43 protein-coding genes and 1 tRNA gene (1 of these 44 only partly in view) are annotated in these 47,119 nt (G+C 70.0%); 24 read left to right on the forward strand and 20 right to left on the reverse strand.

What is annotated here, in order from left to right; all coding sequences use genetic code 11:
- The 3 genes from AB0I10_RS19675 to AB0I10_RS19685 all read left to right on the forward strand — a co-directional run.
- Positions 1-814, forward strand: the 3' portion of a protein-coding gene (locus AB0I10_RS19675; protein WP_363153818.1) for a DUF2330 domain-containing protein. Its footprint begins 308 nt before the window's first position; the window shows 814 of its 1,122 coding nt (coding positions 309-1,122); its start codon lies beyond the left edge, outside the window; the stop codon is at positions 812-814.
- 77 nt (positions 815-891) lie between these two features.
- Positions 892-1,236 carry an antibiotic biosynthesis monooxygenase gene (locus tag AB0I10_RS19680; protein ID WP_363153772.1) on the forward strand — a complete coding sequence of 115 codons (345 nt, stop codon included), beginning with the start codon at positions 892-894 and terminating at the stop codon, positions 1,234-1,236.
- Between the two features lie 78 nt (positions 1,237-1,314).
- Positions 1,315-1,839, forward strand: coding sequence for a GNAT family N-acetyltransferase (locus AB0I10_RS19685; protein ID WP_363153773.1), 525 nt, complete (start codon positions 1,315-1,317; stop codon positions 1,837-1,839).
- A 35-nt stretch (positions 1,840-1,874) separates the two neighbouring features.
- On the opposite strand, the gene AB0I10_RS19690 is transcribed toward AB0I10_RS19685, so the two are convergent.
- On the reverse strand, positions 1,875-3,953 hold the full coding sequence (locus AB0I10_RS19690) for an MFS transporter (RefSeq protein WP_363153774.1): 2,079 nt from the start codon (positions 3,951-3,953) through the stop codon (positions 1,875-1,877).
- A gap of 784 nt (positions 3,954-4,737) precedes the next feature.
- Between AB0I10_RS19690 and AB0I10_RS19695 the strand changes: the two genes are divergently transcribed.
- Positions 4,738-5,304 carry a peptidoglycan-binding domain-containing protein gene (locus AB0I10_RS19695; RefSeq protein WP_363153775.1) on the forward strand — a complete coding sequence of 189 codons (567 nt, stop codon included), beginning with the start codon at positions 4,738-4,740 and terminating at the stop codon, positions 5,302-5,304.
- Between the two features lie 345 nt (positions 5,305-5,649).
- Positions 5,650-6,312 (forward strand): HAD-IA family hydrolase, encoded by a 663-nt coding sequence (locus AB0I10_RS19700; protein ID WP_363153776.1) that lies wholly within the window; start codon positions 5,650-5,652, stop codon positions 6,310-6,312.
- A gap of 70 nt (positions 6,313-6,382) precedes the next feature.
- Here the strand turns inward: AB0I10_RS19700 and AB0I10_RS19705 are convergent, their stop codons facing one another.
- Positions 6,383-6,964: a TMEM165/GDT1 family protein gene (locus AB0I10_RS19705; RefSeq protein WP_363153777.1), complete on the reverse strand. Its 582-nt coding sequence runs from the start codon at positions 6,962-6,964 to the stop codon at positions 6,383-6,385.
- 193 nt (positions 6,965-7,157) lie between these two features.
- Positions 7,158-7,916 carry an ABC transporter permease gene (locus AB0I10_RS19710; RefSeq protein WP_363153778.1) on the reverse strand — a complete coding sequence of 253 codons (759 nt, stop codon included), beginning with the start codon at positions 7,914-7,916 and terminating at the stop codon, positions 7,158-7,160.
- Between the two features lie 288 nt (positions 7,917-8,204).
- On the opposite strand from AB0I10_RS19710, the gene AB0I10_RS19715 reads away from it, so the two are divergent.
- From AB0I10_RS19715 to AB0I10_RS19730, 4 genes are all read left to right on the forward strand, one after another.
- On the forward strand, positions 8,205-8,849 hold the full coding sequence (locus AB0I10_RS19715) for an HNH endonuclease family protein (protein WP_363153779.1): 645 nt from the start codon (positions 8,205-8,207) through the stop codon (positions 8,847-8,849).
- A 233-nt stretch (positions 8,850-9,082) separates the two neighbouring features.
- Positions 9,083-10,840: an alkaline phosphatase D family protein gene (locus AB0I10_RS19720; RefSeq protein ID WP_363153780.1), complete on the forward strand. Its 1,758-nt coding sequence runs from the start codon at positions 9,083-9,085 to the stop codon at positions 10,838-10,840.
- A gap of 153 nt (positions 10,841-10,993) precedes the next feature.
- Complete coding sequence (locus AB0I10_RS19725; RefSeq protein ID WP_363153781.1) at positions 10,994-12,964, forward strand: FAD/NAD(P)-binding protein; 1,971 nt, start codon at positions 10,994-10,996, stop codon at positions 12,962-12,964.
- Positions 12,965-13,087: 123 nt separating this feature from the next.
- Entirely contained in the window at positions 13,088-13,564 is a 477-nt protein-coding gene (locus tag AB0I10_RS19730; protein ID WP_363153782.1) for a DoxX family protein, read from the forward strand.
- 183 nt (positions 13,565-13,747) lie between these two features.
- Here the strand turns inward: AB0I10_RS19730 and AB0I10_RS19735 are convergent, their stop codons facing one another.
- Complete coding sequence (locus AB0I10_RS19735; protein ID WP_363153783.1) at positions 13,748-14,518, reverse strand: superoxide dismutase family protein; 771 nt, start codon at positions 14,516-14,518, stop codon at positions 13,748-13,750.
- 233 nt (positions 14,519-14,751) lie between these two features.
- On the opposite strand from AB0I10_RS19735, the gene AB0I10_RS19740 reads away from it, so the two are divergent.
- From AB0I10_RS19740 to AB0I10_RS19765, 6 genes are all read left to right on the forward strand, one after another.
- A complete protein-coding gene (locus tag AB0I10_RS19740; RefSeq protein ID WP_363153784.1) occupies positions 14,752-15,405 on the forward strand; it encodes a VTT domain-containing protein in 654 nt (217 codons plus the stop codon).
- Positions 15,406-15,494: 89 nt separating this feature from the next.
- A complete protein-coding gene (locus tag AB0I10_RS19745) occupies positions 15,495-16,055 on the forward strand; it encodes an N-acetyltransferase (protein ID WP_363153819.1) in 561 nt (186 codons plus the stop codon).
- 236 nt (positions 16,056-16,291) lie between these two features.
- Positions 16,292-17,491 (forward strand): class I SAM-dependent methyltransferase, encoded by a 1,200-nt coding sequence (locus AB0I10_RS19750; protein WP_363153785.1) that lies wholly within the window; start codon positions 16,292-16,294, stop codon positions 17,489-17,491.
- A gap of 54 nt (positions 17,492-17,545) precedes the next feature.
- Entirely contained in the window at positions 17,546-18,202 is a 657-nt protein-coding gene (locus AB0I10_RS19755) for a nucleoside/nucleotide kinase family protein (RefSeq protein WP_363153786.1), read from the forward strand.
- Between the two features lie 84 nt (positions 18,203-18,286).
- Complete coding sequence (locus tag AB0I10_RS19760) at positions 18,287-18,979, forward strand: MarR family winged helix-turn-helix transcriptional regulator (protein WP_363153787.1); 693 nt, start codon at positions 18,287-18,289, stop codon at positions 18,977-18,979.
- A 55-nt stretch (positions 18,980-19,034) separates the two neighbouring features.
- Positions 19,035-19,883 (forward strand): alpha/beta fold hydrolase, encoded by an 849-nt coding sequence (locus AB0I10_RS19765; protein WP_363153788.1) that lies wholly within the window; start codon positions 19,035-19,037, stop codon positions 19,881-19,883.
- A gap of 93 nt (positions 19,884-19,976) precedes the next feature.
- Here the strand turns inward: AB0I10_RS19765 and AB0I10_RS19770 are convergent, their stop codons facing one another.
- The 4 genes from AB0I10_RS19770 to AB0I10_RS19785 all read right to left on the reverse strand — a co-directional run bounded on the left by AB0I10_RS19770 (position 19,977) and on the right by AB0I10_RS19785 (position 23,165).
- A complete protein-coding gene (locus AB0I10_RS19770; RefSeq protein WP_363153789.1) occupies positions 19,977-20,477 on the reverse strand; it encodes a VOC family protein in 501 nt (166 codons plus the stop codon).
- 145 nt (positions 20,478-20,622) lie between these two features.
- Positions 20,623-21,174 carry a DoxX family protein gene (locus AB0I10_RS19775; protein WP_363153790.1) on the reverse strand — a complete coding sequence of 184 codons (552 nt, stop codon included), beginning with the start codon at positions 21,172-21,174 and terminating at the stop codon, positions 20,623-20,625.
- A 401-nt stretch (positions 21,175-21,575) separates the two neighbouring features.
- Positions 21,576-22,511, reverse strand: coding sequence for a serine hydrolase (locus AB0I10_RS19780; protein ID WP_363153791.1), 936 nt, complete (start codon positions 22,509-22,511; stop codon positions 21,576-21,578).
- Positions 22,512-23,090: 579 nt separating this feature from the next.
- A tRNA-Val gene (locus tag AB0I10_RS19785) sits at positions 23,091-23,165 on the reverse strand.
- 208 nt (positions 23,166-23,373) lie between these two features.
- On the opposite strand from AB0I10_RS19785, the gene AB0I10_RS19790 reads away from it, so the two are divergent.
- The 6 genes from AB0I10_RS19790 to AB0I10_RS19815 all read left to right on the forward strand — a co-directional run bounded on the left by AB0I10_RS19790 (position 23,374) and on the right by AB0I10_RS19815 (position 29,363).
- Positions 23,374-24,681 carry a hypothetical protein gene (locus AB0I10_RS19790; protein ID WP_363153820.1) on the forward strand — a complete coding sequence of 436 codons (1,308 nt, stop codon included), beginning with the start codon at positions 23,374-23,376 and terminating at the stop codon, positions 24,679-24,681.
- A gap of 221 nt (positions 24,682-24,902) precedes the next feature.
- The gene (locus AB0I10_RS19795; protein WP_363153792.1) at positions 24,903-25,610 is read left to right on the forward strand and encodes a DUF4383 domain-containing protein; all 708 of its coding nucleotides are present in this window, start codon (positions 24,903-24,905) and stop codon (positions 25,608-25,610) included.
- Positions 25,611-25,875: 265 nt separating this feature from the next.
- Positions 25,876-26,577, forward strand: coding sequence for a FadR/GntR family transcriptional regulator (locus AB0I10_RS19800; RefSeq protein ID WP_363153793.1), 702 nt, complete (start codon positions 25,876-25,878; stop codon positions 26,575-26,577).
- A gap of 253 nt (positions 26,578-26,830) precedes the next feature.
- A complete protein-coding gene (gene dgoD / locus AB0I10_RS19805) occupies positions 26,831-27,976 on the forward strand; it encodes a galactonate dehydratase (RefSeq protein ID WP_363153794.1) in 1,146 nt (381 codons plus the stop codon).
- A gap of 153 nt (positions 27,977-28,129) precedes the next feature.
- Positions 28,130-29,128 (forward strand): sugar kinase, encoded by a 999-nt coding sequence (locus AB0I10_RS19810; protein ID WP_363153795.1) that lies wholly within the window; start codon positions 28,130-28,132, stop codon positions 29,126-29,128.
- Positions 29,129-29,153: 25 nt separating this feature from the next.
- Positions 29,154-29,363, forward strand: coding sequence for a zinc ribbon domain-containing protein (locus tag AB0I10_RS19815; RefSeq protein ID WP_363153796.1), 210 nt, complete (start codon positions 29,154-29,156; stop codon positions 29,361-29,363).
- A 124-nt stretch (positions 29,364-29,487) separates the two neighbouring features.
- Here AB0I10_RS19815 and AB0I10_RS19820 read toward each other — a convergent pair whose 3' ends face one another.
- The 3 genes from AB0I10_RS19820 to AB0I10_RS19830 all read right to left on the reverse strand — a co-directional run bounded on the left by AB0I10_RS19820 (position 29,488) and on the right by AB0I10_RS19830 (position 32,113).
- Positions 29,488-30,147 (reverse strand): O-methyltransferase, encoded by a 660-nt coding sequence (locus AB0I10_RS19820; RefSeq protein WP_363153797.1) that lies wholly within the window; start codon positions 30,145-30,147, stop codon positions 29,488-29,490.
- Between the two features lie 179 nt (positions 30,148-30,326).
- Complete coding sequence (locus AB0I10_RS19825; RefSeq protein ID WP_363153798.1) at positions 30,327-30,986, reverse strand: response regulator transcription factor; 660 nt, start codon at positions 30,984-30,986, stop codon at positions 30,327-30,329.
- Complete coding sequence (locus AB0I10_RS19830; RefSeq protein WP_363153799.1) at positions 30,977-32,113, reverse strand: histidine kinase; 1,137 nt, start codon at positions 32,111-32,113, stop codon at positions 30,977-30,979. Before AB0I10_RS19830 ends, AB0I10_RS19825 begins: the two co-directional genes overlap by 10 nt.
- A gap of 109 nt (positions 32,114-32,222) precedes the next feature.
- On the opposite strand from AB0I10_RS19830, the gene AB0I10_RS19835 reads away from it, so the two are divergent.
- Positions 32,223-32,861 (forward strand): DedA family protein, encoded by a 639-nt coding sequence (locus AB0I10_RS19835; RefSeq protein WP_363153800.1) that lies wholly within the window; start codon positions 32,223-32,225, stop codon positions 32,859-32,861.
- Here the strand turns inward: AB0I10_RS19835 and AB0I10_RS19840 are convergent.
- The 3 genes from AB0I10_RS19840 to AB0I10_RS19850 form a co-directional block, all read right to left on the reverse strand.
- A complete protein-coding gene (locus AB0I10_RS19840) occupies positions 32,824-33,645 on the reverse strand; it encodes an HAD family hydrolase (RefSeq protein ID WP_363153801.1) in 822 nt (273 codons plus the stop codon). The genes AB0I10_RS19835 and AB0I10_RS19840 overlap by 38 nt on opposite strands.
- Positions 33,646-33,718: 73 nt before the next feature.
- Positions 33,719-36,304 carry a phosphoribosyltransferase gene (locus AB0I10_RS19845; RefSeq protein WP_363153821.1) on the reverse strand — a complete coding sequence of 862 codons (2,586 nt, stop codon included), beginning with the start codon at positions 36,302-36,304 and terminating at the stop codon, positions 33,719-33,721.
- A gap of 180 nt (positions 36,305-36,484) precedes the next feature.
- Positions 36,485-37,657, reverse strand: coding sequence for an HpcH/HpaI aldolase/citrate lyase family protein (locus AB0I10_RS19850; RefSeq protein ID WP_363153803.1), 1,173 nt, complete (start codon positions 37,655-37,657; stop codon positions 36,485-36,487).
- A gap of 217 nt (positions 37,658-37,874) precedes the next feature.
- On the opposite strand from AB0I10_RS19850, the gene AB0I10_RS19855 reads away from it, so the two are divergent.
- Positions 37,875-39,074 carry a TerD family protein gene (locus AB0I10_RS19855; RefSeq protein ID WP_363153805.1) on the forward strand — a complete coding sequence of 400 codons (1,200 nt, stop codon included), beginning with the start codon at positions 37,875-37,877 and terminating at the stop codon, positions 39,072-39,074.
- A gap of 154 nt (positions 39,075-39,228) precedes the next feature.
- On the opposite strand, the gene AB0I10_RS19860 is transcribed toward AB0I10_RS19855, so the two are convergent.
- The 6 genes from AB0I10_RS19860 to AB0I10_RS19885 all read right to left on the reverse strand — a co-directional run bounded on the left by AB0I10_RS19860 (position 39,229) and on the right by AB0I10_RS19885 (position 43,753).
- Positions 39,229-39,957 carry a Tellurium resistance gene (locus tag AB0I10_RS19860; RefSeq protein WP_363153806.1) on the reverse strand — a complete coding sequence of 243 codons (729 nt, stop codon included), beginning with the start codon at positions 39,955-39,957 and terminating at the stop codon, positions 39,229-39,231.
- Between the two features lie 99 nt (positions 39,958-40,056).
- Entirely contained in the window at positions 40,057-41,199 is a 1,143-nt protein-coding gene (locus AB0I10_RS19865) for a DUF475 domain-containing protein (protein WP_363153807.1), read from the reverse strand.
- A 52-nt stretch (positions 41,200-41,251) separates the two neighbouring features.
- On the reverse strand, positions 41,252-41,827 hold the full coding sequence (locus tag AB0I10_RS19870; RefSeq protein WP_363153808.1) for a TerD family protein: 576 nt from the start codon (positions 41,825-41,827) through the stop codon (positions 41,252-41,254).
- A 126-nt stretch (positions 41,828-41,953) separates the two neighbouring features.
- Positions 41,954-42,529, reverse strand: a complete 576-nt coding sequence (locus tag AB0I10_RS19875; RefSeq protein ID WP_363153809.1) for a TerD family protein — start codon at positions 42,527-42,529, stop codon at positions 41,954-41,956.
- Between the two features lie 173 nt (positions 42,530-42,702).
- Entirely contained in the window at positions 42,703-43,161 is a 459-nt protein-coding gene (locus tag AB0I10_RS19880) for a peroxiredoxin (protein ID WP_363153810.1), read from the reverse strand.
- Between the two features lie 151 nt (positions 43,162-43,312).
- The gene (locus AB0I10_RS19885; RefSeq protein ID WP_363153812.1) at positions 43,313-43,753 is read right to left on the reverse strand and encodes a DUF3052 domain-containing protein; all 441 of its coding nucleotides are present in this window, start codon (positions 43,751-43,753) and stop codon (positions 43,313-43,315) included.
- Positions 43,754-44,272: 519 nt separating this feature from the next.
- Here AB0I10_RS19885 and aceE point away from each other — a divergent pair.
- Positions 44,273-47,020, forward strand: coding sequence for a pyruvate dehydrogenase (acetyl-transferring), homodimeric type (gene aceE, locus AB0I10_RS19890; protein WP_363153813.1), 2,748 nt, complete (start codon positions 44,273-44,275; stop codon positions 47,018-47,020).
- The last annotated feature ends 99 nt before the right edge of the window (positions 47,021-47,119 follow it).

A 47,119-nucleotide genomic window follows, 5' to 3' on the forward strand; every position in this document is an offset into this window, starting at 1 on the left:
CTCACAACTGGCCGGTCTCACCGCGCCCGCCGTCAAAACGCGCCATTACTTCTGGCCGCACAGCAGCGACTGGCCGTTCGGCGGGCATGGGGACACTGCCGCGGCCCCGCTTCCCGGCGCGCGTGGCCCGGGTGTCGGTGTCGTCGGCCGGGAGCGGCTGGGGCCCTTCGACGTCGCCCGGCTGACCGCCACCGACCCGGACGCGTTGCGCGACTGGCTGAAGTCCAACGGATTCCAGCTGCCTTCATCGCTGGCGGCCGAGCTGCGTCCGTATGTGGCGCAGAAGTGGGAGTACGTAGCGGTCCGGCTGGCTCCGGCCGCTCCCGAGAACCGCAGCTATCTGTCGGGGACCCTCGATCCGCTGCGGCTGTCCTTCGCCAGTGAGCGGCTCGTCTATCCGATGCGGCTTTCGCGGCTGGCCAAGACACCGCAGTCGCTGGGGCTTTATGTCTTCGCGCCGCACCGGATGGAGCCGCGAAGCAGCATCGGAGGGAAGTCGCCGGAGGTTTTCTTCGCCGGGCGGATCAAGCCGGAGGGGCAGGTCCGCGACCTCGCCGGGGACGGCACGACCTTTATGACCGCCATCGATCAGCAGTTTCCGCAGCCGCAACGGATCAGCGGTGACCATGAGTTGCGGCGGGTGGCCGGCGACTCGCCGTATCAGCGGGTCACCTACAGGTACTCGCTGCTGAAGGTGGGCGGGATGCCGGCCTGGATTCTCGCGGTCGGCGGGGTGTTTGCGCTGGCGGGGGTGGTGGCCGTGGTGATGGTCTGGCTGCGCAGGCGCCGTACGGTGACGCATCCGATGGGTTGAAGCTGCACGGGTGAGCCACCAGGGGGTTCGCGGCCCTGACCCTCATCCCTTTTGCACCATGCGGCACGATGGTCAACATGAGCATCGTGAAGATCAACGCACTGACCGTGCCGGCCGAGCAGCGGGAGGTTCTGGAGAAGCGGTTCGGGGCGCGCGCCGGGACCGTGGACTCCTCGGACGGCTTCGAGTGGTTCGAGCTGCTGCGGCCCGTGGAGGGCACCGACCAGTACCTCGTCTACACCCGCTGGCGGGACGAGGAGTCCTTCCAGGCGTGGATGGAGGGACCGATGAAGGCCGCGCACCAGGGTGGTGCCCAGGGCGGAGCGGGTGGTGAGGGCGGCGAGCGGCCCAAGCCCGCCGCGTCCGGATCCACGCTGTGGTCCTTCGAGGTGGTGCAGCAGGCGGGACCCAAGCAGGTCTGATCGCGTCGCGGAGGGCGGGGCGGGCGGCGGGCCGAAATCCGTTGCGTTCCGTCCCGTCCCTGCGGCCACAATGGCGCCATGAACGACGCCACCACCCTCCGCCTCCCCTGGGCCGTCTCCGCCGAGCCGGTCGGCTCGCCGGACGCCAAGGCGCTGCTGCGGGAGTACTACACCGAGGTCGCCGACCGGTACTTCGAGCTGCACGAGGGACGCCGCTCGACACCCGAGGAGATCGACGAGGGGCTGGCGGACTACCCGAGCGGCGATCTGAAGCCGCCGAACGGTGTGCTGCTGGTGGCCCGGCACGGTGACACCGTGGCCGGATGCGTCGGCGTACGGCTGCTGGACGCGCGGACCGCGGAGCTGAAGCAGATGTTCGTGCGGTCCGCGAAGCGCGGCATGGGCGGCGCGGGCGGGCTGCTCACGGCCGCGGAGACGGCCGCGGCGCAGATGGGCGCCGAGCGGGTCCGGCTGGACACCCGGCTGGATCTGGTGGAGGCCGTCGCGCTCTACCGGCGGCACGGTTTCGTCGAGATCGCTCGGTATCACGACGACCAGTACGCGGAGATCTTCTTCGAGAAGCGGCTGCGGGCGCCGTCCTAGAGCGTGAGACCCGGGCTCGGCGCGGACCGTGAGCCCTACTTCGTGAGGTCCGGCGGCCGGGGTGTCCGGGTCGGGGTGTGCGGCAGGGGTGGCCGGGCGTCGCCATCGTGCGGCTCCTCCGCGTCCGAGCCGCACAGCTCCGCCGTCAACTGCTTGACGAGTTCGGTGAGATCGGTGGGCCGGTCCTTGGTCCACCAGTCGCCCAGCATCTCCGCGAGCGAGTCCTGCCGGGCGGCCGAGAGCCGGTCCGCCGTCTCCCGTCCCCGGTCGGTGAGCAGCAGCATCAGCCCTTCCCGTACGGCGAGATGGCGCTCCTCGATCTGGCGGACGCCTTCGGAGATCACGCCGAGCGGTACCTTGCTGCGTTCGGCGAGCAGTCCCGGTTCCACCGAGCCGTAGCGGTGGATGCGCAGCACCAGCCAGCTGGCGGCCGGTTTGAGGTCCAGGCCGGCCCGTGCGGTGATCTTCTCGTAGATGTGCTTCCGGCCTTCCAGGCTGCCGAGTTTGGACAGGGCGCGGGCGCATTCGTCGTGCGACGAGCGCTCGACCGGGTTGGAGGAGAGCACCTCGCTGGTCTCGGGGGCGGTGACGCTGCTGCGCAACGGCTCCTCCCGGAGGAACCAGGCCAGCACGAAGGCGACGAGGACTACAGGGGCGGCGTAGAGGAAGACGTCGGTGATGGAGAGGGAATAGGCGTTGAGGACGCCGGTCGCCTGGTCGGCGGGCAGTTGCGCGACCGTGCGCGGGTCCTCGGCGATCTTCGACGGGTCGAGACCGGGCGGGAGTTGCTGCCCGGCGACGGCGTCCGCGATCCGGGGGCCGAGCTTGTTGGCGAAGATCGCGCCGAAGATGGAGACGCCGAACGAGGCGCCGATGGAGCGGAAGAACGTGGCGCCGGAGGTGGCGACGCCCAGGTCCTGGTAGGCGACGGCGTTCTGCACGATGAGCACCAGGACCTGCATCACCAGGCCGAGCCCGAAGCCGAAGACGAAGAAGCAGGCGCTCATGACGGCGACGCTGCTGGACGGTTCGAGCTGGTGCAGGAGCAGCAGGCCGAGGGCAGTGACGCTGGTGCCGGCGATCGGAAAGACCTTGTAGCGGCCGGTGCGGCTGACGATCTGCCCGGAGCCGGTGGAGGAGATCAGCATGCCGAGCACCATCGGCAGCATGTACACACCGGACATGGTCGGCGAGACGCCCTTGACGACCTGGAGGAATGTCGGCAGATAGGTCATCGATCCGAACATCGCGAACCCGATGATGAAGCCGATGACCGCGGTGAGGGTGAAGGTGTGGAGCGTGAACAGGCGCAGCGGCAGTACGGGTTCCGCGGCCCGGCGCTCGACGAGGACGAACGCGATGAGCAGGACGACGCCGAGTACGCCGAATCCCACGATCTGCCAGGAGCCCCAGGGGTAACTGACGCCGCCGAGCGAGGTCATCAGGACGAAACACGCGGCGACTCCGGCGATCAGGCCGGTGCCCAGGTAGTCGATCCGGTGCGGGGTGCGGCGTACCGGGATGTGCAGCACGGTGGCGATGACGGCGAGCGCGATGACGCCGATGGGGACGTTGATGTAGAAGACCCAGCGCCAGCTGAGGTGGTCGACGAACAGCCCGCCGAGCAGTGGCCCCAGGACGCTCGTACCGCCGAAGACGGCACCGAACAGGCCCTGGTACTTGCCGCGTTCGCGGGGCGGCACGATGTCGCCGACGATCGCCATCGACAGCACGATCAGGCCACCGCCGCCCAGGCCCTGGAGCGCCCGGAACGCGATGAGCTGCCCCATGTCCTGGGCGATACCGCACAGCACCGAGCCGATCAGGAAGATCACGATGGCCGTCTGGAACAGCTTCTTGCGGCCGTACTGGTCGCCGAGTTTGCCCCACAGCGGGGTCGCGGCCGTCGAAGCCAGCAGATAGGCGGTGACCACCCAGGAGAGGTGGTCGAGGCCGCCGAGTTCGCTGACGATGGTGGGCAGCGCGGTGGCGACGATCGTCTGGTCGAGCGCCGCGATGAGCATGCCGAGCAACAGCGCGCCGATGGCGACGAGGATCGTCCGCTGGGACCGGCCCTCGCCGGGGACGGCAGGAGCGCCGGTCTGCTGCGCCATGAGCGTCTCCCTCTGTCTGTTCCGGGCCGTGTGTTCCGGGCCGGGTGTCCGGGGCCGTGTGTTCCGGTTTCTGGCTACGGCCCCGTGGCCGGTTCCAGACCATGGCCGACCATGGCCGACCCGAGACCGTGGCCGGTTCCGGACCGGCCTCCGGGCTTCTTCCATCGTGGGCGGTTGCAGGGGATATGGCCCGTTGAGAGCCCGGTGGGGCCGACTTGCGGCCTCGCGCACCGGCGGTTGCCCGGGAGACACCCGGCGGATGCCCGCTGGATGTCCACGAGTGCCTGTGCGGACCGCGACGGCCTCTGGATAATCGCTGCCGGTTCGAGGGCTCAACCAGGGGAGGCGACCACTCGTGGCAGCAGAGACGTGCCCACACTGCTTCGCGCCCGTGCGCGGCGACGGCCGGCCTGCGTGCCTGTGCGCGGCGGCCGAAGCGGAGGGCTTTGATCCGCTGCGAGTACGGCCCTACGTCTCGCTGCCCGACAGGGGTGGGGACGGACACGCGGACGGGGATGGAGGTGGAGGTGGAGGTGAGGGGCGAGGTGCCGGCTTAGGCGGCTCGGTCGCGGTGGATGCGGCCGTTCGTGCCGTGGACGTGGCCGGCGCCCCGGCCCCCGCGCCCTCTCCCGCCCCTGCGGCGCTTGTGCCCCGCGTGTATCGCCGTTCGGGGTCGGCCTCCAGGACGGTCCCGTCGACCACGGCGCCGCCCGCCCCCAGCCCGCCCGGCTCCCCCTTCCCTCGTTCCGCGGCCCCCTCCCGGGCCAAGCGCGCGTTTCCGGCCATGCTGGCGGTCGCCGGGGCCGCGGTGGCCGCCACGGCGGTGCTGCTCGGCGGCGATGTGCTGGCCGGCGGGGAGCAGGACCGTACGGCGCTCCCCGACCGTGGCACGGCAGCCCCCACCGCCGCCTTCCCGACCGACAGCGACGACCGCCCCGCGCGGAGCGGGGCGCCCTCCTCCCCCGCCGCGACCCGCTCGCCGTCGCCGGACGCGAGCGGCGCCGGGACCGCCGGGGCCACGGCAGAGCCGTCCCGGTCCGCGCCGCCACCTCCCGCGCCCACTCAGGCCGTAGGAAACGTGACGCACTCCCCCGGTGGCCCCGGCCCGAGCGCCCCGCCCACCGGGCCGATCGTGCTGCGGGAGGGGTCCAGCGGCCCGGAGGTCATGGAACTGCAGGACCGGCTGCGGCAGCTGGCCGTCTATCCGGATGACGCGGACGGCCGGTACGACGCGGACGTACGGGCCGCGGTGGCGCGATATCAGCAGGTGTACGGGGTGGAGGGGGACCCGGAGGGCGTCTACGGCGCGGCGACACGAGCGTCCCTGGAGGCGCGTACCAGCGAGCCGTGAGCGGGGGGTGTGGGCGGGGTGTGGGCGGCCCCCGAGTGGGGCGCGGACGAGGTCTTGGCGAGGTGTGGGCCACAGCGGGGAGCGAGCGGTGACCAGGGCCGGTTGTCGATACCCCCACCCGTTTTGTATCGTGTAGGAACAAAGTGGTTCCGCCCGCACTCCCTGACCGGCGGGCGGGACCACATTTGTCTTTTGTCGCTCGTCTCTTGCCGCGCGTCGTTTGCCGCTTGCCTCTGCCTGCCTTCTTCGCCCGCAGCACTCGCATTCGCCCCGCAGCACGCACGCCACGCGTACGGACACTCTCCGTACGGCCACCTTCCGCTCGTAGCGCCCAGGAGCCCGCCGATGACGGCCACCACCACGCTCACCGCCCGCGCACTGCTGCTCGACATGGACAGCACGATCGTGAACTCCGAGGCCGTCGTCGAGCGCTGCTGGCGCCGCTGGGCGGCCGAGCAGGGGCTGCCGGCGGACGACGTCCTCAAGGTCGTACACGGCCGGCAGGGCTGGGCCACCATGGCGGCGCTGCTCCCGGACCGCCCGATGGAGCTCAACATGGCGGACAACCGCCGGATGCTGGCGCAGGAGACCGCCGACATGGACGGCGTGGTGCCGGTCCCGGGCGCGCCCGCCTTCATGGACGCGATAGCCGGGCTCCCGCACGCCCTGGTGACCTCCGCCGATATCGCCCTGTCCGATGCCCGGATGGGCGCGGCCGGACTGGCCATGCCGTCCGTGCGGATCACCGCGGAGAGCGTGAGCGCCAGCAAGCCCGACCCGGAGGGCTTCCTCAAGGGCGCCGCCGAGCTGGGCTTCGCCCCCGAGGACTGCCTCGTCTTCGAGGACTCCGAGGCGGGCATCACGGCGGGCCGGGCCGCGGGGATGCGCGTCGTCGGGATCGGCGACCGCGCCACCGAGTTCGCGCCCACCGCCCACGTACGCGACCTCACCCAGATCCGCGTCGAGGCACTGGTGGACGGCGGAATCGCCGTACATGTCACCGGCTGACACCGGGACGGCCGTACGCATCACAAGGTGAGGCCGGGCGCGACGGCACGCGAAACCGCCCCGCCTTCCCTCAGCCCGCAACCGCCTCATAAAGACTGAAGCCCGCCAGCAGCAGCATCGCGCAGGCCGCGACCTTCGTGATGAGCCTGAGCGGTACGTACTTCATGAGCGTGCGGCCGCCCAGGATGCCCAGGCCCGCCACGGTCCACAGGGCCAGGACCGCGCCGACGCCGACGGAGAGCGGGTCCTCGTAACGGGCCGCGAGGTTGGCGGTCATGATCTGGGTCAGATCGCCGAACTCGGCGACCAGGATCATCATGAAGCCCGCCCCGGAGACCTTCCAGAAGCTCTGGTCGGCGGGCTTCTTCACGTCCTCCTCGTCCCCGTCCTTCCGGAACAGCAGGACGGCCGCGCCGGCCAGGAAGAGCACGCCGACCACCGTCTGTACGAGACGGTGCGGGAGCAGGGTGAGCACGCTGCCCGCGGCGATGGCGAGCGCGACATGGACCAGGAAGGCGGCGGCGACGCCCGCGAAGACGTACGAGGCGCGGTAGCGGGTACCGAGCATCAGTCCTGCGAGGGCGGTCTTGTCGGGCAGCTCGGCGAGAAAGACGACGCCGAAGACGACGGCTGCGACGGTGAAGCTGAACACGGGGCTGGACACCTCGATCGGTCGGGCCGCCGCACCGAAAAGCCCGGGAAGAGGGGTCGCTTCGGCACGGCAGCGTCAAACACTGCGGCCGAAGGTCTCGCTGGCGCGGTACGGACACGTAACGGACCCGTACCGGCCTCCGGGCGCCGGCGGGCCACGAGGGCTCGCAGTATGTCGACGGTCCGGCGAAGAGCTACTCCCCTTCTGCTGCGGTCAAGCCTACGCGGTGGATCCGGCCGCGGGCGACCAGTTCCAGCGCCGTCGCGCACGCCGCCGCCTGCACCGCCAACAGTGCGACGAGCACGAACAACTGCACCGCACCGGCCTGTACGGGCGAGGCGCCGCCCAGCAGCATTCCGACGAACGCGCCGGGAAGTGTGACCAACCCCACCGTCCGGGTCTGGTCGAGGCCCGGCAGCAGCGCGTCCGACGCGGCGGGGCGGGCGATCTCCATCCGCGCGTCGCGGTCCAGCAGCCCGAGCGCGAGGCCCGCCTCCACCTCTCCGCGCCGGCTTTCCAGTTCGTCCAGCGCGCGCCGACCGCTGAGGACGGTGGCGGTCAGCGCGCCGCCGATGAGGATGCCGACGACGGGGATGAGGATGAGGCCGCGCGGCGGCACCAGGCCGGTCAGCAGCAGGAGACCGACGACGGGGGCGACCCCGGCGGCGATCGGTACGGCGGCCCACCACCATGTGCGGTTTCGGGTGATCCGGCGGCCGGCGGTGCGTACCGCCACCGCGTACATCAGGGCGAGGAAACACAGCAGCCAGGGGAGCGCGCCGACGACCCAGCCGATGAGGTAGGAGACGGCGGCGAGTTGGGCGGCGGCGCGCAGACCGGCGACGGCGATGGCCCGAGCGTGGCCGAGATGCGCCAGCGCGGCGACGACCACGGCGACGACCAGCAGGATGGCGAGGATGACGCCGAGGGTGGTGTTGACCGGCAGCAGCACGCGATCACTGTAGGGGCGCGGTCGCCGTAGGAGGCGGATGCACGGGGGGGGGTGTGGGGTGCGCGGGTGCGTCCCGGCCGGAGCGCGCCCGCATCCCATCGCAGCCCGCCCCCGATCCCCGACCCCCGACCGGCGCGGCCCGAACCGGGTATGGCGCCCCGTCAAACTCCTTGAACTGACGTGGGCATGTCGTCACTCTGTTACCTGGAGCCCATCCGGTGGAAACCCCACGTAGCCACCATGGGCCCGCATTGCACAGCAACTTCCCCCCACTTCACGGGAGTTTCGATGTCAAAGGTCTACGCGCGTCGCGTGTCCATAGCCGCCGGTTCGGCAGCAGCCCTGGTCTGCACGCTGATGCTGAGCGGGCAGACCGCCCAGGCGGCTCCTCCCAGCCCGCCCGACGCGGCCACCGCCCGCACCTACCTCGCCGAGATCAAGGAGCAGGCCGAGGGTCCGCAGGACGGCTACAGCCGCGACAAGTTCCCCCACTGGATCGATCAGGGCGACGGCTGCAACACCCGCGAGGTGGTGCTCAAGCGCGACGGCACGGACGTGGAGCAGGACGGCAGCTGCGCCGCGACGAGCGGCACCTGGGTCTCGGCGTACGACGACGCGACCTGGACCCAGGCGTCCGATCTGGACATCGACCATGTGATTCCGCTGTCCGAAGCATGGAAGTCGGGCGCCGCGGACTGGACCACCGAGCGCCGTCAGGAGCTCGCCAACGACCTCACCCACTCCCAGCTGATCGCCGTCACCGACAACGCCAACCAGGAGAAGGGCGACCAGGACCCGGCGGAGTGGCTGCCGCCGAAGGCCTCGTACCACTGCGAGTACGCCCGGATGTGGGTGTCGGTGAAGCACGAGTACGGCATGACCGCGGACTCCGCGGAGAAGGCCGCGCTGAAGAAGATCCTCGACGGTTGCTGAAGCAGACCCTCGACATCTGCTGAGCGGCCGGCCGCCGCCACCCCTCGGGGGAGTCCGTCTCCCGCCCTCGGGTGAATCGATCCTGCGCGCCCGCCGACCGGGACAACCGGCCGGCGGGCGCGTCGCCGTCCCGCGCCCCCGCCGCGCGCCGTCTGCTCCTATCCTCTGACCACGCCATGACCGATGTGGCTGACGATAGGACTGACGTGGCTGCCGATAAGGGAGGGGCACCGATGCCCGGACTGCGCCTGGGGCCGCTGCTGCGGTACGTCGACGCGGACAGCGCGACCGTGTGGGTGGAGACCGACCGGCCGTGCGAGGTGCGGATCCGCTGCGACGACGGCGCGGGCGGCGCGGAGCGCACCTGGCAGGTGGCCGGGCACCACTACGCGCTGGTGCCGGTGACCGGCCTGACGCCGGGCGGTGAGACCCCCTACCAGGTGCTGCTGGACGGTCAGCAGGTCTGGCCGCTCCCCGCCGGCCGCTTCCGGGCGAGCACGATCCGTACGCTCCCGGCCTCCGCGGAGGACCCGCTGAGCCTCGCCTTCGGCTCCTGCCGCTGGTCGGCGACGCCCTCGAAGGCCGCGCACGACCCCGTCGGCCCGGATGCGCTGGACACCCTCGCCGCCGCTCTGGGTGCCGACCCCGGCCGTCAACGCCCGGACGTCCTCCTGCTGTTGGGCGACCAGGTCTACGCCGACCAGACGTCCGAGGCGACCGCCCGACTGCTGGCCGAGCGCCGCGATCTCACCGAGCCGCCGTGGAAACAGGTCGCCGACTACGAGGAGTACACCTACCTCTACTACGAGTCCTGGCTCGACCCGGAGGTCCGCTGGCTGCTGTCCACGGTCCCCAGCTGCATGATCTTCGACGACCACGATGTGATCGACGACTGGAACACCTCCGCGGCCTGGCTGACCCGGATGCGCGCGACCTCCTGGTGGCACGAACGCATCCTGGGCGGCCTGATGTCGTACTGGGTGCATCAGCATCTGGGGAATCTCTCGCCCGCCGAGCTGGCCGCCGACAAGCTGTACAACCAGGTGCGGGAGGCGTCCGACGGGACGGAGCTGGTGCGGGAGTTCGCGGCCCGTGCGGACGCCGATCCGGCGTGCGTGCGCTGGAGCTACCGGCGCGACCTGGGCCGGGTACGCCTTGTCATGATCGACACCCGGGCCGGCCGCGTCCTGGGCGAGGGCAGCCGGGCGATGCTCGACAAGACCGAGTCGGAATGGCTGCGCGAGTCGGTGCTGGACGGGCGCGGCTCCTACGACCACCTGCTGATCGGCAGCTCGCTGCCCTGGCTGCTGCCGCATCTCATCCATGCCGCAGAGGGGTGGAACGCCGCGCTGTGCGCCGGGGAGCGCGGCGCCCGCTGGGCCCGTAGCAGCGAATTCCTGCGGCAGCGGGCCGACTTGGAGCACTGGGCGGCCTTCCCCGAGTCGTTCGCCGCGCTCACCGATCTCATCGCGGAGGCCGGTTCCGGGGAGGGCGCGCCGGCCACCGTGTGTGTGCTGTCCGGAGATGTGCACCATGCGTATGTGGCGGAGCCGCACTGGCGGAGCGTCGGCGCCGGGCCGCACGCCTCGGAGGTGCGTACGCCCGGCGGCCACCGGCCCACGAGCCGGGTGCTGCAACTGACCTGCTCCCCCGTCCACAACAGCATCCCCGCCTCGATACGGGCCGGTTTCCGCTTCGGCTGGAGCCGGTCCGGCCGGTGGCTGGGCAAGGTACTGGCCCGGCACGGGCGGCTGCGGCGGCCGCCGCTGAAGTGGCGGCGTACGGACGGCCCGTGGTTCGGCAATCAGCTGATGACGCTGACGCTGCGCGGCCGTACGGCGCTGCTGCGGCTGGACCAGGCCCGCAAGGGGAAACCGGGAGACATTCGACTTGTAACGGTATGGCGGGATTCGCTGGTCGGTGCGCGGGTTGCTGACGAAAGCGGCGATGCGGGAGGTTCGGCGGTTCCTCACAGGCCGACCACGATGTGAATCACCTGTGGATGTGGCCGATTTCCTAGCCGTCTCGGGTGCTGTTTTGCCGGGTCGGGCGGTGATGATGGGGCGCACGTTCCCTCGTCGACCGACCTTTCTGATGGCCGCGCCCCGCTCGCCGGTCATCTGCCGCCCCTGGGAGAGCCCCTCTTGGCCGACCACATCGCCGACCGCCACACCCGGCCCGCCATCGCCATCGTCGGCGCGGGGCCACGCGGGACGAGCGTCCTGGAGCGGATCTGCGCCTCGGCCGCCGAACTGGCCCCGGGCGCCCGACCGACCGTGCATGTCATCGACCCGGCCCCGCCCGGTGCGGGCCGCGTGTGGCGCACCGACCAGTCGCCCGAGCTGCTGATGAACACCGTGGCGTCGCAGGTCACGCTGTTCACCGATGAGAGCGTCGAGTGCGAGGGGCCGATACGTACCGGGCCGAGCCTGTACGCGTGGGAGGGGTGCGACGTCGGCCCGGACGACTACCCGGGGCGCGCGCTGTACGGCCGCTACCTGGAGTGGGTCTTCCGCCGCACGGTGCGCACCGCCCCGGAGGGCGTGACGGTGGTGCCGCACACCGCCCGCGCGGTGCGGCTGCAAGACGCCCCCGGCGGCGGGCAGTCGCTCACCCTCGACGACGGCCGTACGCTGCACGGCCTGGGGGCGGTGATCCTCGCACAGGGCCATCTGCCGACCGCCCCGGACGCGGAGCAGCAACGATTCACCGACTACGCCGCCAGGCACGGCCTGCGCTACCTGCCGCCCGCCAACCCCGCCGACCTCTCTGCCGCGCTGTCGGCGCTGCCCCCGGAGCTACCGGTACTGCTGCGCGGTCTCGGCCTGAACTTCTTCGATCACATGGCGCTGCTGACGACGGGCCGCGGCGGCCGGTTCGTACGCGGCGCGGACGGCACGCTGGCGTATGTGCCGTCCGGGCGCGAGCCGAAGCTGTACGCGGGGTCCCGGCGCGGCGTCCCGTACCAGGCGCGCGGCGACAACGCGAAGGGCGCGCACGGCCGTCATCTGCCGCTGCTGCTCACGCCGGATGTGATAGCCGCCTTCCGCAAGCGCGCCGATTCCGGTGATCTTCCCGACTTCCTGGCGGAGGTCTGGCCCTTGGCGGCCAAGGAGGTGGAGTCCGTCTACTACGAGGCGCTGCTGGTGCGGCGCGGCGCGGGTGGCCCTGTGGACGGAGAGGAAGGGGCGGCGCTCCGGGAGCGGTTCCGGGAACGTTTCCTCAGCAGTGCGCACGGCGGTCCCGACGAGGCCGCCGTCCTGGATGCGTTCGGTATCGCGGCGGCCGAGCGCTGGGACTGGGACCGGGTCTCCCGGCCGCACGCCGACCGGCGGTTCGCCGGCCCCGCCGCGTTCCGGGACTGGCTGCTGGCCTACCTGCGGGAGGACGTCGCACACGCCCGGCAGGACAACGTCGCGGGCCCGGTCAAGGCGGCGCTGGACGTACTGCGGGACCTGCGCAACGAGCTGCGCCAGATCGTCGACCACGGCGGGCTGGCGGGCGCCTCCCGCCGGGACCACCTGGACCGCTGGTACACACCGCTCAATGCGTTCCTGTCCATCGGGCCGCCGCGGCGCCGCATAGAGGAGATGGCGGCGCTGATCGAGGCGGGGGTGCTGGATGTGCTCGGCCCCCGGATGGAGATACGCCCCGGCGCTCCCGATGGCGGGCCCGGTTTCACAGCGCATTCGCCGGACGTTCCGGGGGCGCGGGTGACGACGGGGGCGCTCATCGAGGCGCGGCTGCCGGAGCCGGATCTGCGCCGCACCGGGGACGAGTTGCTGTCCCGGCTGCTGGCCGATGGCGGCTGCCGGCCGCACACGGTGGACGGTTATGAGACGGGCGGGCTGGATGTGTCGGCGTCCCCGTATCACCTCGTCGAGGCCGACGGGCGGCACCATCCGCGGCGCTTCGCGGTGGGGGTGCCGACAGAGGGCGTGCACTGGGTGACGGCGGCGGGGGCGCGGCCCGGGGTGGGGTCGGTGACGCTGGCCGATACGGACGCGGTGGCTCGGGCGGCGCTGCGGGTGGCGGTTGCCGCTGGTGGGCGGATGCCTGAGCCACCTGGCCATGGCGCATGTTCCAGGGCCGTGTCCGGGGTCCGTGTCCGGTAACGGCCCGGAAAAAGATACGAACACGCCAGAGCTTGAACTTGCAAGTAAAGTTAAGGTGTCCCTAATCTAGGGCTCCATCGGTTACCAACGTCCCCAGAAACCGAAACCGAGGAGTCCCTTCACATGTCCGCTCCTGTGACATCCCCACTGACCTCGTTCACGCAGAGATCGGCACCGCACGTCCTCGCACTCTTCCGCGTCGTCGTCGGGCTGCTGTTCGCCTGCCACGGCGCGGCGTCGCTCTTCGGTGTCCTCGGCGGCGCGATGGGCACCGGCGCCACCGTCCCGGCGGGCAGCTGGCCCGGCTGGTACGCGGCCGTCATCCAGCTGGCCGGCGGCGTCCTCGTGCTGCTCGGCCTCGGTACCCGCTCCGCGGCGTTCATCAGCTCCGGCTCGATGGCCTACGCGTACTTCTCCGCCCACCAGGGCACCGCACTGTGGCCGATCCAGAACGGCGGCGAGGCGTCCGCGATGTACTGCTGGGCCTTCCTGCTGATCGTCTTCCTCGGCCCCGGCGCCTGGTCGCTGGACCGCCTCTTCTTCGGGGCGCGGCAGAAGGAGCAGGCCACCACGGCACAGCCCGAGCCGAGCGTCGCCTGACGTCTCTCCGCCGGGAGCCTTCGCCCCGGCGCCCGCACGGCCCGTACGGCGCAGTCGCTGCTGCCGTACGGGCCGTGTCGTCAGCGCCCACCTCCTGGTCTCCGCCTCCTCAGCCTCCGCTTTCGCAGCCTCCGCTTTCTCGGCGTTCGCCGCGCAGCACCTGCCTCCTCAGCACCTGCTTCCTCAGCGCTTGCTGAACGCCCCGTGCAGCCCCGACCGTTCGAACGGCACCGTGAGGCAGGCGAGCCGGGGACCCGCGGTACCCGCCTTGCCGACGCCCTTCTCGGTCCGGTGCTCATGGATGACGACGGACCGCGCCGCGCCCGGCCGGAAGCGCCAGTCATGCCGGGACTGCGCCGCACCGCGCCCCTTGCGATCGGTGGTGAAATCCAGCCACACCTCGTTCTCCGCGTTGGCGTAGGCGGGGTTGGTGGACGGCTGGTGGGGGTCCTTGCGGTGCTGGTAGTGCGGCCCGGAGTCGTCGGGCTTCGCCCCGCACGGCTTTGTGTGCACATGCGCGCCGTATGTGCGGCCCGACCGCAGCCCCGACACCTTCAGCACGACCAGTGTGGAACGGCGCCAGCCGAACTCGCCGACCTTGATGTGGGCGCCCGCAGGCACCCGTTTCAGGTCGTACGTCACGGCGCTGGACCGCACGAGGGCCTTGGGCGGCGCGAACCGGCCATGGGCGTCCAGCCAGACGGGCCGCGGGTAGCTCTTGATCGGCACGGGTACGGCCGTGGCGGGCACGGGTACGGCCGTGGCGGGCACGGCTGTCGTCCTGGGTACGGCCGTCGCCTCCGCCGTGGTCGTCGTCACCGTTATGGTCATCGCCGAGATCACGGCGAAGGCTCCCGCCGCCAGCCCCGCCGCCCGCACCGTTCGTCCTGCCACCATCGTCCGGTCCTCCATTCCGAGCCGCCCCGTGCCGAGCGCACGGAGTGCAGCGCTCATACCGTTCCCGTTCGCCCCCGGTGACGCGCCGCGCAGTCGGGTGACGGGGCCGGGAGACGGGTGATCCGAGGCGGGTGGGGTCAGGGGAAGCAGCCCTCCGCTGCCGGTCCGTGACCCACGGCAACACATTCCACCCCAGGTCACGCGCCTGCTGATGCCAGGCGTACGCTGTACGGCTGTAGAGCCGCCCCTGCCGCCCCACGCGACGTCGCGGCAGGGTGTCGGACGGGAGTATGACGTTGTTGGAGAACCTGGGGTCCCTCAGCGGCACCCCGTGGGTGTACTTGGTCGTCAGCCTCTCGGTCGTCCTCGATGTCTTCGTCCCGATCCTGCCCAGCGGAGTGCTGGTGATCGCCGCGGCCACCACGGCCGCCGGCACCAGCACCGCCGCCGACGCGGTCGGCGCCGTCGGCGCGTCCGTGCACGGCGGGGCCCACCCGGCCGAAATGCTCTCCCTGGTGCTGTGCGCCGCCTGCGCCTCGGTGCTCGGCGACATGGTCGCCTACCGGCTGGCCTGGCGCGGCGGCGACCGCTTCGACCGGGCCATCGGCCGCTCCCGCCGGCTGGCCGCGGCGCAGAAACGACTCGGCGCGGCGCTCACCCGAGGGGGCGGCGGCATCGTCGTCCTGGCCCGCTTCGCGCCCGCGGGGCGCTCGGTGGTCAGCCTGGGCGCCGGAGTGGCACACCGTACGGTGCGCGAGTTCCTCCCCTGGTCCGCGCTGGCCGGCCTCACCTGGGCCGCATACAGCGTCAGCCTCGGCTACTTCGGCGGCCAGTGGCTCGGCGCGTCCTGGGTGAGCACCGGTCTCTCCGTCGTCGCCCTCTTCGCCGCCGGATCCGCCGCGGTGTTCCTGATGCGCCGTCCGGACCGCCGCGCCGCCCACTGAAATCCCGTGGCCGGTTGTCGGACCCCGGTGCGACGATGAAGGGCATGAGCGGGGTGGACGGGATGAGCGGCATGGATGACGTGAACGGCATGGCCGGCGTGAACCGCACGAGCGGTACGCGCGATGGCGGCTGGCGTCCCCGTCCCGAGGCTCCCGAGGACATACCGGCGGTCCGACGGCTCCTTCTCGCCGCATTCGACGGGACCGAGGAGGCGGATGGCACAGAGGCGGACCTCGTCGACGCGCTGCGCGGCGACCCGGCGGCCTGGCTGCCCGGGCTGTCGTACGTCGCCGACGCACCGGACGGCACCCTGGCCGCCCATGCGCTGCTGACCCGCTGCCATGTCGACGAGGTGCCGGCCGTCGCACTCGCCCCCTGTGCGGTGCTGCCCGAGAAGCAGAATCAGGGGGCCGGCGGTGCGGTGATCCAAGCGCTCCTGGAAGCGGCCCGCGCGGCCGGTGAGCGGACGGCGATCGTGCTCGGCCATCCGCCGTATTACCCACGCTTCGGCTTCGAGCCGGCCGCCACCCGGTTCGGCATCCTGCCCCCGCAGCCCTGGCCGGACGAAGCCTTCATGGCACTGTCCCTGGACGGCTCCATACCTCCGCGCGGCACAGTGCGCTACGCCAAGGCCTTCGGTATCGGCTGACGCCGGATCGGTGTCGACGACCGACGGCTGACGGCGGATCGGCGTCGGCCGGCCCCGGCCGCGCAGCCCGGGGAGGGCGCTACGGACGTCCCGTCACGGAGTAGAGTCGACCGTCACCACCCCGCCCCCGCCGCCCCTACGGGCGCATCGCCGCGCTCCCAGGGCCGCGGCCCGGCGCCGCGCCCCCGCGGCTCCCAGGAGGAGGGGTACGAACCACTAACGCGAGGCACAATTCGGTGAACTCTCCGCCGGTCGTCGAATGGACCGAGGCCGACGAGGCCCGTTCCGCCCGTTGGCGTTCCGAGAACGGCGCCCCGCCGCCCCGTCGGATCGTCATCGCGGACGACCGGACGAAGGCCGACGACGCGTACAAACTCGCCTGCGAGGGCACCGCGCTGCTGTGGCGCGGCGATTTCCACAACGCCCGCCAGCTGCTGACCGCGCTGGCCCGCCGCATCGACCGCCGCCCGCGCAAGGCGCCCCCGGCCGACGTCACCCAGGCCTTCCACCTGCACCGCGCCGCACAGAACCAGCGCGCCCGCATCCTGGGCATGCTGCTGGTCCCCCTCGACGCGGCGTACGACGTCCCGTTGCACCGTGCCCCGGATGTACGCGAGGCCTGCGCGCGGGCATACGGGCCTGCCGACGCTTCCGCCGCCGCGGCCTCCGCCCCCGTAGCCTCCCTCGTCTCGCTGCGCGAGCTGCTCGGCCTCATCGGCGCCAACGAATGGCGCAAGAAGGGCGTCGAGATCCCGGCGCTCGGGGGCGACCGGATCCATCCGCACTACGGCGTCTTCTCACCGGCCCGCGGCGAATATGTCGACCTGGTGGCCGAGGCCCCGCTGCCCACCCAGGAGCTGGCGTTCGACATCGGTACCGGCACCGGCGTACTGGCCTCGGTGCTCGCGCGGCGCGGCGTACGGCGCATCGTGGCCACCGACCAGGACCCGCGCGCGCTGGCATGCGCCCGCGAGAACACCGAACGACTGGGCGTGGCCGGGCAGGTGGAGGTGGTCGAGACGGATCTGTTCCCGTCCGGCCGCGCCCCTCTGGTCGTCTGCAATCCCCCTTGGGTCCCGGCGAAGCCCACCTCGCCCGTGGAGCACGCGGTGTACGACCCGGGCAACCGGATGCTGCACGGCTTCCTGAACGGCCTGGCGGACCATCTGGCACCGGGTGGTGAGGGCTGGCTGATCCTCTCCGACCTTGCCGAACACCTCGGGCTGCGCCCGCACTCCGAACTCCTCGACGCGTTCACCAAGGCCGGGCTCACGGTCCTGGACCGCCTCGACATCACACCGCGCCATCCGCGCGCCCGTGACACCTCCGATCCGCTCCATGTGGCCCGCGCGGCCGAGGTGACGTCCCTGTGGCGGCTGGGCGCCGCGACCGGAGCCGCCGGGCAGGCGAACGAGTCCGCCGCGGGGAGCAGCTGACCCGGGCCCAGGGAGGAGAGCCCCTCGGGCCGCTTCAGGCACGATGGACAGACCATGGATCCCCAACACCTGCTGGCCCGCGCCCGCCGGCTCGCCGCCTCCGCCACTCCCACGCGACGCCGCCTGCTCGGCATCGCCGGTCCGCCCGGCGCCGGCAAGTCCACCCTCGCCGCCCACATCGTGGCGGAACTGGCCGGACAGGCGGCGCTTGTCCCGATGGACGGCTTCCATCTCGCCGGGTCGGAGCTGCGCCGACTCGGCCGTACCGACCGCAAGGGCGCACCGGACACCTTCGATCCCGCCGGATACGCGGCGCTGCTGGCACGCCTGCGCTCCCCGGAGCCGGACACCGCCGTCTATGCGCCGGCCTTCGACCGCCGCATTGAGGAGCCGGTCGCCGGGAGCATCCCCGTAGCGCCCGGCATTCCCCTCGTCGTCACCGAGGGCAATTACCTCCTCCTCGACTCCGTCCCCTGGGCGCGCGTCCGCGACCTGCTCGACGAGGTCTGGTACGTGGAGCTGGACGGCCCGGAGCGGGTCCGGCGGCTGATCGACCGTCATGAGCGGTTCGGCCGGCCCCGCCCCGACGCCGAGCGGTTCGTACACACCTCGGACGAGGCCAACGCCCGCGTCGTGGCGGCGACTCGCGGCCACGCCGATCTCGTCATCACCTTCACTGCCGATCAGGCCCCGCCGCCACAGGGCGGGTAGGAGACCGCAGCGCAACGCACCCTCGACCGCAACGGCACACCCTCACACCTTCCCAAACGACATCATCGATGTCATCGTGACATCATGAGTGTCGACAGGGTGGGCGTTGAGGTGGACATCGAGACAGCCGTTGAGGCGGATGCCGAGGTGGGGGCCGGGGCAGACGGGGCCACCACCCCGCCCCCCGCCGAGGAGCTCCTGTACGGCGTCATCCGGCGCCTGTGGCCTCTGCACCGCACGGTCGTGCGCACCATCGAGCGCGAGCTGGCCGGCACGGGCATGACCGCCGGTGAACACGCCCTGCTGGACGCGCTGGGTACCGAAGGCCCCCGGACCGTGCCGCAGTTGGCCCGCATCCTGGAGCTCGACCGGCAGCCGGTCCAGCGCTGGGTGAACCACGCGGCGGAGCTGGGTCTGGTGGTGACGGTTCCGAATCCCGCGCACCGCCGCTCGCCCCTGATCGAGCTCACCGCCGAGGGCGGCGAGGCGATACGCGGGGTCCAGGAATTCGAGACGACGGGGCTTCGGCGCGGGCTGGCCGACGTGTCCACCGCCGATCTCACCACCACGCTGCGCGTACTCGATCGACTCGGCGAGGAATTCCGGCACCTGGCGAGCGACTCGCGCGTTCCATCGAAGGAACCGGGCGTTCCCGGTAGTCCCGGCACTAGCGGCAATCCCGATACTTCCGACAGTCGCGACAGTTCCGACGCCGGCAACGGTCACGACACCCCGGGCAGCCTTAGGCATCCGAAAGGCGGCCCACCAGCCACATAACCCGCCCACCGGTCAGGCCACCACCGCCACCGCCACACGAAGGACAGCACGGAGAATGACCCACGCAATCAGCGACTGGTCCGAGATCGACAACGGCATCGTGCCGATCGACGACGGCGAGCTGTTCTACGAGACGGCCGGCTCGGGTCCCGCGGTGGTGCTGCTGCACGGAGGCATGCTCGACCAGCACATGTGGGACGAGCAGTTCGCCTGGCTCGTCAACTCCGGCCTCCGCGCCATCCGCTACGACGCCCGCGGTCACGGCCTCTCCTCCTCCGTGACCGGGGACTACGCCAACCACGACGATCTGCGGGCGCTCCTCGACGCACTGGATGTCCCGAGCGCCGTGCTGGTCGGGCTCTCGCACGGCTCCCGGGTCGCGCTCGACACCGCCATTGCGCACCCTGACCGGGTGACGGCCCTTGCACTCGCCTCACCCGGCGTCAGCGGTCGCGCCTTCACCGACCCGTTCGTCCTGGAGCACATCAAGGAGCAGGTCGCGGCGATCGGCGAACCGGACGGCGTGGAACGGTATGTCGAGCACTTCCTGCGGATGTGGGTGGACGGGCCGCATCGCGAACCGTCCGCCGTGCACCCTGGAATGCGCGAGCGGATGCGCGCCTCGGCCGAGGCCAATGCCGAGGTGCATGCCGATGGCCTGGGCACCGGAACACCCATCGAGGTCGGCGCCGCCGAGCGCCTGTCGGAGATCCGGGTGCCGACGGTCGTGTTCGACGGCGACCTCGACAGCAGGGACATCTCCGCCAACGCCCATGCCATCACGCTCGCCGTCCCCGGCGCCCGAAGGATCCGAATACCGGGCGCGGCCCATATGGTCAACCTGGAGAACACCGCGCTCTTCGACCAGGAGCTGCACGCGTTCCTGTGCTCCTTGCCGTACTGACGCGGACGCAGGGCGGATATCCCCTGGTGGCCCGGGCGGCGTTGCCCCGCCGGCGTTTGCCCCGGCGGCCTTTCCCCGGGCGACGTCGGCTCCTCAGGTGACGGAGCCGGCCGCCGCGCCCGTCACCAGGTCCGGGCCCCAGCGCTCCAGCGCCGCCGGGAGATCGAGCGGCCGTACGCGGTTCGACTCGTCCGCGCCAGGCCAGTCCTCCCGCGGGACCCGCCACATCACCTCGAACTCGTTGCCATCCGGGTCCTTGGCGTACAGGGACTTGGAAACGAGGTGATCGCTGGCGCCGACGAGCGCGCCATTCGCGCTGAGCTGCGCCTGGGTCGCGACGAGATCGCCGAGCGTGCCGACCTCCCACGCCAGGTGATAGAGCCCGACCCGGCCCTCCTCCGGCCCGGGCGCGTCCGGCCCCACCGCGAAGAGCCCCAGATCGTGGTCGTTGAGTGAGCCAGGGGCGCTGAGGAAGGCTGCCCGTCCGGGGATCTCGATGTCCACCTTGAGTCCGAGGGCATCGGTGTAGAAGGCGACGGACCGCGCCAGATCGCGGATGTAGAGCACCGCGTGATTGAGACGTCGTACAGACATGGGGCCTCCGATCTGCCGTGATGCCTGGGGCGGCACCGCGTCCTGCTCCTACCTACCTCTGCTTCCGCCTCACCGTTCCTGTGGCGAGGCGGCCCATCGACGGCGTCCGAGCGCCGTCCGACCGCCGCTTCGCGGCAGCCGACCGCTAGTTCCGGAGCAGCAGCACCACGCCCGCGGCCACCGCACCGATCACCAATGCGACGACGCCGTAGACAAGCCGGTGCGCGCGCAGGACGGGCAGGAAGTGATCGACGGCGTAGCGGCCGGGGCCGGTCAGCGCCAGGGCGGCCGCGGAGGCGGTCAGCAGCAGCTCGTACTCCACACCCTCGGGCGCGAAGAAGCCGCCGCCCCACCTGACGGCGAGAGCGTTGATCATCGTGCCGAAGATGGCCGCTGCGGCAAGCGGGGTGAGCAGGCCGAGCACGAGTCCGAGGCCGCCGAGCGTCTCGCTCAGGCCGGCGATGACGGCCATCGTCTTGCCCGACGGGTAGCCGCTCAGCGCGAAGGCCTTCCCGGTCGCGTCCAGGCCCGGCCCGCCGAACCAGCCGAACAGTTTCTGGCTGCCATGGACCGCCATGGTCAGCCCGAGCGCGAGCCGCAGCACGAGCAGCCCCACGTCATAGCCGTACAGAGAGGCCTGCGGAGAGCCGTGCGGAACGAGCCGGTGCCGCGCCGATGCATCGAGCGGAGACGTCATGATGAGCACTCCTTCCCGTGTCGAGGACTGGGCCGGCAGGCCGCGCAACAGCGCGGAACCAGTTCCGAACGGTGCGGAAAAGTTCCCATTACTTGAAACTTCAAGTCACTGCTCACGACCATACACAGCACCCTCACCGCGAACAACCACGCCGAAGGCGTCCTCCTTCCCGCTATCCCGAGCAGATCGGAGCAGGACAGAGCAGATCGGAGCAGATCGGAGCAGGCGAGAGCGGATGAGCGAGCGCGCGAGCGGCCCGGGACCCATCTCAACCTGGTCAGGCGCACCCGGGAGCGCTGGGGCCGGTGCACCGCGTCGGCGTGGAACTCATCGTCGACCTCGGTCAGTTGAGGGGCCCCGGGTCGGCAAGCCCCGCGCCGGTCACATGGCGGCGGGGCCGCTCAGCCCCCGCTCACCGCCGCGTTCAGATCGCGATGAATAACCCGGGCCGCCGCCTCAACCGTGTCGACCCCGTAGTCCATGGTGCGGTTTCCGTGCGAGAGGACGACCATGCCGTAATCGCGGCCGCCGCCGGTGAAAGCGCCGACGCTGTGCACCCGCCAGCCGTTGGTTGCCCGCGGCAGCCAGCCGTTCTTGACGCGCACGGATTCCGGGGCGGGCGCTCCGGCAGGCACTCCCCACCGCTGGTCGGGGACGACCCTCTTCATCAGGTCGAGCGCGTAGGCGCGTGCGGCCGGCGTGAGCACCGCATGCTTGCCGGCGTTGCCCTCCGTGAGGAGCCGCATCAGCTTGAGCTGGTCGCCGGCGGTGATCTGGGTGAGTCCCCATGCCCCGTCGGCACCCGGGACGGTGTGCCGCATCCCCGCCAGGGCCAGGAAGTGCTTGATGCCGGTGGGGCCGATCTCGCGCCACAGGGCGGAGGTCGCGTCGTTGTCCGACTTGGTGATCATGGCGGTGGTCCAGCGCGCCTCTTGCGGCGTCAGCTTGCGGTGCGCCTCCTCCGCCTGCCTGAGCAGGGCCCCGAGGACCGTGACCTTGACGACGCTCGCCGAGTCGAAGGACAGACCGGACTTGAAGTCGCAGGTGGTTTTGGTACGCCGGTCATAGAAAGCCAGCGCCGGTGTGCCCTTGCGCCCATGGAGGGCGCGGGCTATGTCCCGGGACAGCTCGGGGGCGAGACCCGGCTTCTCCGAGGTGCAGACGACCTTCGATCCGCCCACCGGAGCGGTGGCGGTGCTCGCCGAAGCCGGACCCGCCGTACCGAACACCGCGATCAGCGACCCGGCGGCCACCGCTCCGGCGGCCAGGACTGCGGCCAGCCCGCGGCGCGCGCGCTTCGATATGCGTGATCCGTGCTTGCCCTGCGTTCCGCGCATGAAGGTTCCGTCTCGTCCCACTGTGTGCCGGAGGCCATCTCGCCAGACCTCGTACGACCGGACCAACCGTGAGCCGGACTCCAGCAGCGCTTCGCTGCGCCTGTAGCCCGGTGGACACGCAAGCCCGTATCCCCCGAAGCCACGGCGACCTCGCCTGTGAGCCACGGTGACCTTACGTGCCCCGGGTTCGGGCACCTCGAAAAAGCGGGGTGAATTGTCCGTATTTGATGGCGTTGCCGATATGTGACATTCGCCAAATGCGGAGGAGATGGACGCCGCCCGACAAGGGCAGGCCGGACCGCTCAACACCAAAGACGGGTCAAATCCCGCTCGACGGGCAACCGCATCGATTCGATGAGCAACCGCAGCGACCAGACACACCGAGAAGGCCGACCGAACATCCGCGATCAGCAGCCGCACGTCGACGCGTCCAACAAGACACCGAGAGGCTCTCCGCGGCGGAGCGGCCAGTCGCGGCCCGATCCTGACGGAAATCCACCGCCGGTTCCCGCCTGTTCACCGCACGGCGAAGGCCCCCTCGCGCGCCTGCGCGAAGGGGCCTCCGACCTGCAATTCTTCTGGTGGGCACAGACGGATTTGAACCGCCGACATCTGCTTTGTAAGAGCAGCGCTCTACCGCTGAGCTATGCGCCCTGGCCGAGCCGACAGACTACCTTGCCAGCGGGGCTGAACTGCAAACCCGTGCGCGAATTGCGAACTTACCGGCCCGCACATTCGTTTCCGTGAGTGGGAGAATGACGGCCCTGGGCGATCCGATCGGGAGAGGGATGTGACGGCGACACACACGCAGCCGCACGAGCAGCGAGCACGCCGTCGCCCGCGGAGGGGCCCGGTCCGGGATGTGGTGGCGCTCGTATTGCTGCCGCTGCCGTTGTTGGCCGCGATGGCGCCGGCCGCGTTCGCGGGTGGGGGTACGCGTCGCTGGTTCGGGCGCGGGGAGAATCAGCGGGCCGATGCGCAGGCCGCCAAGGACGCCGCGGCGGCGGCGTTCTACGAGCTGGACACCGCCCAGCGGGATCTGCGGATCACGATAGAAACGATCACCGCGGTCGACGATTCGCCGCCCGCGCGCCGGGCCGCCGAGGAATATCAAGGCTTCGGCCGGCGCATCGACGAGGTGAGCCACGCCTACATCACCGCCGTCGACTCCCACGATCTGGACCGCGACGACTTGGACGCCGGCGCGGCGGCGCGTGCGCGGGCCGATCTGACGCGGGCCAAGGAGGAGCTGGTCCGCGTCAAGGGCGAGCTCGACCGGTTCGAGCAGGGGCTGGGGCCGCTGCTCCAGACCGCCGAGACGCAGTTGGCGCGGCTGGCACCGGCGGTGGAGCGGGCGCGCCAGACGCTGCTGGCGGCGAGCAACGCGCTGGACGCCGCCCGTGCGCAGCGCCTGAAGGCCGATGACCTGGCGACGCGGCTGGCGGCCCTCGCCCCCGAGCTGACCAAGCTCAATCAGGGTGCCGGGCAGCACGGCGTGCAGGACACGATCCGGCGCGCCGACGACGTGCGGCGCAAGGCCGATGCCGTACGGAGCGAGGCCGAGCGGCTGCCGGAGAAGGCAGCGGAGATCGACAAGCGGCTGGTGTCACTGCGGACCCGCGCACAGGCGATCACCACGCGGGCCGGGAAGGTCGATCCCGTCCTGAGCGAGCTGCGGCGGCGGTACAGCGCGGCGTGCTGGCAGGACCTTCAGCAGGTGCCGGAGCAGGCGGCGCAGTCCGTCCGGCAGGCCGAGGTCAAGCTGCGGGAGGCGCAGCAGGCACGGGACGAGCAGCGCTGGGCGGACGCCACAAGCCTGCTGGCGACCGTGCGCGCGCTGCTGAACACCACCGATGAGGCGGTTTCGGCGGCCGGCGACCGGCTCCAGCGGCTGGACTCGGTGTCGTTCGACCGGCAGAAGGAGATCGAGCGGACGCGCTTCGCGATCCGGGATGCGCAGCGGCTGGCGATGGCTGGGCGCAGCACCCCCGATCCGCGGCATGCCGGCCCGCTGGACGACGCGGTGGCTCGGCTGGACCGCGCGGTCGCGGGCCTGGAGGGGCGGCATCCGGACTGGTGGCACTTCCTGACCGAGACCGAGGCCGTACGGCAGACGGCGGCCCGGGTGGTGCAGGAGATCCGGGAGGCCCGGGGCGGCGCCGGCGGCTGAGGCGAGCCGCGGGGGCGGGCGCGATGGGCGTGGTGGCGGGCGCTGTGGCGGATGCCAGGCGCGATGGCGTGGTGGCAGGCGCGATGGCGTGGTGGCAGGCGCGATGGCGTGGTGGCAGGCGCGATGGCGTGGTGGCAGGCGCGATGGCGTGAAGTGGCGGGTGGGCGGATGCTGGAGGGGAGTACGGCCCAGGCGGCACATCTGCGCGAAGGAGGCCGGACATGGCGACTAGGGCTCCCGACCAGGTCCTGCACAGACCCTCGAACCTCATCAAGCGGATCAAGGTGCACCACATCCGGCTCGATGAGCATCTGCCCGTGGATCACCGGCTCAGCAAGGTCTACCGCATCGGCGCGGGGCTGATGGGCCTGGTGCTGGTGGCGTTCGGCATCCTCGGCCTCACCCACCACATCGGCTTCTTCGACACCGGCGGCGACACCGTTGCTGGCCTGCAGACCAATGGCGCCCTGAGCGTGCTCTCCATCGTCGTCGGAGCGCTGCTCTTCGGCGGCATGGTGATCGGCGGGAACTCCGCGTCGACCCTCAACATCGCGTTCGGCGTGCTCTTCCTGCTGAGCGGATTCGTGAATCTGGCGCTCCTGCAGACCGACGCGAACTTCCTCGCCTTCAAACTCCAGAACGTGTTGTTCAGCTTCGTAGTCGGGCTGATGCTGCTGGTGTTCGGGATGTACGGACGCGTCAGCGGCGGCCTTGGGCAAGACAACCCGTACTGGCGCGCCCGGCACCCGGCGGAAGCGGAGCAGTTCGACCGCGGGCGGATGCATCCCGCATCAGGCATGACGGCCCTTCGGCAGGCAGCCCGCTCCAGGCAGGAGCCCGGGCGGCACAGGAAGCGCGGCACGCTCGCCGACGGCAGGAACAACGTCGACAGCGAGCGCGGCATCGGCAGCCGCACGGAGATCGGCTGAGGGACCCGTCGGGCCGTCGGGCCATCGAGCCGCGACGTTGCCAGCGTGTCCTCGTGAGATTCGTGAGAGTCGTGAGGTCGTGAGGTCGTGAAATCGCGAGCCAGGGCGTGCCGGGGTGCGATGTCCCTGTACGCCCTGACTCGCGAACAGACTGTTAATCGCTAATCAATGACCATTTGATGATTTATGGATGCTTATGAATCCTTTGGCGATCTCTACCTAGGCGCGCAGGGCGACGCCGCCACCGAGCAGGGAGCACACCACCATGAGGCAGTTGGGGAACACCGCCTCGTACGCGGGACGCGGGATCCACAAAGTGGCGGTCGAAGCGCTCGCGAAGCGGATCTTCGACGGGACTTACGGCGAGGGCGACACCCTCGCCATGCCGGACTTGATGGCAGAACTACAGGTCAGCCAGACCGTGCTGCGCGAGGCGATCAAGGTGCTGTCCACCAAGGGCCTGCTCGATGCCCGCCAGAAGCGCGGTACCTTCGTCCGCCCCCAGGAGGAGTGGAATCTCCTGGACGCCGACGTCCTGCGCTGGAAGCTCGCAGTCGGCGCCTCGTCCGATTTCTTCGCCGACGTGCTCGAACTCCGCCGCTCCATCGAGCCTGCTGCGGCCGCGCTCGCCGCGGAGCGCCGTACCGACGACGATCTCGCGGCACTCGACTCCGCACTGAAGGCGATGGCCGCCACCGACAGCGATCCCGTGATGCTCGTACGCGCCGACGCGGCCTTCCACACGGCGATGCTGATCGCGTCGAACAACCGCTTCTACGCGCAGATGCACCGGGTGATCGTGCCCGTCATCGTCCAGCGCGACCGGGCGGTGCAGACAGGGGGCGAATTCGAGTATCCGCATGCCGTGCACGCCAAGGTCGTCGAGGCCGTACGTGACCGGGACGCCGACGGGGCGTATGTATCGATGCTCGAATTGCTGGACATGTCGGCTCGTGGCCATCCGTAGGACCCTGAGGCCATCCGCAGGACGCAGCGACCGATGGACACCCCCTGTCCGATCGACGCCGTCAGCCCGATAGACACCGTCTGCCCGACGGACTTCACCGGTAGGACAGCCGATCTGAGCCTCGGCGATCCCAACGCCAGCGGGTAGGGCGATACCAACGGGTAGGACGACGCCAACGGGTAAGGCGACGTGTGCGGGGCGTAGGGGTAGGAACGATGCGTACGAGCCCGCTGCCGAAAGGACGGTCCGGTCGATGAAGATCAGCCGTATCGAGACGTTCCTCGCCCCGCCACGCTGGATGTTCGTACGGGTGGAGACCGATGAGGGCGTCGTCGGCTGGGGCGAGCCTGTGGTCGAAGGGCGGGCCGAGCCGGTGCGGGCAGCCGTGGAGGTGCTGTCCGAGTACCTCCTTGGCCTGGATCCCTCGCGAATCGAGGACCACTGGCAGGTCATGACCAAGGGCGGCTTCTACCGGGGCGGCCCCGTCCTGTCGTCCGCCGTCGCCGGACTGGACCAGGCACTGTGGGACATCAAGGGGAAGCGGCACGGCGTACCGGTGTATCAGCTGCTGGGCGGACCTGTCCGCGAGAAGATCAGGGCCTACGCATGGGTCGGCGGCGACGCCCCGCACGCGATCCAGGACGCGCTGACCGCGCAGATCGAGGCGGGCTTCACCGCCGTCAAGATGAACGGCTGTGGCCGGATGACTCCCGTGGCCACCCGCGCCGAGGTCCGGGAGTGTCTGCTGCGCGCCGAGACCGCACGCGAAGTCCTCGGCGAGGAACGGGACTTCGGGCTCGACTTCCACGGCCGGGTCTCCCCCGCCAATGCCCGTCGCCTCCTCCCCCTACTGGCCGAGCACGCCCCGATGTTCGTCGAAGAGCCCGTCCTCCCCGACTACATTCAAGCCCTCCCAGACCTCGTCAACGCCTCCAACATCCCCCTCGCACTCGGTGAACGTCTTTTCACCCGGCAGGAGTTCCTGGCGCCGCTGCAGGCCGGGGTCGCGATCCTGCAGCCCGACATCTCACATGCGGGCGGCATCTCCGAGCTGCGCCGGATCGCCGCACTTGCGGAGGCGTACGGGGCACAGCTCGCCCCGCACTGCCCGCTCGGCCCGGTCGCGCTGGCCGCCAGCCTCCAAGTCGCCTTCACCACCCCGAACTTCCTCATCCAGGAGCAGTCCATCGGCATCCACTACAACCAGGGCGCCGAGCTGCTGGACTACGTCGCGGACCCCGAACCGTTCCGCTTCCACAAGGGGTCCCTGCTGCGGACCGACCGCCCCGGGCTCGGCGTGGAGGTGGACGAGGCCGCCGTGCGGGATGCCGACGAGAGAGGCCACGCCTGGCGGAACCCCGTCTGGCGTCATGCGGACGGCGCGTTCGCCGAATGGTGAGGGGCGCCCGCGAGCGGCCAGAGGACGTTCGCAGAATGGCAGAGGCTGCGACCAGGGCGGTCTGGGCAAGCGCGCGGCGGAGTTGAAGGCGGTGTACGCGGGATGAGCGGGCAGCGGGTTACGGGAGCAGGGCAACGAGGGCACTCGGGGCGCATGGGTCCGGACGTGTTCACCTTCGGCGAGACGATGGTCGCGCTACGGGGCAGCGGCCCGCTGAAGCTCGGCGGCACAATGAACGTCTCCATCGCCGGGGCGGAGAGCAATGTCGCGATCGGCCTGGCCCGGCTCGGCCACGACGTCCACTGGTCGGGGGCGGTCGGTGAGGACGAAGCCGGACAACTGGTGCTGCGTACGCTGCGGGCCGAAGGCGTCGAGGTCTCCGGCGCCTCGGCCGACCCGGATGCCCCGACCGGACTGATCCTCTTCGAGCCGCGACTGCCGGAGATCACCCGGGTGCATTACTACCGTGCGGGTTCGGCCGGTTCACGACTCAAACCCAGCGCGATCGAACAAGCTTTCTCCGCTGCCCCACCCCGCGTACTGCACCTGACAGGCATCACCCCAGCCCTGAGCCCCACAGCCCGTTCAGCGACGCAGCTTGCCCTCCAACTTGCTAGCGAACACTGCTCATTGGTATGCCTCGACGTCAATTTCCGCGCACGGCTGTGGACCGCGGAGGAAGCCGCCGGAGTCCTGCGCGAGTGGATGCCGTACGTGGACACCCTGATCGCCTCCGACGACGAACTGCCCCTGTGCCTTCCGACGGGCGGGGCCGGGGCAGAAGGCGACACCGCCCCAGCCCCCGGCGACCCGGCCGCCACTCTCGCGGCGCAGGCCAAGCTGCTGCTGAAGCTGGGCGTCGGCGAGGTCGTGGTCAAACTCGGCTCCGCCGGGGCGACAGCCTTCACCGACGACGGCTCGCTGCACCGGCCTGCCAGGTCGGTACGGGCGGTGGATCCCGTAGGCGCGGGCGATGCCTTCGTGGCGGGCTACCTCTCGGCGCTGCTGGACGGCGAAGACCTGACCGGACGCCTTGAGCGAGCCGTCACCACCGGCGCGTTCGCGGTCGCCTCCCCTGGTGACTGGGAGGGCGCCCCGACCCGCTCCGAGCTGGGCATGCTGGGTGCACGCCCCGGCACCGTCGTGCGCTGACCTGCTCCACAGCTAATCTGTGGCCATGCCCCGATACGAATACCGGTGCCGCCCCTGTGGCTCCACCTTCGAACTGAACCGGCCGATGGCCGAGTCCTCCGCCCCGGCCGTGTGCCCCGACGGCCACGAGGACACCGTGAAGCTGCTCTCCGCCGTAGCCGTCGGTGGCTCCGCGGCCGCCCCCGCCCCCAGCGGCGGAGGCGGCGGCTGCTGCGGTGGCGGCTGCTGCGGCTAGCGCTGCGAGCACGGGCGCCCCGGTGAGCTATGGGGCGCCCTGACAGGCAATGGGCAGGCAATGGGCACCCCTCACCCCGGCGGCCTTGCGCCCGCACAGCCCGCACAGCCGCTACGGCCGGGCCCTACCGTCGACGCGCCACCGTCACGCCATCCGCCACGGTGAGCATCACCGCCTCCATCCGGTCGTCCGCCATCACATGGTCGTTGAACTCCCTGATCGCCTGCGCCGATCCGGTCGCCTGCGTATCGGTGACCTCGCCGTGGAACAGGACGTTGTCCGCGACGATCAGGCCCCCGGGCCGCAGCCGCGGCACCAGTTCTTCCCAGTAGCCGATATAGCCTCCCTTGTCCGCGTCGATATAGGCGAGGTCGATGTGCGGCTCGGCCGGCATCGCCCGCAGCGTGTCCAGTGCGGGCGCGATCCGCAGCTCAACACGGTCCGAGACACCGGCCTTCGCCCATGCCTCACGGCCGTACGCCGTCCATTCCTCGGAGACATCGCAGGTGATCAGCGTGCCGTCCGCAGGCAGCGCCTGGGCCATGGACAGCGCGGAGAATCCCGTGAACGTCCCCACCTCGACAACATGCCGCGCCCCGATCAACCGCACCAGGAAAGCGAGCAGCGGGCCCTGCTCCTCGGCCGACTGCATCACCGCCTCATCGGGGAACTGCCGGTGCGTGGTCTCCACGAGGCCCCGCTGCGCGGAGTCCAGCGGCGGATTGTGGGCGAGTACGTAGTCGTACATCTCCGCTGTGATCGGCGTGCTCTTGGACTCGGTCACTCAGTTCTCCTCTTGATCCCAGCCAGTGGTCACGGCCGGCTTCCGGAGAGCGCAGCCAACCGCTCGGCGAGACTAACCGAGCACAGCCGCCCATCCCTCTCAACTCTCCCTTCTCCCCCTCCGATCGAGCCCGCGCCTCAGGCCCAGGTCACCCTGGTCCCTCCCCTCCCCGCTTCCCCTCACGTCCCCAAGTACCGCAGCACGGCCAACACCCGGCGCGAGTATCCCGATGTACCGGTGAGGTCGAGCTTCTCGAAGATCGCGTTGGCGTGTTTCTCCACGGCGCTCTGCGAGATGTGCAGCCGGACGGCGATCGCCGCATTGGTGTGGCCCTGTGCCATCTCCCCGAGCACTTCCCGCTCGCGTGCGGTGAGCGTGCGCAGCGGATCCGAGCGGCGGCTGCGCACCAGTAACTGCCGTACGACTTCCGGGTCGAAAGCCGCCTGTCCGGCCCCCACCCGCTCCAGCGCGTTCAGGAACTCGTCGACCTGGACCACCCGGTCCTTGAGGAGATAACCGACCCCCTCACTGTCCTCGGTCAGCAGTTCGGTCGCATAGCGGCGCTCGACGTACTGCGACAGGACCAGTACGCCGATGCTTGGCCAACGCTCCCGGATCTGCACGGCCGCCCGCAGTCCCTCATCGGTGTGCGTGGGAGGCATACGGACGTCCACGACCACCGCGTCCGGCTGCTCTCCTGCTTTCCCGGACTTCTCCAGCACAGAGATCAACTGATCGGCGTCCCCCACCGCGGCTGCCACCTCATGCCCCTCCTCGGCAAGGAGGCGCACCAGCCCCTCCCTCAGCAGTGTCGAATCGTCGGCAAGCACTACGCGCACGGCAGCTCCGCGGTGATGGTGGTGGGTCCGCCGGCCGGGCTGCCCACCCGAAACCGGCCGTCAAGGGCGGCAACCCGGCGGGCCAACCCGAACAGGCCGCTGCCGGTGACATCCGCGCCGCCCAGCCCGTCGTCCTCGATACGCACGAGCACGCCGGCCTCGCCCGGGGCGACGCGGACCGTTATCAGTCCGGCTCCCGAATGCTTGACCGCGTTGGTGACGGCTTCGGAAACCACGAAATAGGCAACCGTCGCCACGGCGGTGTCGGGCTCACCGGCAAGTGCGTAGTCAAGGCGTACGGGAATGGCGGAGCGCTCGGCGACCGTCTCCAAAGCGGCCCGCAGCCCGGCTTCGTCCAGCACCGTCGGATAGACCCGCCACGTCACTTCACGCAGCTCCGTCAGGGCTTGACGGCTCTCTTCATGGGCCTGGCGCAGAAGTTGGGCCGCGCGCGTCTCATCCTTGCTCCGCAGGGCACGGCCGAGGAGCATCCCGAGGGCCACCAGTCGCTGCTGCACTCCGTCGTGCAGATCGCGCTCGATGCGGCGGCGCTCGTCGTTGACCGCGGCGACGACGCCGGCACGGGTGGTCGCCAACTGCTCGATGCGGCGCTCCAATTCGTCCTGGTGGCTCGGGCCAAGGTAGCGCCGGGCCAGCTTGGTCTCCAGGTCGACGACTCCGAACGAGCCCTGCAGGCTGAGGAAGAGGAGGAAGAGGCCGCCGACGCTTGAGAACGCGAGGGTGCCGGGGTAGCTCACCTCAGTGAACAGCACGGTGTAGATCCAGGCGACGCTGTACACCGCCCCGATCAGCGCTGCGGACACGACGAGGACGCCGAGCAGGCCCAGCGTCCAGCGCAGCGACAGATATTGCAGGGCGCGGTGGTCCGCGTATGCGTCAGAGGTGTCCGCCGCGAAATAGCCGAGGCGACGGCGGTTGGTCTCGGTCAGGGATCGCGCGGCGGCTGTCACGGGTTTGAGGACCGCTCGGCGGCCACGTGGCCAGGCGAGAACAAGAAGCAGGGAGAAGCCGGAGAGCACGACGAAGGGGAGCTCGGCAGCCGCCATCACGGCACCCAGCACCAGCCCTGTCATCAGACGCAATCCGCGTCGTGCGATTCCGAACATGATCAGAACGCTAGCCGCACCGCACGGACTCACACACTGCGGAAAACCGCACTCTTTTGTGCGGTAGTCCGCAATGTGCAGCCGGCCGAGAATTCATAGCTTTGAAAACATGATCGAGAGCATCGGAAACACCGCACCCGGCTGGATCACCGACCTGATGGACACGCTCGGCGCGCCCGGGGCAGGCCTGGCAATCGCCGCAGAGAATCTCTTCCCGCCGTTGCCGAGCGAGGTGATCCTGCCGCTGGCGGGCTTCGCGGCGAGCCGCGGCAGTATGCAGCTGTACTCCGCGCTCGCGTGGACGACACTCGGCTCGGTGACCGGCGCCCTGGCGCTGTACGGCGTGGGCGCGCTGCTCGGGCGCGAGCGCACGGTCGCGATCGCGTCGAAGCTGCCGCTGGTCAAGGTCTCCGACGTCGAGAAGACGGAGCGCTGGTTCCAGCGGCACGGCACCAAGGCGGTGTTCTTCGGCCGGATGATTCCCATCTTCCGGAGTCTGATCTCGATACCGGCCGGCATCGAGCGCATGCCGATAGGGGCCTTTCTCGCCCTGACCACCCTCGGCAGCCTCATCTGGAACGCGGTCTTCGTCCTCGCCGGCTATGTGCTCGGCGAGAACTGGCAGGAGGTGACCGGTTATGTGGATGTCTATTCGAAGGTGGTGCTCGTGGCAGCGGCGCTGGCGGTGGCGGCCTTTGTCGCCGTACGCGTCAGCAGGCGCGGCCCGGGGCTGCGACGCCGCGGATGAAGGCCCGCACAATCTCCTCGCCCGCCGCGACACCACGCTCGTCGAGCGCCGTGACATGCGGGGCCTGCCAGCCCGAGTCCGCCAGCTCTCCGTGTCCGGGCCGCCAGCCGCGGTCGGCCGCCAGCAGCAGATCGGCGTCGAGAAGAGAGTCGCCGGCCGCGAGAATCTCGGACGCCCCGGTGCGCCGCGCGACCTCCGCGACGGCAGCGCTCTTGGTAAGCGGCTTCGGCACGGCGTAGATCTTGCGGCCTTGGAGAGAAACGGTCCAACCGCGTTCCTCCGCCCAGTCGGTGAGGTCCTTCACCCAGGTCTCCGGCAGCAGCGGGCGCTCCACGACGAGGTAGGCGAAGAGGTCCTCGGCGACGCGTTCCTTGAGCAGCCAGGCCGGGTCGGCGGTGCGGACGAGATGCGCGCGGATCTCGTCAAGGGGCGCGCATTGCGAGGCGAGCCGCTCTGCAACGGTGCGCTGCCAGTCCGGGTCCGACTCTCCCCGCACGAGCAGGTGGCCGCCATTGGCGCAGATGGCGAACTCCGGTGCCGGGCCGGGGAGATGGATGCGTCCGTACTGCTCGCGGGTGCGGGTGGTGGTCGGCACGAAGGTGGTGGAGCCGGCCAGTTCGGCCAGCAGCCCGGCCGCCGTCTCCGTCATGTAGGAAAGCGGCTTGTGCTCGTACGTCTCGACGCACAGCAGCCGTGGCGCCTCGGCGTCGGGCATGGCGAGATTCAGCGCGGCGGCCGAATAGATCAGGGTGCGGTCGAGGTCGCTGGCGACGATCGCGCTCATGCCGACACCTCGCTGCGCTCAGCCACGCATTCGCGCGGCGCGCACCTCTCAATGACTCGCTCGCTGCGCTCGCTCATGAGGAGGCCACCGCCTTGCCGTCAGCACCCGTGGCCCCGCGAGTGAAGCGGGGGTGGATCAACCCGACACAGGTATAGGGCAGTTCGTCGACCTCTTCGACGGGCACGCCCCGTTGTTCAGCCAGGAGGCGCACATGATCGAGATCGGCCCCGGCACCCCGCTGGGCGAGGATCTTCCAGGGGACCCTGCGCAGCAGTACGCGCGTGGTCTCACCGACGCCGGGCTTCACGAGGTTCACGTCGTGGATGCCGTATTCCTCACTGATCCGCTCGACGGCCGCCCAGCCTTCCCAAGTGGGAGCGCGGTCGGCGCCCGCCAGCTCCTTCACCTCCGCGGCGACCGCCTCGGTGACATCGCCGAACCGCGCGCTGACCTCGTCCAGGAAGGCACGAGACACATCGGTGTCGGCCAGCTCGCGGTAGAACTTGGCGCCGTGGAAGTCGTCCGGGCCCACCAGGTCATCACGCAGGACGGTGCGGGATATGAGCCCGGAGACGGTGGAGTTGAGGCATGCGGACGGGATGAGGAAGTCGTCGCGGGTGCCATAGGTCTCGACGCAGCCGCCGGGGTCGGCGAGTACGGCGATCCGTGGGTCGAAGCCCGGGAAGTCCTCCAGCGCCTGGGCGAGTTCGCGGGTGATGGCGCCCTTTCCGGTCCAGCCGTCCACGAAGACGACGTCCGCCGGATCGTGGTGAGCGGCCAGCCAGCGCAGTGCGGTGGTGTCGATGCCCCGGCCACGCACGATGGATACGGCGTAGTGCGGCAGGTCCAGGCCGTGTGCGTACTGCGCCCAGCGGCGCATCAGCACACCGACGGGTGTGCCGGCCCGCGCCAGCGACACAAGGACCGGGCTCTTCGTGCGTTCGGCGAGCACGGTCTCGGTGACGGTCCCGACGGCGCGCGCGATCCGGCTCGCGGAGGACTGAAGCGCGCTGTGGAAAAGCGCTTGGTACTGCTCGCTCGGCTGGTATTCCACGGGCAGCGACTCGGCGTAGTGGGCACCGCCGCGCTGAATCGCCTCCTCGCGCTCCTCGGTGGGCGCTTCCAGGGTGACGTCGGACAGATCCTGCACAAGCCAGCCGACCTCGTCGGGGGCGTAGGAGGAGAAGGCGGGGCCGCGCAGCGGCTCGGGAAGGGGCATGGATCGGGCCTGTCGTTGCGGGGCGTGCGATGCGGAGATCTCGTCCGCCGCTCGGCCGCCCAGTTCGGACGGCGAGGGGGACGGCGCCTCGGAAGAGGTCTCGGATCGCGGGGTGTACGAGGGGATGACGGCGAGCACCAGCCGGTCGGTGTGCTCGGCGAGGCGGTCCAGCAGACCGTCGGGGGCGTGCAGCTCGGGGAGGTCGCCGTGCGAGTCCACGACGGCCACGATGGCGTCGAAGCGGCGTGCCGGGTCGGCGCCGGCCGCGACGTTGTACGCGTATCGCTCCCCCGGTCCGTCCGCCGGCTGGTCGTGGGCGGGGAAGGAGAGCCGGGTCCGTATCGCGTAGCCGGGGTCGTCCACGGCAAGCACGGGCGATCGGGTGGTGGTCGAGAAATAGACCCCGTCGCCACCGGCCGGCGGAGCCGGCTCGCTGACCCGCGCCACGGTGGCGGCGACCGCCGCGTCGGCGACCTGGGTGTCCAGGGCCTCGGCGATCCGCAGCGGCGTGTACATCAGCTCCTCGTTGCCGAGGACGAGAATGCGGCGGGCGCCGTCCAAGTGCTCCGCGATCCGGGCCGCCATGGCCGGCAAGCCGGCCTCCAGCCGCTCGCGGTGCGCAGGTGTGAAGCCGTGCCGTCCGCCGTCGGGCACCCCGGCCGGCCAGTCGAGGGCAACCCGTACGACGTCCGTGGCCCGATGGCTCGTCGAGGACACATTGAGGGACTCATGGGCGGCGACGAGTTCCTGGCCACGCGCCAGGACGTCCGCCGGGAGGCGTACGCCGCCCGCGGCCAGAGCCACGAGGTCGACGCGGGCGCCCAGTTCCGCAGCGAACTTCTCCAGGTGGCTGCGGTCCGCGTCGGAGCGCATGTCGACGAGTGCGACGACCACGTACCGCTCGCGCGGGAAGTGGGCGTGCAGCGCCTTGATGGTGTTCAGGACGGTCCTGCCGGTGGAGAACTCGTCGTCGACGAGGACCAGTGGTCCGTCGCCGGCGAGAAGGTCGCGCTCTTCCGGAAGGAGCAGATGCGAGGTCGCATGGCTGTGCTCCTCTTCGAAGCCGCCCACCTGCGCGACGCCCGCCACAGGCCGGCGCGTGGAGTGCAGATACGGCGCGAGCGCCAGCCCGTCGGCCACGGAGTGCCCCAGTCCGGTGGCGGTCTCGGCGTAGCCCAGGACGACGGACCGGGCGGCGGCCTCGTCGCCCAGCAGCTCCCGCACCCTGCGCCCCAGCCCGACGCCGGCACCGTGGACCACTCCAGGCCGCTGCGGTACGTGCTTGCCCAGCACGTTCGACACGAGCAGATGGGCCCGCTTGGGGTTACGTCGCAGTGCGAGTCCCAGCAGCTTCGGCAGTTCGTCCCCGCCGCTCAGCGAGACACCGAGCCGCCCGGCGACCCACTCTCCGGTCCACACCACGCGTTCCGTCTCCTCCATCGTGTCGTTCGCCGAATTCCTCGGCGCATTCTCCGCGCTGCCGTCGGCGGCGGTCTTCATCGCACCGCTCGTTGCGTCGTTCGTCGCGTTCTTCGCAGACCTGGTCATCGTCATCGTCCGGTGCCTCCTGTCCGGCCAGTTCACCGGCCGGCACGCTCACGAGCCGGCCCGGCCCCCGCGCTACGTCTGCGGGAGGCTCGCCGTCAGCAGCTCCACGAAACCGATGCCCTCGCGCGCGACGCCGAACGCCTCGGCGCGCAGCAGAGTGCGCTCGGCCCAGGCGCGGTGCGGCTTCACCTCGTTCATCTTGTTCGTATAGGCGGAGCGCAGGACGCCGCCGTCGCACCGCTCGGGCCGCAGGATGTCCGCAGCGTCGCTGAACTCCTCGTGGCTGACGACCGAGAGGGCGTGCACCGGCGCGACATGGGAGGGATGGATGCAGGTCTTGCCCTGCAGGCCGTTTGCGCGGTCCAGCTCGATCTCACGCAGCAGACCGTCCATGTCGTGCTCGATCAGTGCCGTGCGGAGTTCCTCGGCCCGCCCCAGGAACGGGCTGCGTCGCAGCTGCGGCTTGAACATCCGCTCGTGCAGCCGGAAGTACTCCCACACCGGGCCGGTGACCGTGAAGCCCGTGCCGTCCGCCCGGCCCAGCACATTCACCACGTCGGAGATCACGGAGGCAACGATATGGACGTCATACGCCGTCATGTCAGGTGCTCGGCGCAGTCCGTAGGCCGAGCAGAAGTCCGTGACGCCGAGCCGCAGGGCGAGCACCCGTTCCCGGTATTTGTCGACGGTCCTGGCGATGCCCTGAAGGGTCTCGGTGCGGCTCTCCAGGTGCAGCAGCTGCGGAGATTCGAGCACGGGCATCGCGAACAGCCGCCGCCCGCAGGCGGACTCCGCCTTGACGAGCGCCTCCAGGAACGGAACTCCGCGTTCCTCGGTGAACTTCGGCAGTACGAATCCGGACAGTCTGCGCGCCGTGGGGCCCATCCGGCGTACCAGATCCGGAATTTGGCCGGGTTCGCGGACACGGATGAACAGCAGCGGAAGGTCCGTGCCCGCCGTGGCCGCTTCGTCGAGCAGTCCGAATTGCCGCACGAGGTTCTCCTCGCCGGCCGCCACGTCCCCGTCCCCTATGGAGTCCTCAAGACACAGCACCATGGACATCACACCGCGCCCCGCCTGCTTGAGGATGTCGGCGGCGAGTTTCGGCCGGGTTGCCGGGCTGTAGAGCGTCGCACCCAGGGCTACCGCGAGCGTGCGGGCCGGGGAGCCGGCGGTGAACTCCGCCGGCTCCTGGTGGAACAGTGTCTTCCGGATGTCGGGCGCAAGGTGCCCAAAATGACGCATACAACTCCCCGTATACAGGCGGGACCCGGGCACACCCGCTGCGTCCGCTGTCTGGATCCAGCCGGTAATCGTACGTGTGCCGGAGCGGGGTTAGTTCCCCCGTGCGTGAAATTCTCGTAAGCGGGACGAGACGCTGAAGTGTCCGCGATCGCGACCCGTGCACATCGCACAGGCCCCCGCGTTGTCGCTGCGACCTCAAGGAAGGCAGGATTGCGGCATGACGCACGCGATGCTGAAAGGGTCGAACGTACCCCTCGACACCACGGCTGTACGGGCCGTCCTGCGCTGGACGCCCGGCGCCGGTGTGCCCGATGTCGATGCCTCGGCACTGCTGGTCGGGACCGAGGGACGCGTGCGCTCCGACGAGGACTTCGTCTTCTACAACCAGCCGCGGCATCCCAGCGGCCTGGTCCGGCATCTGCCCAAGACCCGCCTTGCCGACGGTCTGGCCGACACCATCGAGGCGGATCTCTCCGCTCTGGAGCCGTCCGTGGACCGGGTCGTACTGACCGCGTCGTCGGACGGCGGCGCCTTCGGGCTCGTATCGGATCTGCGCATACTCCTCTTCGACGCGGCGGACGGCGACGGCGATCCGATCGCGGTGTTCGACGTCGTGCCCGAGACGGGCGACGAAACGGCGCTGATCTGCGGGGAGCTCTACCGGCGCGCCGAGAGCTGGAAGTTCCGCGCGCTGGGGCAGGGGTACGAAACCGGTCTGGTCGGTCTGGCAACCGAGTTCGGCATCTCGGTGGAAGAAAACGACTCCCCGGCCTCCGGACAAACGCCACCGTCCGCCTCGGAGACACCCGCCTCGGATGCACCGGCGTCGGCGCAGCCCGCCTCGGGCCCCGCCACAGCTGCCGAACTGCCTCCCGCGGAGGGCCCGACCACCAGCGGACCGAGCGCCAACGGCTCGACCACCAACGAACCGACCGCCCCCGGCCAGCCCCCCGCCCCGGCGACACCGCCGCCGAGTACCTGGCCGGAAGAGGCCGTCGGGGCGTCGGCCGCGGCGGACCCGCAGACGTATCCGGGGGCGGACGCCGATGCCGTCACCCAGCATGTGCCGGACCCGATGCCGGAGCCATACTCCGCCGCCCCACTGCCCTCGGGGGCCGCGGCGTCCGCGCCGCCCCCGCCGCAGCCCACCGGCGGCGGCTACGGCTACCCGCAGGACGTTCCGCCACCACCAGCCCAGCCGCCTGCCCAGCCCCCGTCGTACCCCACGTACGGCTATCCGGGCCCGCCGCCCCAGCAGCCCCACTACCAGCCCCAGCAGCAACCGCCGTCCGCGTACGGCTATCCGCAGCCTCCGCACCCCGCCCCGGCCTACGGTTATCCGACGCAGCAGCAGCCCTTCGTGCCGGACCCGTCCTTCGTACTGCCGCCCCAGGGCCCGCAGTTCCAGCGTCGCTAGGGCCTTTCCGACCCTGGCCCGTCGGACAGGCCCTAGCGGCGGCCGGCGCCCTCCGGTCCGTCGCCCGGGGCCGCCCGGCAGCCCCGGGCGGCGCCCCCGCGCCCGGGAAAGTGCCGCACCCGCCCCGCTTCACAGCCACGCCCCGGCCCCGCTCTCAGACCTTCGACTTGTACCCCCGCCCCCACTGAAGCCCCCAGCCGTACAGCCGGTCGAGCTCCGCCTGGAAGCCGTATACGTACTTCACCTCACGACGCACCGTCAGCTCGCCCTTGGTGTTCTCCAGCATGAATATGGCGCAGGAACGGGCTTGTGGCGCCCGTTCATCGAGCTTGATCTCCATCCGCGGCCCGTTGCTCGGATAGAGCGTCACCACCGCGTGCGTACGGTCGAACGCGGGCGTCCCGTCGTAGATGTAGACGAAGATCAGCAGCCGCTTGATCTCGTCGCGCTGATCCATGTTGATGTACAGCGTCTCGCCGGACGGCGAGCCGAACCGGTCGTCGCCGCTGAGCTTCACGAACGGAGCGGTGTTGAGGTCGCCCAGGAAGTTGCCCAGCGGCTGCACCACTCCCTTGGTGCCGTCCTTGAGCTCGTACATGCAGGCCAGGTCCAGGTCGATCTTGACCACGGCCGGCCCCTGCGCCTGCACGACCTCGGGCTTGAACATCTTGCCCGGGTGCCGCAGCAGACTGCCCTTGCGCTGCTCGCCGAGGTCCGAGGACCGCATCTGCCAGTGCAGATTGACCCTCAGATGCCCGGTGGCCGCCCCCTGCTTGGTCAGAGAGATGACCGGATTCCGCTTCGTCAGCTCGACGACATACGACGCCCCGCCGTTGTCGTACTTCGGCGCACCACCACGCCGCCAGTTCCCCAGGAACGACACCTTGCCCACCCCATTGTTCAGCCCCGAATACTGCGGGGCGGCCTTGAGGTCTGCACCCCATGGCCGCCCCGCAGAGAGCGTTCCTCAATCAGAGCCGCGTCACACTCCGGACGTGACTTCCGACGTCGCCCCGGATTCGCTCTCGGGCTTGCCGTCGCGCCGGTTCTTCACCACGGACGACCAGAAGGAGAGCGCGATGAGCACGATGCCGACCAGGCCGGTGAAGACCTCGCTGATCTCGTACTTGATCGTGATGAGGAGGATGATGCCCAGCGCACCGATCGCGTAGTGCGCGCCGTGCTCCAGATAGACGTAGTCGTCCAGGGTCCCCTTGCGGACGAGGAACACCGTCAACGATCGGATGTACATCGCGCCGATGCCGAGACCCAGCGCCATCATGAAGATGTCGTTGGTGATGGCGAACGCGCCGATGACGCCGTCGAAGGAGAAGGACGCGTCGATGACCTCCAGGTAGAGGAACAAGAAGAACGCGGCCTTGCCGGCCAGGCCCACGACCGCACCGGTCCCGCCGCCATTCTTCGCAGGCGCCGCTGCACCCTCCGCCTCGTCGTCCTCGCCTTCCTCGTCCTCCTCCAGCTTGGCCTCGAAGAAGCCGGAGACTCCGCCGACGATGAGATACGTGATGAGGCCGGCGAGGCCGGCGAGCAGCACCGTGACGCTCTTGTCACCACCGCCGTGCACAACATCCGTGGCCAAGGTCATCGCGCTCACCAGCAGGGCGACCAACGCGATGATGATGGACAGCGTATCGAGCTTGCCGATCTTGGCCAGCGGCTTCTCGATCCAGGCCAGCCACTTGTAGTCGCGCTCCTCGAAGATGAAGTCGAGGAAGATCATCAGCAGGAAGATACCGCCGAAGGCCGCGATGGCCGGGTGGGCGCTGGTGACCAGTTCCTCGTACTGCGCCTTGTCATTGATGGCGAGATTGATCGCTTCGATCGGCCCGAGCTTCGCGGTGATCGAGACAATGGCGACCGGGAAGACCAGCCGCATGCCGAAGACCGCGACGAGGATGCCGATGGTCAGGAAGATCTTCTGCCAAAAGGCGTTCATCTTGCGCAGGACGCCTGCGTTGATGACGGCGTTGTCGAACGAGAGCGAGATCTCCAGGATCGACAGGATCCCGACAATCGCGAGCCCCTGCCACCCCCAGAGCACGCCGGCCAAGGCCAGGCCGAGCACCGTGATGGCGAACGACCAGCCAAAGGTTTTCAGGAGCACTGCCTACCCAATCCCTCGCTGTGTGGGGTCACCCGCGCTATGCGCGGCGCCTTTACGAAACGTTGACCCCGAAGTCTAGAGCGATGCCTCGGAGGCCCGACGCGTACCCCTGGCCCACCGCGCGGAACTTCCACTCGCCGTTGTGGCGGTACACCTCGCCGAAGATCATCGCGGTCTCGGTCGAGGCGTCCTCGCTCAGGTCGTAGCGCGCCAGCTCCGCTCCGTCGGCCTGGTTGACGACGCGGATGAAAGCGTTGCTGACCTGGCCGAAGCTCTGGCTGCGGGGCTCTGCATCGTGGATCGAGACCGGGAAGACGATCTTGTCGACCTGCTGCGGCACCTGGGAGAGGTCCACCAGGATCGACTCGTCGTCGCCCTCGCCTTCACCGGTGAGGTTGTCGCCGGTGTGCTCGACGGAGCCCTCCGGGCTCTTGAGGTTGTTGTAGAAGACGAAGTACTCGTCCCCCAGCACCCGACCCGACTGGCACAGCAGCGCGCTGGCATCGAGGTCGAACGGCGCTCCAGTGGTGGAGCGCGCGTCCCAGCCGAGGCCGACCATGATCTGCGTGAGATTCGGAGCGGCCTTGGACAGGGAGACGTTGCCCCCCTTGGCGAGCGTGACGCTCATAGTGTTCGCTTCCTCCCCGGTGACGGTACGGGCCGCACTCAGGCGCGACCCGCCTCCCTTTCAAGCACGCCCGGCGCCGCACTCCCTGTGGGGACGTACGGCGCCGGACGAGGTGGCCGAGCTCGGTCAGACATTGACGCCGAAGTCCTGCGCGATGCCGCGCAGGCCCGAGGCGTAGCCCTGGCCGATGGCGCGGAACTTCCACTCCGCGCCGTTGCGGTACAGCTCGCCGAAGACCATGGCGGTCTCGGTCGAGGCGTCCTCGCTCAGGTCGTAGCGCGCCAGCTCCACCCCGTCGGCCTGGTTGAGCACGCGGATGTAGGCGTTGCGGACCTGGCCGAAGCTCTGCTGGCGGGTCTCGGCGTCGTAGATCGACACCGGGAACACGATCTTGTGGACCTCGGCGGGCACTCCGGCGAGGTTGACCTTGATGGCCTCGTCGTCGCCCTCGCCCTCACCGGTGGTGTTGTCCCCGGTGTGTTCGACCGAACCGTCCGGGCTCTTCAGGTTGTTGAAGAACACGAAGTTCTGGTCGTTGGCGACCTTGCCCTCATCGTTGGCCAGCAGGGCGCTGGCGTCCAGGTCGAAGTCGGTACCGGTGGTGGTACGCGCGTCCCAGCCCAGACCGACGAGGACGGCGGTCAGGTTGGGGGCTTCCTTCGTCAGCGAGACGTTGCCGCCCTTGCTGAGGCTGACTCCCACGAGTCCTCCCATAGATTCGAGGGGTACGTAAAGATTTGCGCCCCCAGCGTGCATGGCATCGGATCAACGAATCGATCCTAGTGACGGGTTCCCGCCGAGCTACAGATATCGCACGTGGAGGGACACGGATGTCGGCCGGAGGCGCCGGAGGCGCCCCCGACGACGCGGCCGGGTCAGAGGTTTTCGAGCGCCTTGACGTAGTCGTTGAGGTCGCGGGCGTCGGGCAGGCCGTTGACGACGGTCCAGCGCACCACGCCCTCCTTGTCGATGATGAAGGTGCCGCGGACCGCGCAGCCCTTCTCCTCGTCGAAGACGCCGTACGCCCGCGATGCCTCGCCGTGCGGCCAGAAGTCCGACAGCAGCGGGTACTCCAGGCCCTCCTGCTCGGCGAAGACGCGCAGCGAGAACGGGGAGTCGCTGGAGACGGCCAGCAGCTGGACGTCGTCGTTGGCGAACTTCGGCAGCTCGTCGCGGAGCGCGCACAGCTCGCCGGTGCACACACCGGTGAAGGCGAACGGGTAGAAGAGGAGGACGACGGCCTTCTCGCCGCGGAAGTCGGAGAGTTTGACCAGCTCGCCGTGCTGGTTCTTCAGCTCGAAATCCGGAGCCTTCGTGCCGACCTCGATCGCCATGGGGTTGCTTCCCTTCCGCTCTCTCTCAACTGGACGCGCCCAACCCTACGCGCCGCGCCGAACGCCCCGGGAACCCCTCCTGAACAGGGCCGAGCCCCCTCCGGAACAGGCCGGAGAGGGCTCGGTGGAACGTCCGTCGAGGTGGTGCGGATCAGCGCTTGCCGGGCTTCGCCGCCTTCGGCGTGACCAGCCGGCTGCCCGACCAGTCCTTGCCCGCGTTGATGCTCCTGGTCTGGGACAGACCCGCGGTCTGCGCGGCCTCATTGATGTCGCTCGGCTCGATGTAGCCGTCACGGCCTGTCTTGGGCGTCATCAGCCAGATCTCGCCGCCCTCGTCGATCAGACCGATGGCATCCACCAGCGCGTCCGTGAGGTCGCCGTCGTCTTCGCGGAACCACAGCACGACGACGTCAGCGACGTCGTCGTAGTCCTCGTCAACGATCTCCTGGCCGATCACGGCCTCAATGGCTTCACGGAGCTCCTGCTCGACGTCATCGTCGTAGCCGATCTCCTGGACCACCTGTCCGGGCTCGAACCCCAGCCTGATGGCCGGGTTGGTCCGCTCCTCCGCGTGGTCCGCGGTCGCGCTCACGGATTGCCTCCTGTCATGTTTCGGAAAATGCTTTTGGACCCCGCGCGTGCGCGGAGCTTTGGGCGTAGTCCACACGGGCCGGGCGGATCGCGCAAGTACCCGGCGGTCGAGACCGCCGAAACGGTGACGATTGAACGCGTCTCGCCGCAACTACGACCCCACTGGGACACGGCGAAGTGATTCACACCACAGCGTTCTGCCGGGTTTGTGGGGTAGACGCGCGCGACTGGGCCCTTTGGGGGGCGCCGACCATGTGCCCGATCCGTTTTCGGGGGTCGCACGGCCGTACGCGAAGGACTTTCGACATGGGCGTATGGTTGCGATTTGGCCGACCCGAGAAATCGGCCTTTTCCGCGCCCATCTCTCGGCGAGTGGTTACCCGGCGGTAGAGATGACGTATCCGTGTGACTCGGTACACGATGGAAGACGGCGCGACACCACAACAGATTCAGCATTCGTCCACGTGCGCAGCAGCAATGGCGTGCAGAGCACGACACGACCCGAACACGAAGGAACAGCGTGGCTTCCGGATCCGATCGCAACCCGATCATCATTGGCGGCCTTCCCAGCCAGGTCCCGGACTTCGATCCCGAAGAGACCCAGGAATGGCTCGACTCGCTCGACGCTGCCGTCGATGAGCGAGGCCGGGAACGTGCCCGCTACCTCATGCTTCGCCTGATCGAGCGGGCCCGCGAGAAGCGCGTGGCCGTGCCTGAGATGCGCAGCACGGACTACGTCAACACCATCGCGACCAAGGACGAGCCGTTCTTCCCGGGCAACGAGGAGATCGAGCGCAGGATCCTCAACGCGACCCGGTGGAACGCGGCCGTCATGGTCTCCCGGGCCCAGCGTCCGGGCATCGGCGTCGGCGGCCACATCGCCACGTTCGCCTCCTCCGCCTCCCTCTACGACGTGGGCTTCAACCACTTCTTCCGGGGCAAGGACGAGGGCGACGGCGGCGACCAGATCTTCTTCCAGGGCCACGCCTCCCCCGGTGTCTACGCCCGCGCGTTCCTTCTGGACCGGCTGTCCGAGGCTCAGCTCGACGCCTTCCGCCAGGAGAAGTCCAAGGCCCCCTACGGTCTGTCGAGCTACCCGCACCCCCGGCTGATGCCGGACTTCTGGGAGTTCCCGACCGTCTCGATGGGCCTTGGCCCCCTCGGCGCGATCTACCAGGCCCGTATGAACCGCTACATGGAGGCGCGCGGAATCGCCGACACCTCCAAGTCGCACGTCTGGGCATACCTCGGTGACGGCGAGATGGACGAGCCGGAGTCGCTCGGCCAGCTGTCCCTGGCCGCCCGTGAGGGCCTGGACAACCTGACCTTCGTCGTCAACTGCAACCTGCAGCGCCTGGACGGCCCGGTCCGCGGCAACGGCAAGATCATGCAGGAGCTGGAGTCGCAGTTCCGCGGCGCCGGCTGGAACGTCATCAAGCTGGTGTGGGACCGCAGCTGGGACCCGCTGCTCGCGCAGGACCGCGACGGCATCCTGGTCAACAAGCTCAACAGCACGCCGGATGGCCAGTTCCAGACGTACGCCACCGAGACCGGTGCGTACATCCGCGAGCACTTCTTCGGTGACGACCACCGGCTGCGCGCCATGGTCGAGAACATGTCCGACGACCAGATCCTGCACCTGGGCCGCGGCGGTCACGACCACAAGAAGATCTACGCGGCGTACGCGGCGGCCAAGGCGCACAAGGGCCAGCCGACGGTGATCCTCGCGCAGACCGTCAAGGGCTGGACGCTCGGCCCGAACTTCGAGGGCCGCAACGCGACCCACCAGATGAAGAAGCTGACGGTCGAGGACCTCAAGGGCTTCCGTGACCGGCTGCACCTGCCGATCCCGGACAAGGACCTGGAGGACGGCGCCCCGCCGTACTACCACCCGGGTGCGAAGTCCGAAGAGATCCAGTACATGCACGACCGCCGCAACGCGCTGGGCGGCTATGTGCCGACCCGTGTCGTGCGCAGCAAGCCGCTGCAGCTGCCGGACGACAAGGTCTACGCGGGCGCCAAGAAGGGCTCGGGCCAGCAGAAGATCGCCACGACCATGGCGTTCGTCCGGGTGCTCAAGGACCTGATGCGGGACAAGGAGATCGGCAAGCGCTTCGTGCCGATCGCGCCCGACGAGTACCGCACCTTCGGTATGGACGCGTTCTTCCCGTCGGCGAAGATCTACAACCCGCTGGGCCAGCAGTACGAGTCGGTGGACCGTGAACTGCTGCTCGCCTACAAGGAGTCGCCGACCGGCCAGATGCTGCACGACGGCATCTCCGAGGCGGGTTGCACCGCCTCGCTGATCGCGGCGGGCTCCGCCTACGCGACGCACGGCGAGCCGCTGATCCCGATCTACGTCTTCTACTCGATGTTCGGTTTCCAGCGCACCGGTGACCAGTTCTGGCAGATGGCGGACCAGCTCGCGCGCGGCTTTGTGCTCGGCGCGACCGCCGGCCGTACGACGCTGACCGGTGAGGGCCTCCAGCACGCCGACGGCCACTCGCAGCTGCTGGCGTCGACCAACCCGGCCTGTGTCGCGTACGACCCGGCCTACGGCTACGAGATCGCGCACATCGTCAAGGACGGTCTGCGGAGGATGTACGGCGAGTCCGCCGAATTCCCGCATGGCGAGGACATCTTCTACTACCTGACCGTCTACAACGAGCCGATCCAGCACCCGGCGGAGCCCGCCGGCGTGGACGTCGAGGGCATCCTCAAGGGTCTGCACCGCGTCAAGCCCGCCGAGAAGGGCCAGCACTCGGCCCAGATCCTCGCCTCGGGTGTCGCGGTGCCGTGGGCCATCGAGGCCCAGCGGATCCTCGCGGACGAGTGGAACGTCAAGGCGGACGTCTGGTCGGCGACCTCCTGGAACGAGCTGCGCCGCGATGCGGTGGAGGTCGAGGAGCACAACCTGCTGCACCCGGAGGAGGAGCAGCGCGTCCCGTATGTGACGCAGAAGCTCCAGGCCGCCGAAGGCCCGAAGGTCGCGGTCTCGGACTGGATGCGTGCCGTCCCGGACCAGATCGCGCGCTGGGTCCCGGGCGCGTACCAGTCGCTGGGCGCCGATGGCTTCGGCTTCGCGGACACCCGTGGCGCGGCCCGTCGCTTCTTCCACATCGACGCGCAGTCGATCGTCCTTGGCGTGCTCACCGAGCTCGCCAAGGAGGGCAAGGTGGACCGCTCGCTGCTGAAGCAGGCGATCGACCGCTACCAGCTGCTGGATGTCACGGCCGCCGAAGCGGGCGAGGCCGGCGGCGACGCATAGGCCCCAGCCGACTCGTATTGCCCCGCCGTGGGGGGGGGGCGCGCCGCGCGGCCCGGGGCCGCGCGGGTGGGGGGCCCCCCCCCGCCCGCCCCCCCCCCC

The organism is Streptomyces sp. NPDC050636 (assembly GCF_040654775.1).
Classification (GTDB): Bacteria; Actinomycetota; Actinomycetes; order Streptomycetales; family Streptomycetaceae; genus Streptomyces.

What these genes read in the sequence shown, in the direction of transcription:
- AB0I10_RS19845 (WP_363153821.1), bottom strand. Translation starts at nt 36,304, where the DNA reads ATGGAGGAGACGGAACGCGTGGTGTGGACCGGAGAGTGGGTCGCCGGG.
- AB0I10_RS19795 (WP_363153792.1), top strand. Translation starts at nt 24,903, where the DNA reads ATGGCGACTAGGGCTCCCGACCAGGTCCTGCACAGACCCTCGAACCTC.
- AB0I10_RS19770 (WP_363153789.1), bottom strand. Translation starts at nt 20,477, where the DNA reads ATGTCTGTACGACGTCTCAATCACGCGGTGCTCTACATCCGCGATCTG.
- AB0I10_RS19835 (WP_363153800.1), top strand. Translation starts at nt 32,223, where the DNA reads ATGATCGAGAGCATCGGAAACACCGCACCCGGCTGGATCACCGACCTG.
- AB0I10_RS19840 (WP_363153801.1), bottom strand. Translation starts at nt 33,645, where the DNA reads ATGAGCGCGATCGTCGCCAGCGACCTCGACCGCACCCTGATCTATTCG.
- AB0I10_RS19855 (WP_363153805.1), top strand. Translation starts at nt 37,875, where the DNA reads ATGACGCACGCGATGCTGAAAGGGTCGAACGTACCCCTCGACACCACG.
- AB0I10_RS19870 (WP_363153808.1), bottom strand. Translation starts at nt 41,827, where the DNA reads ATGAGCGTCACGCTCGCCAAGGGGGGCAACGTCTCCCTGTCCAAGGCC.
- AB0I10_RS19695 (WP_363153775.1), top strand. Translation starts at nt 4,738, where the DNA reads ATGCTGGCGGTCGCCGGGGCCGCGGTGGCCGCCACGGCGGTGCTGCTC.
- AB0I10_RS19715 (WP_363153779.1), top strand. Translation starts at nt 8,205, where the DNA reads ATGTCAAAGGTCTACGCGCGTCGCGTGTCCATAGCCGCCGGTTCGGCA.
- AB0I10_RS19760 (WP_363153787.1), top strand. Translation starts at nt 18,287, where the DNA reads ATGAGTGTCGACAGGGTGGGCGTTGAGGTGGACATCGAGACAGCCGTT.
- AB0I10_RS19880 (WP_363153810.1), bottom strand. Translation starts at nt 43,161, where the DNA reads ATGGCGATCGAGGTCGGCACGAAGGCTCCGGATTTCGAGCTGAAGAAC.
- AB0I10_RS19850 (WP_363153803.1), bottom strand. Translation starts at nt 37,657, where the DNA reads ATGCGTCATTTTGGGCACCTTGCGCCCGACATCCGGAAGACACTGTTC.
- AB0I10_RS19765 (WP_363153788.1), top strand. Translation starts at nt 19,035, where the DNA reads ATGACCCACGCAATCAGCGACTGGTCCGAGATCGACAACGGCATCGTG.
- AB0I10_RS19690 (WP_363153774.1), bottom strand. Translation starts at nt 3,953, where the DNA reads ATGGCGCAGCAGACCGGCGCTCCTGCCGTCCCCGGCGAGGGCCGGTCC.
- dgoD (WP_363153794.1), top strand. Translation starts at nt 26,831, where the DNA reads ATGAAGATCAGCCGTATCGAGACGTTCCTCGCCCCGCCACGCTGGATG.
- AB0I10_RS19815 (WP_363153796.1), top strand. Translation starts at nt 29,154, where the DNA reads ATGCCCCGATACGAATACCGGTGCCGCCCCTGTGGCTCCACCTTCGAA.
- AB0I10_RS19800 (WP_363153793.1), top strand. Translation starts at nt 25,876, where the DNA reads ATGAGGCAGTTGGGGAACACCGCCTCGTACGCGGGACGCGGGATCCAC.
- AB0I10_RS19685 (WP_363153773.1), top strand. Translation starts at nt 1,315, where the DNA reads ATGAACGACGCCACCACCCTCCGCCTCCCCTGGGCCGTCTCCGCCGAG.
- AB0I10_RS19700 (WP_363153776.1), top strand. Translation starts at nt 5,650, where the DNA reads ATGACGGCCACCACCACGCTCACCGCCCGCGCACTGCTGCTCGACATG.
- AB0I10_RS19720 (WP_363153780.1), top strand. Translation starts at nt 9,083, where the DNA reads ATGCCCGGACTGCGCCTGGGGCCGCTGCTGCGGTACGTCGACGCGGAC.
- AB0I10_RS19830 (WP_363153799.1), bottom strand. Translation starts at nt 32,113, where the DNA reads ATGTTCGGAATCGCACGACGCGGATTGCGTCTGATGACAGGGCTGGTG.
- AB0I10_RS19735 (WP_363153783.1), bottom strand. Translation starts at nt 14,518, where the DNA reads ATGAGCGCTGCACTCCGTGCGCTCGGCACGGGGCGGCTCGGAATGGAG.
- AB0I10_RS19740 (WP_363153784.1), top strand. Translation starts at nt 14,752, where the DNA reads ATGACGTTGTTGGAGAACCTGGGGTCCCTCAGCGGCACCCCGTGGGTG.
- AB0I10_RS19680 (WP_363153772.1), top strand. Translation starts at nt 892, where the DNA reads ATGAGCATCGTGAAGATCAACGCACTGACCGTGCCGGCCGAGCAGCGG.
- AB0I10_RS19745 (WP_363153819.1), top strand. Translation starts at nt 15,495, where the DNA reads ATGGCCGGCGTGAACCGCACGAGCGGTACGCGCGATGGCGGCTGGCGT.
- AB0I10_RS19775 (WP_363153790.1), bottom strand. Translation starts at nt 21,174, where the DNA reads ATGACGTCTCCGCTCGATGCATCGGCGCGGCACCGGCTCGTTCCGCAC.
- AB0I10_RS19755 (WP_363153786.1), top strand. Translation starts at nt 17,546, where the DNA reads ATGGATCCCCAACACCTGCTGGCCCGCGCCCGCCGGCTCGCCGCCTCC.
- AB0I10_RS19730 (WP_363153782.1), top strand. Translation starts at nt 13,088, where the DNA reads ATGTCCGCTCCTGTGACATCCCCACTGACCTCGTTCACGCAGAGATCG.
- AB0I10_RS19780 (WP_363153791.1), bottom strand. Translation starts at nt 22,511, where the DNA reads ATGCGCGGAACGCAGGGCAAGCACGGATCACGCATATCGAAGCGCGCG.
- AB0I10_RS19810 (WP_363153795.1), top strand. Translation starts at nt 28,130, where the DNA reads ATGGGTCCGGACGTGTTCACCTTCGGCGAGACGATGGTCGCGCTACGG.